This window comes from Amycolatopsis ruanii, assembly GCF_003385175.1.
Classification (GTDB): domain Bacteria; phylum Actinomycetota; class Actinomycetes; order Mycobacteriales; family Pseudonocardiaceae; genus Amycolatopsis_E; species Amycolatopsis_E thermalba.
Genome location: NZ_PQHY01000014.1, coordinates 1 through 56,173 on the forward strand (window position 1 = coordinate 1; position 56,173 = coordinate 56,173).

Consider the following 56,173-nt stretch of genomic DNA (forward strand, 5'->3'; position numbering starts at 1 on the left):
GTCTTCGGAGTCTTCGGGGTCGGCGGGGCCTGCGGGGGCGCCGGAGGGGCCGCAGCCGATGCCGGGCGGCGGGTACGGAGTGCCCGGGACTGGTGGGACAGCGCCGCACGGGTGGACGCAGCCGGCGGGTGCGAGCGGGCCTCCGCAGGCGTGGGGGCAGCAGGGGGCTGGTGGACCCGCAGCTCAGCCCTGGCATCAACCAGGCGAGACGAGCGGGCCAGTGCCGCAGGGAGCCGGCGGGCCCGCGCCGCAGCCGTGGCAGCAACCAGGCGAGACGAGCGGGCCGGTACCGCAGGCCTGGGGCCAGCAGGGGGTCGGCGGGCCCGCACCGCAGCCCGGGCCCCAAGCAGGCGAGACGAGCGGGCCGATGCCGCAGGCCTGGGGCCAGCAGCCGGGGCCGATGCCGCAGGCGTGGGGACAGCACGGCGCCTCCTCGGGCCCGGTGAGCGGCCCCACCGCCGCACCGTGGAGCCACCCGGGCAACCCGAACCCCACCAGCGGGCCGGTGCCCCAACCCTGGAACCAGCAACCCGGCCCGGGCGGCGCCGGGTCCGTCGCGGGTCCGCCGAGCGGGCCAGTGCCGCAGGCGTGGGGGCAGCAGGGGGCCAGCGGGTCCCAGCCCCAGCAGGGCGGGCAGTGGCAGCCCGGCGAAGCAGCCCAGCCCTACCCCACCCCAGGCCCGAACCACTCCGCCCACAACCCGGCCAGCGGGTCCCAGCCCCAGCAGGGTGGGCAGTGGCAGCCGAGCTATGGGGGGTTTGGTGCGTTCGCTCCGGAGAAGCCCAAGCGCTCCACCAAGCCGCTCCTGATCGGGCTCGCCGTGGTTGTTCTGCTCGGTGCCGGTGGGGCCGGCGCCTGGCTGCTCGGCGCGTTCCAGGGGGACACCCTCGACCAGACCGCCGTCCAGGACGGGGTCCTCAAGATCCTCCGCGAGGACTTCGGCGAGGGCGATGTCCGAGACGCCCAGTGCCCCGAGGACCAGCCCGTCCGCACGGGAACCACGTTCGAATGCACCGTCACCGTTGCCGGGCAACCGAAAAAGGTGACCGTCCGCGTACTCAACGACCAGGCCCAGTACGAAGTCGGAATGCCGCGCTGACGAACGCAAAAGGCCCCGGCTCAACCAGCCGGGGCCCTTTCGGGAAATGATCAGCCGCCGAACATCTTGGTGATGCCGGTGTCGGTCGCCTGGTAGCCGTCGGCGATCTGCGGCAGCGCGGTGGCGATCCGGGCGAGGAGGGCCTTCATGTCCTCCAGCGCGCGGTTCCACTCCTCCTGCCGGTCGTGCCACGCCTGCTGCGCGTCACCGGTCCAGGAGTTGGTCAGCGGAGCGAGATCCGACTTCAGCTGCGTGAACAGGTTCTCCAGCTCGCCACCGGTCTTGTTGCAGTCCGTGGCTGCCTGGTGGATCGTGGCGTAATCGACCTTCATCGGGCCCGACATGATTGTCCTCTCTGGTCTGGGAAGTCAGGTGGAGAAACGGCGCTCGGGCCGCGGTCACAGGCCTTCGAGAGCGGCCTGGAGCGAGCTCAGCTGCTGGTTGACTTCCTGGTCCTGCACCTCGTACTGGACACCGGAGGACTTCAGCATCTCGCCGATGTGCTCGAGCGCGTCGTTCAGCTTCGCCGACTTCTGCGCGAACGCGTCCATGACCTCCTGGAACACCTTGGCCGCGGGGCCGGTCCAGCCCGCCTGCGTGGCCGCGATGTTGTTGGCCAGCTGCATCAGGTTCTGGTCCATCGCCAGCTTGGCCTCGGACACCTTCAGGTGCGCGGCCGCAAATTCTGCCGGATCCCCTTCAAAGCCGCCTGCCATGAGGAACTACCCCCTTCGTCGTGGTGTCGTCCGTAACGATCCCAACCGCCTTACGGACCTACGACGACGACCTTGCCATGGGCGGTTCCGCCTTGTCCCGCACTTCCCCGAAGTAGTTGCGAGAGTGAATGCCGCGCTCACCCGGACGAGTGGGCGAGCGATTTCACGCGCTGATGTTCAGCGTCTTGATCACCTGGGTGCAGGCGCCGTCGACCCGCTGGCGCGCGTTCTCGTTCGCATACACGCATCCGACGTTCACCTGGACCTTGCCCTGCGCGAAGGCGTACCAGTCGATCGACGCGTTCTGTCCGGGCAGCACCTGGTGGTAGAAGATGACGTTCCGGCCGGCGTACGTCGCGTCCGGATCGAACCCGGAGTACTGCGACGGTGCGGCCATGATCTGCGACCGCAACTCCCCCACCAGCCGGTCGGGATCCGCCGACGCGTCGTAGGACAGCGGGTGCTCCTGCACCGACACCGAGTCGAACTGCTGCTGCGCGTCGTCCGGCTTGATCAGCGTCTCCCGCAGATCGGGATCGCCACCGGTCTGCGTCCAGTCCTGCGGCGCGGTGAACTGGTAGTGGTACTGCGCGACGACCTTCCCGGGCGGCTGCTCGGGCTCCCCGTCGGCGTTCAGCGCCAGCAGCAGCCCGCCGACCGCGGCCGCGACGAGCACCACCGCACCGCCGATGATCCACGGCAGCTTCGGCTTCACGCGGGCCGGCGGCGCGGGGATCCCGCGCGGTGGCGAGCTGGGCCCCGAACCGTGCGGGGCCGGGCTGTGACGCGCGGGGCGCGGCGGGCCCGGCGGCGGACGGCGCACCCCGTGCGGCGCCTGCCGCGGCACGGCGGGGCCGCTGAACCCGCCGGGCGGGGTGGGTGGCCGGGGCGAGAACCCGGGCCGCGGCACGTTGGGGTTGCGCACGACCTCCGTGCGCTGGTCGGCGAGCTGCCGGGCCGGCACCCGCGGCGGCGGCGCGGACGGCGCCTTCTGCACGGCGAGCAGCGCGCCGCGGGCCACGACCGTCTCCGGCTGGTCCAAAGTGGTCGGCACGACCCCGGTCCGCTCGTGCACCAGCCGCGAGATCATCGGGATCCGGCTGGACCCGCCGACCAGGAAGATCGCGCTGAGCTGCTTCGGCCGCAGCTCGGCCTCCTCGATCGCGGCGCAGGTCAGCTCGACCGCGCGGCCGAGCGGCGCGGCGACGAGACGCTCCAGGTCCTCCCGGGTGACGTGCGCGTCGGCGAACGGCGGCGGCATCGGGACGTCGGTGTAGGCGTGGCGGGACAGCGTTTCCTTCGCGCCACGGACGTCCTGCCGCAACACCCGGCGGCGGCGCCGGTCGGCCAGTTCGCGGCCCTCGACGAGCTGGCGCCACGCCTCCGGATCGGCCGACGACACCAGACCGCCGACGTGCTCCAGCAGCAGCTGGTCGACGTCGGCGCCGCCGAAGCTCGGGTCGCCACGGGTGGCGAGCACCTGGAACCCGCCGCGGTGCCCGGGAACGCGGCTCACCACGCTCACGTCGACCGTGCCGCCGCCGAGGTCGAGCACGGCCAGCGTCGCGCCGGGGCGGTTGCTGATCTCGACGGTGCGGTCGGAGTTGATTTCCTCGGGCGCGAAAGTGGCGGCGTGGAACACCGCGGCCGCGACCGGTTCCGGCACGAGCGTGACCTCGCGGGCCAGACCACCGGCGGCCTGGCGCAGCAGCCGGGTGCGGACCGCGCCCCAGTCGGCCGGGTGGGTCAGCACGAGCAGGTCGACCTCGGCGTTGCCGGCGAGCCGGCGGGCCTCGGTGACGGCGCGGTCGAGCACCGCGCGCACGACGTCGGTGACCCGCAGGACGCGGTCGCCGAGCAGCAGCTCGCCCTCGTCGATGCGGCGCTTCGGGTTCGGCTCGTAGCGCGACGGGTCCATCGCCGCCTGCCGGTCGGCCTCCTGCCCGACGAACAGGGTGCCGTCGGCCGCGGCGTACACGGCCGAGGACATCAGCGGCTGCCCGTCGACGACGACCACCTGGGGCGGCCGGCCGTTCAACGCGGCCACCACGCAGGTGCTCGACGTCCCGAAGTCCACGGCGACACGCAGGGTCACGAGGCGCCCCCGTGGCGCCCGAGTCCGAACGGTCCGGAAAGGACGGTCCCGATCAGTCCGGCTGGATCCACGACACCTGCATCAGCTGCTTGCCGACCTTGCGGCTCACCAGCACACCACGGCCCGGCGGCATCGGACCCGGCTTGACGTTGCCCAGCAGCTGGCCCTCGTCCTTGCTGCCGTTCATCACGATGCCCGGCGCCGCGATCTCCTTCAGCTTGCCGATGATCGGGTCGTAGGCCGCCCGCGACGCACCACCCGTGCGCCGCACCACGACCATGTGCAGGCCGACGTCCTTGGCCTGGGCCAGGAACTCCGACAGCGGCTTGAGCGGGTTGGACGTCTGGGTGGCCACCAGGTCGTAGTCGTCGACCACGATGAACAGCTCCGGGCCCTTCCACCAGGACCGGTTGCGCAGCTGCTCCTGCGTGACGTCCGGCCCGGGCAGCCGCCGGGTCATCGACCCGACGATGTCCTTGACCATGCCGTCCAGCTGGTTGGCCGACACCGCGTAGCCGAGCAGGTGGTTGCCCTCGACGAACCCGAGCATCGTGCGCCGGTAGTCGACCAGCACGATGACCGCTTCCTTGGCCGTGTACCGCTCGGTGATCCCGCGCGTGATCTGCCGCAGCAGGTTCGTCTTGCCGGACTCGCCGTCGGCGAAGGCGATGAAGTGCGGGTCGGCGTCGAAGTCCAGGTAGACCGGCGCCAGCTCGTCCTCGTTGATGCCGATCGGGATGAGCTTGGTGTGCCGCTGCTTGTCCATCGACAGCACGTCCTCGTAGGACACCATCTCCGGCAGCAGCCGCACCTGCGGCGCCGGGCGGCCCGGCCACGCGGCCTTGATCTTGGCGACCGCGTCCGCCACACCCGCGCCGATCGTCTCCGGGTCGCTGGACCCGTCGATCCGCGGCAGGCCGATCAGCATGTGCAGCCGGTCGCGGGTCAGACCGCGGCCGGGGCGGCCCTCGGGCACGTTCACCGCGACCCGGCGGTCGATGTCCGACTCGCTCGGGTCACCGAGCCGCAGCTCGAAGCGCGTGCCCAGCATGTCCTTGATCGCCGGGCGGATGTCGGCCCACCGGTTCGCCGAGATGATCACGTGCACCCCGTAGGCCAGACCGCGCTGGGCCAGGGCGGTGATCTGCGGCTCCAGCTCCTCGAAGTCGTCGCGCAGGGCGCGCCAGCCGTCGACGACCAGGAACGCGTCGCCCCACGGGTCCTGCTCCGGGGTGATCTCGCCGCGCCGCTTCCGGTTGCGGAAGTCGGCCATCGAGTCGATGCCCAGCTGCCCGAACAGGCCTTCCCGCGCGTTGGCGAGCGCGTTCAGCTCGGCCACGATGCGGCGGGCCTTGTCCGGCTCGCGCCGGGCCACCGCGACACCACCGACGTGCGGCAGGTCGGACAGGCCGGCGAGCGTGCCACCACCGAGGTCGATGCAGTAGAACTGCGCCTCCTCCGGGGTGTTGGCCAGCGACAGCGACATGATCAGCGTGCGCAGCAGGTTCGACTTGCCCGACTGCGGGCCGCCGACGATCACACCGTGACCGGCCGCACCGGAGAAGTCCGCCCACAGCGGGTCGCGCCGCTGCTCGAACGGCCGGTCGACGATGCCGATCGGGACCTGCAGCTTGCCGTTGCCGAAGAAGCCCACCGGCGACAGACCGCGGTCGTCGGTCGGGTTCAGGTTCGGCAGCAGCGTGTCCAGCGAGTTCGACTCGTCCAGCGGCGGCAGCCACACCTCGTGCGCGGGCGGGCCCTGGCCGACCAGGCGGTCGACGATGACCTCCAGCTCGGTGGGCTCGGTGCCCTCCTCCTGCTGCGGCTGGGGCACGGCCTCCACGCGCACCGGCTCCGGCTCCGGCTCCGGCGGCAGCTCGACGTAGTCGGGCACGAACAACTGCGGCCGCTTGTCCGCGCGCACCACGTTGGCGACCGGCCCGGCCGCCTGCATCCCCGCCGGCCGGTACGGACCGGACACATAGGACGCCTTGAAGCGGACCATCGTGTTCGTGTCGTACTTCAGGTACCCGGAACCCGGGATCGAGGGCAGCTCGAACGCGTCCGGCACACCGATCGCGGCACGCGATTCCGCCGCGGAGAACGTCTTCAGACCGATCCGGTAGGACAGGAACGTGTCCAGACCACGCAGCTTGCCCTCCTCCAGCCGCTGCGAGGCGAGCAGCATGTGCATCTGCAGCGACCGGCCGACGCGGCCGATCTGGAGGAAGATGTCGATGAAGTCCGGCTTGGCCGTCAGCATCTCGGAGAACTCGTCGATGCAGATGAACAGCGCGGGCATCGGGTCGAGGTCGGCGCCGTTCTCCCGGGCCTTCTCGTAGTCCCAGACGTTCTTGTAGTTGCCCTTCGCGAGCACTTCCTGGCGCCGCGCGACCTCACCGGCGATGGCGTCCTTCATCCGGTCGACCAGCGTCAGGTCACCGGCCAGGTTGGTGATCGTGGCGGCGACGTGCGGGGCCTTGTCCAGGCCGAGGAACGTCGCACCACCCTTGAAGTCGACCAGGATCATGTTCAGCGTCGTGCTGGAGTGCGTGGCCAGCAGCCCGAGCACCAGCGTGCGCAGGAACTCCGACTTACCGGAACCGGTCGCGCCGATGCACAGGCCGTGCGGGCCCATGCCCTCCATCGCGGCTTCCTTGATGTCCAGCTCGACGGCCTGCCCGAACTCGCCGATGCCGAACGGGACGCGGTAGCGGTCCCGCACCGGGCGCGGCCGCCACGCCTGCTGCACGTCGAACGTCATCGGGTCGCCCGGGATGCCGAGCAGTTCCAGCAGCGTGGGGTTGGACAGCAGCGGCTCGTCCTCGCTGGCCTCCTGCGCGGCGCTGCCGACGCGGTACGGCGCGAGCTTGCGGGCCAGCGCCTCGCACTCGACCACGCTCAAGGTGTCCGGCTTGCCGAACCACTCGATGCCGCCGCCGCTGCGCGCGCCGACCCGCTCCTTCTCCACCACCAGGCGCAGGCCGCGGCGCGCGGCGAGGTTGCCCAGCGAGTCGGACAGGTCGATCAGCGTGACCCCGACCAGGCCCTCCTCGAGGATGATCTGCTCCTCGCGGGTGACCTCGGCGTCGTCCAGCACGATCACGACGTGCGGCTGGTCCGGCGACGGCGTCGCGTTGCGCGAGAACCGCGGCCGGTCGCGCAGCTCCACGTCCAGCCACTGCTCGATCTGCGCGAGCGAGCCGGCCATCATCCGCAGCTGGCCGATGCCGTCGGCCAGCTCCGGGTGCTGCACGTGCGGCAGCCACTTCGCCCACTCCCACTCGGCCTTCGCGCGGCCGGTGGTGGCGAACGCGAGCAGCACGTCGTCACAGCTGTGGAAGGTGACCAGCTGGGCCAGCATCGCCCTGGTCAGCCCGCGGGTCAGCTCCTTGTCGCCGCTCAGGCTCACCGCCGCGAAGCCGCGCAGGGTGATCTGGGTGGGCAGGTCGGGCACGATCGAGTGGGCGCGCACGAACCGGCGCAACGCCAGCGTCGCGATCGGCTCCAGCTCGTCGACCGGGCCGGTCTGCGGCGGCACCAGGCGCGTGGCCAGCCGGTGCGAGCTGCGGCCGACGCGCAGGTGCAGGAAGTCCTGGTCGTTCTGGCGGCGCTCCCACATGCGGCGGCTCGCGGCCAGCGACCACAGCGCCTGCGGATCCGGGTGCACCCACTCCAGCGACGCGCGCTGCTCGGCCATCGCCTCGCGGGCGCGCTCGCGCATCTGCCCGAGGTACCGCAGGTAGTCCTTGCGGTCCTCGTTCATCTCGGCCTTCTTGGCCCCGCCGCTCTTGCCGCCGCCGGCGAACATGCCGCCCATCGACATGAGCATCATCAGCGGGAACATCAGGGTCAGCGGGCTGCGCGCGGCCGCACCGCCGGTGGTGAACATGACCACGACCATGCCGAGGGTGGCCACGATCATGACCACCGGCATCATCTTCTGGACGACGTTGCCCGGGATCGTGCGGGGCACCTCGGGTGGCGGCTCGAGGTGGACCTCACCGCCCGGTGGGCGCGGCGCAGCAAGCCTTGGTGACCTCTTGAACTGCAGCGTGCTCACCGAAGGGTCCCCTCTTCAACTCGTGTCTCGCCTGCTCCTCCAGCGCCCACACGGTAGCGAACAACGACCTCTTCCGAGGCCGAGACCGCCCAACCCGGCACCGATTGCCCGAATCCACCCCCGAGGCGGAGCCAGGTGCAGTAATACTAGGACCGCCCACCGACAGTCCGGAACGATCCGCGGGCGCACGTTGGGCAGGAATTCACGGGCAGCGGCTGCCGCGGACACGGTCGTTCGGTATAAGTAGCCCGCAGCATTCTCTCGGGTAGGGGGCAGGCAAGTGGCAACGGGCACGACGGTATTCAGCAGGGTGACGGTGGTCGCGCCCCGCACCAGGATCGACGTGGCGCTGCCCGCCGACGTCGCGGTCGCCGACCTGATGCCGATGCTGCTGGACATGGCCCGGGAGAAGTCGCCGGACGGCGGCGCCCGCCACGGCGGCTGGGCACTGGCCAAGCTGGGCGACGCGCCGCTGGACCCGAGCCGCACGCTCGCCTCGCTCGGCATCGTCGACGGTGACCTGCTCCAGCTGCGCAAGCGCAACGACAACCCGCCGCCGCCGCTGTACGACGACGTGGTCGACGCGATCGCCGACGCCCAGCCGGACACGTTCCGGCCGTGGACCACGGAAACCGCGCGCCGCATCGGGCACATCGCGGGCGGCCTGGCCCTGTTCACCGCGGCGCTGGCCCTGTTCTTCGGCGGCCCGCTGTTCGGCGGCAACGGCCTCGCCGCCGCGCTCACCGCGGGTGTCGCGGCGATCGCGTGCCTCGCGGTCGGCGCGACCCTGGCCAAGGCCTACCAGGCCGAGGCGACCGGCGTGGTGATCGCCGCCGCGGGTGGCCTGCCGTTCGCCTTCGTGGCCGGCTTCTACGCCGTGCCCGGGCTGACCGTGCGCGCCAACCTGCTGCTGGCCAGCGGGCTGGTGGTGATCCTGGCCGCGGTCGCCATCATGATCATGGGCGCGGGCATCACGACGTTCATCGCCGCCGCCACGGCCGGGGTCATCGGGGTGATCGCGTTCACCGTCGCGACCCTGATCGCGCACCCCGCGCCCGGCATCGCCGCGGGCACCGCGGCCGGCGCGCTCGCGCTGATCTCGCTGCTGCCGCGCGCGACGATCTGGCTGGCCAAGCTGCCGCTGCCGCACGTGCCGGGCACCGCGGAGGAGCTCAAAGAGGACACCACGTTCCCGGACTACACCGAGATCGAGCGCCGCACGGCCGTCGCCCACAACTACATGACCGGTCTGCTGATCGGCTGCGGCAGCGCGACCGCGATCGCCGCGATCATCACCGCGACCGCGCCCGGGGTGTGGGGCATCCTCACCGCGGCCGTCGCGACGATGGTCCTGCTGCTGCGCGCCCGCTCCTACGCCAACGGCAGCCAGGCCGTCGCGCTGCTGACCACCGGGATCGTCTCCGGCGCCGGCATCCTGATCGGCTGGCTGGGCACGCAGACCCCGATGGGCCGTCTGCTGTGGGTGTTCGGGGTGCTGGTGATCATCGGCGCCGGTTCGCTGGTGGTCGGCGTGGTGTTCCCGAACCAGCGGTTCTCGCCGCCGCTGCGCCGCACCGTGGAGATCTTCGAGGCGATCTGCATCGCCACCGTGCTGCCGCTCGCGCTGGCGGTCATGGACCTCTACGCCACGCTGCGCCACATCTCGTTCGGCTGAGCATGACTCGAGGGGGAACTCGCGTGCGGAGACTCGGTGTGCCCGGCCGGACGGCGACCGTCCTGCTGGCGGCGTCGATCGGCGTGCTGGCGACCGGCACGGCCCAGGCCCAGACGGGCGGCACCGGCTCCGGCGGGTACTGGGCGGTGCCGCCGCCGTTCGAGGCCAGGTACCTGCCGAGCGACAACGGCGGCCGCAACAGCTTCGACTACCAGCAGAAGAACGCCTGCGTGACGCGCGACCTCGGGCAGAAGGAGGTCGTGCTGCGCGAGAAGCCGTGGGGCCAGCAGTACCTCCAGATCGAGGAGGCCCAGCAGCTCGCGCGTGCCAAGACGGGTTCGGCGGGCGGCGGGATCCGGGTCGCGGTGATCGACACCGGGGTCACGCAGCACCCGTACCTGCCGCGCCTGGAGGGCGGCGGCGACTACGTCTCGGCCGGCGACAACGGCCTGAACGACTGCGACGGTCACGGCACCGAGGTGGCCGGGATCATCGCGGCGCGGACCCCGCAGGACCAGATCGGGTTCACCGGTGTCGCGCCCGATTCGACGATCGTGTCGATCCGGCAGTCCAGCCAGAACTACGCCAAGCCGGACTCCGCGGGCGGAACCAGCGGGCAGCAGACCGGCGGCCGCCAGCAGAACGACGCCAACGGCGCGGGCACCACGCTGTCGCTCGCGCAGGCGATCGTGCGCGCGGCGAACCTGAACGTCGACGTGATCAACATGTCGGTGGACAACTGCCGCCCCGCGGACGGTTCGATCACCGACGGCGAGCGGGCGATCCAGGCGGCGGTGCGGTACGCGGTGGACCGGAACGTCGTGGTCGTGGCCGCGGCCGGCAACACGTCGGAGACGTGCCCGCAGAACGACCAGCCCGACCCGAACCGGCCGCGGTCGATCGTGACGCCCCCGTGGTTCGCCGACGACGTGCTGTCGGTGGCGGCGATCGACGAGACCGGCGGGGTGGCGCCGTTCAGCGTGCACGGGCCGTGGGTGAGCGTGGCCGCGCCGGGCACCAACATCATCTCGCTGGACCCGTCGAAGGGCTCGTCGCAGCTGGCGAACCAGACGATCGAGAACGACAAGGCGACGCCGATCCAGGGCACGAGCTTCGCGGCGCCGTACGTGGCCGGGGTCGCCGCGCTGGTGGCCGCGCAGTACCCGCACCTCAACGCGCGGCAGATCATGAACCGGATCCGGGTGACCGCGCAGCACCCGGGCGCGCAGGGCGGGCGGGACAACTTCACCGGCTACGGGGTGGTGAACCCGGTGGCGGCGCTGACCGCGATCGTGCCGTCGGAGGAGGGCCTGGCGGCGGAGTCGGGACGGCAGCTGCCGTCCGGCTTGCCGGACGCGTCCCCGAAGAACTGGACACCGATGATCGTGGCGCTGGCCGGCACCGGCGGCGGCCTCGTGGTGCTGCTCGTGGTGATGTTCGTGATGCGCACGCTCCGCCACACCCGCAAGGCGAGCTAGCCGGGGCCGTAAAACCCAACGAAGCTGGGTGGTCATCCCGTCGCCTGACACCGGAACGATCACTTTGAGCCAGGCCCGCAACATCCGCTGCCAACGCGAGATGACATGCCAACCTTGCGGGCCTGGCTCAAAGTGATATGCACAAACCGGAAGGCGACGGGATGACCACCCAGCGACCACCCACCCGAGGTGAGACAACAACGGTCCCCCGTCATCCCGGAGCCTGCCCGTCCGGCGAGGACATCTTTTGATCTTTAGTCTTGCTTTTGGGCAGGCGAAGAGCCCGCCCTACGGGCGGAGAGCGCCTCACGGCGCCGAACGGTCACCTTACGACCACCCCCGCCCCCGATGCCTGATTGTGTTTCAGTCGCCGATCAGGCGTGTCAAGGCGGGAAAGAGTACCTTGACACGCCTGATCGGCGACCAAAGACCGGCTGTGGATCGGGGGCGGGGGAGGTCTGGTTGGGGTAGTCGGTGCTGTTGCGTTGCCGGGCGGCGGTCTCGAAAAGAAGACGGCCCCTCGCTTTCGCGAGGGGCCGCCGTCCTAAGTGGACCTGCTAGTTTCCGGAGGCGCCCGTGCCGCCGGCGGCCTGTTGCTGCTGACTCGGGAAGCTGCCCGCGTTCGGGGAGACCGGCACCGAGTCGTAGCTCCGCTGCGCGTCCTGCACGTTCAGGGACGCTCCGGTCGGCAGCAGGCGCACGATGGCGTCCGGGGCCGGCCTCGGGTCGCTCAGGCCCAGCGCGTTCGCCGTGTTCGCGTCCGGTACCCCGTACCGCAGGCCCCGGTCGGTCACCAGCGAGATGGGGCCCGTCTTGAACGACTGCTTCGACGTCGCCGACCGGATGACCGCTCCGCGGCCCGGAGGCATGTAGAAGTTGTCGATCTTCAGGCCGTCCGGGCTCGGCTGGCCGATCTGGATCAGCTTCGCGTCGGCGGGGATCGGGAGCTGCGTGCCGACGTAGACGGCCGTGTGCTGGTCCTCCGTCGTCGGGTCGCCGGGGTTCACCACGTTCCAGCCCAGGCACGTCACCGGCGTCTGCGTCGGGTCCAGGACCGTCGGCAGCTTGGCCGGCATGGTGTCCACCTTGAGCGCGTCCGCGTCACCGGGCTGGATCTGGCGGATGCTGCTGATCACGTCCGGCCGCACCTCCTGCGGGCGCGGCGCGGCGTTGGAGTCGGACGAGAACCGGATCAGGTCGGCGACCGCCGGGGACACCCGCTGGATGCCGTTCTGCAGGATGACGTAGTTCACGTTGGTGCCGTCCGCGAACGGCACCGCGAACACATCACCCACCGAGAGGCTGAAGTTCTGCAGCGCGGAGAACTGCGACGCGTTGCCCTGCCCGGGAATCGACGGCGGGGTGAAGGGCGTCACCTGCGGGATGGCGTTCAGCAGGCCGATCGAGATGCGCCGCGCGTTCTGCGGGTTCAGGCCGAGTGCCGTGTAGACACCGGCGCGCGACGGGTCGAGTTCGGCGCGCACCGTGTTCGCGTTCGGCTGGTTCGGGTTCCGCTCCAGGCGGTAGATGAGGTACGGCTTGCCGTTCTCGCCCACGGCCAGCACGGCCTCGCTGTCGCCGAGCTCACGCCCCGGGCTGGACACGCCGGCGAGCACCGTCGTCGCGTTCGTGGCCTGCTGCACGGCGACCTGGTCGGGCAGGTCGTCCCGGATGGTCAGCTGGTCGCACACCGCCCAGTCGTCGGAAACCCGCTGCGACGTGGTCGGCAGCAGCTGCGGACCGTCCACAATGCCCGTCAGCCGTCCGCGCGGGATGTCCTTGAGCTGGTCGTCCGGCACCACCGACGGCTCCACCGCCGCCGTCGCGGCACCGCCGTTCTGCCCCGACTGCGCCATCAGCAGCAGCCGCGCCGAGGCCAGGTTGAAGGTCGGGACCAGCTGCTTCGGGTTGCCGGTGACCACGTAGATCGCGCCGGACTCCTTGCCGATCACGATGTTGCCCGAGTCCGGCACGGCGGGCTTCGGGCTGATCAACCCGAAGATCACGAAGCCGACGACACCGAGCAGCGCCAGGATGAACCCCACGATCGTCGCTCTGCCGTGGGTCCGCATGGGGTCGTGGAGCATGACCGAGTCACGCCGGACCAGCGCGGACTGCATGCGGCGCAGCACGAACTGGTAAGCGTGAACTTGCGATTTCGTTGTCGGTGTTGACGGCATTCTCGACCTACTGCTCCCCGAGTCGCGGTACGGTTCCGCAGGATAGCGGTACGGGAACTCCGCCGGTGTGGGTTTCTCCCAACTCCGGTTAGGGTCGGGTTCCCGGCCGACCGGCTTGCCGGGATCGCTGTAGGTACGAGGGGAAGAACGAGCGGATGTCCGTCACCACTCCGCCACGTCCGGGTGGGCCTCCGGGTTCGCCGCCGCCGCGGTGCCGTCCGCCGGGTCCGCCACCGCGCGGCGGTGTGCCGGGCGGGCCGGGAGGACCCGCCGGACCGCGCGGCCCACAAGGCCCCGGAGGCCCGGGCGGACCGGGTGGTCCCGGTGGTCCCGGTAGCCGCGGCCCTGGTGGACCGGGTGGCCCAGGCGGTCCGGGCGGACCAGGCGGTCCGGGTGGACCGCCGCCCGCGCAGCCGCCCGCCGAACGGCCGGCGCCGGTCGCTCCCCCGGCCCGCCGCCGCGTGCTGAACACCCGGCTCGGTCCCGTCCCGGTGATCAACCTCGTGGTGCTGGAGATCGGCCTGGCGATCGGGCTGATCCTCATCGCGATCAACGAGTCGCTGCTCTACGTCGGCATCGGCGTGCTCGCCGCCGCCCTGATCATCGCGATCCTGCGCTGGCGCGGTCAGTGGTTCACCCAATGGGTTGGACTTACGCTGCGCTACTCGTTCCGGAACCACGACCGGGTGTCGACGCCGCCGAAGCCCGACGCCCAGGCCATCGTGACCGGCGACGTGTCCGTTACCGGCCCCGAGGACGTGCGCGTCAGCCTGCTGCGGCTCGTCGTGCCGGACCTCGTGGTCGCCCACGGCAAGGACCACGAGCTGCAGGAGGTCGGGCTCGCCTGGCACGACGGCACATGGACCGCGGTCCTGCTCGTCGAGCCCGCGCCGGCCCTGATCACGCAGGCCGGTGGCGCGCCCAGCCTGCCGCTGTCGGCGCTGGCGCCGTGCCTGGAGGACCGCGGTGTGGTCCTGGACTCCATCCAGATGATCTGGCACTGCTACCCGGGCAGCGCGGCGCTGCCCGCGGACTCGCCCGCGCTGACGTCCTACCTGGAGGTCCTCGGGCCGCTGCCGGCCGCCGCGCGGCGCACCACGTGGGTCGCCATCCGGCTGGACCCGCGGCGCTGCCCGACCGCGATCCGGGAACGCGGTGGCGGCGTGGTCGGCGCGCACCGCGCCCTGATCGGCGCGCTGTCCCGCGTGCGCAACGCCCTGGAGTCGCAGGGCGTGCCGACCCGCCCGCTCAGCCCCGACGAGCTGCTGCGGGCCGGGATCTCGGCCGCGGAGCTGACCGCGGCGGTCGCCGGCGGCTCGAAGGTGAGCATGAAGGAGAACTGGACCAGCGCGCCCGCGGCCGGCATCGGGCACGCCAGCTACGCGATCACCAGCTGGCCCAAGGGCAAGATCACCACCACGCTGAACGCCCTGACCAGTGTCCGCACGCTGTCCTCGACCGTGGCGATGTCCATCTCGCCCGCCGACGACGAGGGCAAGGTCGGCCTGCGCGGGGTGGTGCGGCTCAGCGCCCGCAACCCGCGCGAGCTGGACACCGCCGACGAGCGGCTCAACTCGCTCGCCGAGCGCGTCGGTGTGTCGCTGACCCCGCTGCGCGGCCTGCAGATCGACGGGCTCGCCGCGACCATGCCGATGGGAGGCACCGCATGAGCCTGCGGCTTCGGGACCCGGGCCGGAACACGGGTGTGGCGCCCGAGTTCGTCGCCGGCGAGGTGCTGCTGGACGCGGTCAGCCCGTCCGGTGACCGCGGCGGGATCGTGGTCGGCTCGGGGCTGAAGGGCGAGCCGCTGACGATCTCCGCGCTGCGTGCCGCGCCCACTCGGATCGTGCTGGTGGGTGGTCTGTACCTGGCGCGGCAGGTGGCGCTGCGGGCGATGGCCGTCGGCGCGTGGGTGACCATCGCGACCGGGCGGCCGGCGGCGTGGCAGGTGCTGCCGAAGGCGGCCGGGAACCAGCCGAACGGGCGACCGTCGCCGCTGGTGACCATCCGCCGGCTCTCGCCGGTCGAGCTGCCGCGCCCGTCGGAGGACGCACCGCTGCTCGTGGTCACCGACGGCGGGCCGACGCCGCAGGACCTGTTCCCGCCGCGATCGCCCTGGCATACGACGGTCTACGTGCTGCCGTACCTGCACCCCCAGGCAACGACGATCGCGAACGCCGCGGACGTGGTGCTGATGCAGCGCCTGCCCGTCGGACAGGCCGAGCTGGCCGCCCGGATCTGGCGGTTGCCACCCCAGATGATGCGGCAGCTGACCACGCTGAAGGACGACCAGGTGGTGGCGCTGGGCCAGAACCTGTGGCGACCACTCCGGCTGGTCACCACACCGAAGGAGCAGGCACTACTGGGCCCAGTCAGGCGCGGCGACTGACGGCGCGCCAGCGCCGTGCCCTTGATCTTTGCACCCAACCCGAGCTGGGTGGTCATCCCGTCGCCTGACACCGGAACGATCACTTTGAGCCAGGCCCGCAACATCCGCTGCCAACGCGAGATGACATGCCAACCTTGCGGGCCTGGCTCAAAGTGATACACACAAACCGGAAGGCGACGGGATGACCACCCAGCGACCACCCACCCGAGGTGAGACAACAACGGTCCCCGTCATCCCGGAGCCTGCCCGTCCGGCGAGGACATCTTTTGATCTTTAGTCTTGCTTTTGGGCAGGCGGGGAGTCCGCCCTGCGGGCGGGAAGCGCCTCACGGCGCCGAACGGTCACCTTCCGACCACCCCCGCCCCCGATGCCTGATTGTGTTTCAGTCGCCGAGCAGGCGTGTCAAGGCGGGAAAGAGTACCTTGACACGCCTGATCGGCGACCAAAGACCGGCTGTGGATCGGGGGCGGGGGAGGTCTGGTTGGGGTAGTCGGTCCACTTGCGTTGCCGGGCGGCGGTTGTGCAGGGCTGCCGCGGTCAGCCGAGTGCCAGGCCACTCGCGTTGCCGGCTGCCGGACGCAGGGCTGCCGCGTGGTCAGGCTGATCACCAGCCCGCTTGCGTTGCCGGCCGCCGGAACGGAGGCCTTCCGCACGGCCAGGCTTCCCCGCCGTCAGCTCCCCCTCACCGCCCGTGCGCGGCCTGTGGATAGCTGTGGACAACCCCTGTGGATTGTGGATAACTCAGCTCGCCTCGGATGTCGCTCGCATGTTGCGGGTCTGTTCGGCCCGTGCGGCCAGCTCCTCGTCGGGCGGGTAGTCGACCCCGGTCAGCGTCAGGCCGTGTGCTGGGGCCACCGCGCTGTCCCGCACTCGCCCGCGTAGCAGCTCCGCCGGCCACTCCACCGGGCGACGGCCGTCACCCACGAGGAGCATCGCGCCGACCAGGCTGCGGACCATCGAGTGGCAGAACGCGTCCGCCGAGACCTCGGCCTCCACCACGTGCTCGTCGATCCGGTGCCACGTGAACCGTTGCAGCTCGCGGATCGTCGTGCCGCCCTCGCGTTGCTTGCAGAACGCCGCGAAGTCCCGCAGACCCAGCAGCGCCTCCGACGCCTGGTTCATCGCCGTCAGGGACAGCGGGCGGCCCCAGGCCAGGGTGTCGAACCGGCGCAGCGGATCGACACCCCACGGCGCGTCCGACACCCGATAGCGGTAGTGCCGTCGAACGGCCGAGAACCGGGCGTCGAAACCCTCGGGTGCAACGCGCGCGTCCAGCACCCGCACGTCGCCTGGCAGGAACCGGTTCCAGCGGTGCCGCATCCGCTCCAGATCAAGAATTCCGTGCTCGTCCACCGCCAGCCGTCCGGCCGGCCCGGACAGCGGCACCACGTCCACGTGCACGACCTGCCCGGTCGCGTGCACCCCGGCGTCCGTGCGGCCGGCCACCACGACCGACTTCGGCACCGCGGCCCCGGGCGGCTGCTTCGCCAGCGCCTCCTCCAGCAGGCCCTGCACCGTGCGGCGGCCCGGCTGGCGGGCCCACCCGGAGAACTGCGTGCCGTCGTAGCTGACGTCCAGGCGCAGACGAACGAGCCCGCCCTCCCCGGAGGGAGCAGCGGGCTCGTTGCCTGGACCGAACTCAGCCGTCAGGACTCGTCCTTCTTGGCCTCGTCCTTGGTGTCCTCAGCCTTGGCCTCGTCGGCACCCTCGGCCGGCTCGGCCGTCGCCTCGGTGGTGGCCGACTCGGGCGCCTCGGCGTCCTGGTCGGTCGCCTCGGCCTTGGTCTCCTCGACCGCGGATGAAGCCTCGGCAGTGTCCTTAGCCGCGAACTTGGTCTTCCGCGCCTTCTCCGCCTCCGCGGTGACGGTCTTCTCGGACACCAGCTCGATGACCGCCATCGGGGCGTTGTCGCCCTTGCGCGGCATCGTCTTGGTGATCCGGGTGTAGCCGCCGTTGCGGTCCGCGAAGAACGGGCCGATCTCGGCCAGCAGCTTGTGAACCACGTCCTTGTCGCGGATCACGCGCTGGATCTGACGCCGGTTGTGCAGGTCGCCGCGCTTCGCCTTGGTGATCAGCTTCTCGGCGAGCGGCCGCATCCGGCGGGCCTTGGCCTCGGTCGTGGTGATCTTGCCGTGCTCGAACAGCGACGTGGCGAGGTTCGCCATCATCAGCCGCTCGTGGGCCGCGGATCCACCGAGACGGGGGCCCTTCGTGGGGGTGGGCATTGCTTCTCCTCGTAAATCCGGCCGCTTTCAGGCCGGCGCCCGCCCCGCACGCTCATCCGGCGGGGCGGGCTGCCGTCCTTACAGCTGCTCCGTCTCTGCGTAGTCCTGGCCGTCGTCGTGGCCGTTGTCCGACAGACCGCCGACACCCTCGGCGGACCAGCTCTCGCCGCCCTCGTAGGACGCGGCAGCCGCGGTCGGGTCGAACCCGGGCGGGCTGTCCTTCAGCGAGAGGCCGAGACCGACGAGCTTCATCTTGACCTCGTCGATCGACTTCGCGCCGAAGTTGCGGATGTCGAGCAGGTCGGCCTCGCTGCGCGAGACCAGTTCGCCGACCGTGTGGATGCCCTCGCGCTTGAGGCAGTTGTACGACCGGACCGTCAGGTCCAGGTCCTCGATCGGCATCGCGTAGGCGGCGATGGTGTCCGCCTCCTGCGGCGACGGGCCGATCTCGATGCCCTCGGCGTCGACGTTGAGCTCCCGGGCCAGGCCGAACAGCTCGACCAGCGTCTTGCCGGCGGAAGCGACGGCGTCCCGCGGGGTGATCGACGGCTTGGTCTCGACGTCCAGGATCAGCTTGTCGAAGTCGGTGCGCTGCTCGACACGGGTCGCCTCGACCTTGTAGGTGACCTTCAGCACCGGCGAGTAGATCGAGTCGACCGGGATCCGGCCGATCTCGGCACCCGCCTGCTTGTTCTGCTGGGCAGGCACGTAACCACGACCGCGCTCGACGACCAGTTCGATCTCCAGCTTGCCCTTGCCGTTCAGCGAGGCGATGTGCAGATCCTGGTTGTGCACGGTGACGCCGGCCGGCGGCACGATGTCGGCCGCGGTGACCTCACCCGGGCCCTGCTTGCGCAGGTACATGGTGACGGGCTCGTCCTCCTCGGAGGACACGACCAGTTCCTTGAGGTTCAGGATGATGTCGGTGACGTCTTCCTTCACCCCGGGGACCGTGGTGAACTCGTGCAGCACCCCGTCGATGCGGATGCTGGTGACCGCCGCGCCCGGGATGGACGACAGCAGCGTGCGCCGCAGCGAGTTGCCGAGGGTGTACCCGAAGCCGGGCTCCAGCGGCTCGATGGTGAACCGGGACCGGGTCTCGTTGATCGGCTCCTCGCCGAGGGCCGGTCGCTGGGAAATCAGCACTTTCTTCTCTTCCTTTCCTGCCGGCGCCCGCCATATGACGCCGAAAGGGATGGCGAAGCGGCGGCGCGCGGGTGCGCGCCGCCGCTGCCGATCACTTCGAGTAGTACTCGACGATCAGCTGTTCCTGGACGGGAACGTCGATCTGCGCCCGCTCGGGGAGCTGGTGCACCAGGATGCGCAGGTTGGACTGCACGACCTGCAGCCAGCCGGGGATCGGCCGGTCGCCGAAGGACTCCTTGGCGGCCACGAAGGGCAGCATCTGGAGCGACTTCGGCCGCACGTCGATGATGTCGAACTTCTCGACCTGGTAGCTGGGGATCGTCACCTTCACGCCGTTGACGGTGAAGTGACCGTGCGCGACCAGCTGACGCGCCTGGCGGCGGGTCCGGGCCAGGCCGGCGCGGTACACGACGTTGTCCAGGCGCGACTCGAGGATCTGCAGCAGGTTCTCACCGGTCTTGCCGGGGCGCCGCGCGGCCTCCTTGTAGTAGCGGCTGAACTGCCGCTCCAGGACACCGTAGGTGTAGCGAGCCTTCTGCTTCTCCTGGAGCTGAAGCAGGTACTCGCTCTCCTTGATGCGGCCGCGGCCGTGCTGGCCGGGCGGGTACGGGCGGCGCTCGAAAGCCTGGTCGCCGCCGACGAGGTCAACCTTGAGGCGCCGCGAGATGCGAGTCGCGGGGCCGGTGTAGCGAGCCATGTGTTGTTACTCCTCCCCGTTCCTCAGACCCGGCGCCGCTTGGGCGGGCGGCAGCCGTTGTGAGGCTGCGGGGTCACGTCCTGGATGGTGCCGACCTCGAGACCGGCGGCCTGCAGCGAACGGATCGCCGTCTCCCGGCCGGAACCCGGGCCCTTGACGAACACGTCGACCTTCTTCATCCCGTGCTCGGCGGCCTTGCGGGCCGCGTTCTCGGCCGCCATCTGCGCGGCGAACGGGGTGGACTTGCGGGAGCCCTTGAAGCCGACGTGGCCGGACGAGGCCCACGAGATCACGGCACCGTTCGGGTCGGTGATCGACACGATGGTGTTGTTGAACGTGCTCTTGATGTGGGCGTGGCCGTGGGCCACGTTCTTCTTTTCCTTCCGCCGGACCTTCTTGGCCCCGGCGCGAGCCTTGGGTGGCATGTTGGGTGGTTTCTCCTGCCTAGCGCGAGTTTTCGGTCTGAGCGGCGGCAGCGGCGGCCTCGCGGGCCTCCTGCTGGCCACGCCGGATCAGCGAGCCGGCGTCGGTGTAGAGCTGGCGAAGCGCCATCGGGCGGGCGTACAGGGCCTTCGGCGAGACGCACGAATTGTTGCGGCGACGCATCTGCCCGGCGCCGATCCGCACGACCTTCTTGCCCTGGACGCTCACTTCTTGCCAGCCTTCTTCTTGCCGGCGACCGTCTTCTTCGGACCCTTGCGGGTGCGGGCGTTGGTCTTGGTCCGCTGACCGCGGACGGGCAGACCGCGGCGCCACCGCAGGCCCTCGTAGCAGCCGATCTCGATCTTGCGACGGATGTCGGCCTGCACCTCGCGGCGGAGGTCACCCTCGACCTTGAAGTTCTCTTCGATGTAGTCCCGCAGCTTGACGAGGTCGTCGTCGGACAGGTCGCGCACCCGGGTGTCCGGGTTCAGCGACGTCGCGGCGATGAGCTCCTTCGAGCGGGTACGACCGATGCCGTAGATGTAGGTCAGCGCGATCTCCAACCGCTTCTCGCGGGGGAGGTCTACGCCGGCGAGTCGTGCCATGGCGCTTGATGCTCCTTCTAGTGTTCATCGCTCCAGGTGTGCTCCCCGCCCGGTTCCGGGACCGACTCGCATGTCGTCCGGAGCACTTGCGTGTCCGGTGTCCCGGCCCCGGCCTGGAGTCCGGGGGTCGGCTGGGCCGCTCGCGCGACCCGGCAGGTGCGGGGAGGGTATTCAGCTGTCCGTCCGCTCTGCGTGGTGCGAGCGGTGATCAGCCCTGCCGCTGCTTGTGCCGCAGGTTCTCGCAGATCACCATGATCCGGCCGTGGCGGCGGATCACCTTGCACTTGTCGCAGATCTTCTTGACGCTCGGCTGGACCTTCACGTCTCCTGCTTCCTTATGCGTTGCTCACCGTGTCACTTGTAGCGGTAGACGATCCGCCCGCGAGACAGGTCGTACGGCGACAGCTCCACGACAACCCGGTCCTCCGGGAGGATGCGGATGTAGTGCTGCCGCATCTTGCCGCTGATGTGTGCCAGGACCTTGTGACCGTTCTCCAACTCGACTCGGAACATCGCGTTGGGGAGTGGCTCGATGACCCGACCTTCGACCTCGATGGCCCCGTCTTTCTTAGCCATGTCCTCCGCGTTTCGTGACTGGGTAGAGCACCGAAATGGGCAACTCTTGCGTTCGGCGGACACGCCGCACCGACCCCAAGGACCCGAGCATTGACGAGCACGTTGGAACCGGCGTGATGGGTACGCCGACTAGATAGTGTACGCAGCCTGTGTCGCACCTCGCGAGGCGGGGTGATGTGTGGTAGGCAACGTCACTCCGACGATACCCCTGATCGCCCCCGAAGGGGCGAAACCGCAGGTCAGGAGCCTTCGGGGAGGGTCAGGACGCGCGGACCGTCCTCCGTGACGGCGACCGTGTGCTCCCAGTGGGCGGCGCGCGAGCCGTCCGCGGTCACCACGGTCCAGCCGTCCTCCAGCTCGACGGTCTCGGCGCTGCCGCCGGTCAGCATCGGCTCGATGGCCAGCGCCATACCGGGCTTGAGCTTCGGCCCCTTGCCGGGCTTGCCGACGTTGGGCAGGAACGGCTCCATGTGCATCTCGGTGCCGATGCCATGCCCGCCGTACTCGACGATCTGGCCGTAGTCGATGCCGTCGGCCGCCGCGGAGGTCTCGGCCGAGGACTGCACGGCGTGCGAGATGTCGGTGAGCCGGGCGCCGGGCACCGCGGCCTCGATGCCGGCGAGCATCGCGGCGCGGGTGGCGGCCGACAGCGCCTGGTCGGCGGCCGAGACCGTGCCGATGGCCAGGGTGACGGCGGAGTCGCCGTGCCAGCCGTCGAGGATCGCGCCGCAGTCCACGGACAGCAGGTCGCCCTCGGCCAGCACGGTCGTCTTCGCCGGGATGCCGTGGACGACCTGCTCGTTCACCGACGCGCAGATCGAGGCCGGGAAGCCGTGGTAGCCCTTGAACGAGGGCACCGCACCGGCGGCCCGGATCGTCTGCTCGGCGATCTCGTCGAGGTCACCGGTGCTGACGCCGGGCCGGGCGGCCTCGGCTACCGCCGCGAGGGTGCGGGCCACCACGATGCCGGCTGCCCGCATCGCGTCCAGCTCGCCGGGCGTCTTGATCTCGATGCCGCGGTGGCGGCGGAGCACGGAAGGCACCAGGTTCACGCGCGGTCGTCGAGTGCGTTCACGATCCGCGAGGACACCTCGTCGACCTCGCCGACGCCGTCCACCTTCACCAGGATGTCGCGGTAGTAGTCCAGCAGCGGCGCGGTCTCCGACTGGTAGACCTGCTGCCTGCGGCGGATGACCTCTTCGGTGTCGTCCGTGCGGCCGCGGCCCAGCAGACGCGCGACCAGGACGTCCTCCGGCACGTCGAGCTGGATGACGGCGTCGAGGGCGCTGTCCGACTCGGCCAGCATCTCGCCGAGGACCTCGGCCTGCTTGGTGTTGCGCGGGAACCCGTCCAGCAGGAAGCCGGCCTTGGTGTCGGACTCGGCCAGGCGCTCGCGGACCATCTCGTTGGTGACGCTGTCCGGGACCAGCTCGCCCGAGTCGAGGTAACGCTTCGCCTCCTCGCCCAGCGGCGTCTGCTCCGCCACGTGAGCGCGGAAGAGGTCACCGGTGGAGATGTGCGGGATGGAGAGCCGCTGCGACAGCGCTACCGCCTGAGTTCCCTTTCCTGCTCCGGGCGGGCCGACAAGAACCAGGCGCGTCATCGCAAGAACCCTTCGTAATTCCGCTGCATCAGCTGGCTTTCGATCTGCTTCACCGTGTCGAGGCCGACGCCGACCATGATCAGCACAGCGGTGCCGCCGAACGGGAAGTTCTGGTTGTTGCCCTCCTGCGTGATGGACAGGAAGAAGTTCGGGAGGATCGCGATGATGCCGAGGTAGAGCGAGCCGGGGAAGGTGATCCGGCCCAGCACGAAGCTCAGGTACTCGGCGGTCGGCCGGCCCGGGCGGATGCCCGGGATGAAGCCGCCGAACTTCTTCATCTCCTCCGCGCGCTCATCCACGTTGAAGGTGATGGTGATGTAGAAGTACGTGAAGAAGATGATCAGCGCGAAGTACAGCAGGATGTGCACCCAGCTGGACTGGTTGACCACGTAGGTCTGCAGGAACGCCTGCCAGCCCGAGCCGCTGGTCGGGTCACCGAACAGACGGCTGATCAGGTCCGGCAGGTAGAGCAGCGACGAAGCGAAGATGACCGGGATGACACCGGCCTGGTTCACCTTGATCGGCAGGTAGGTCGACGTGCCGCCGTACATCCGGCGGCCGATCATCCGCTTGGCGTACTGCACCGGGATCCGGCGCTGGCCCTGCTCGACGAAGATGACGCTGGCGATGATCACCAGGCCGAAGAGGCACACCAGCGCGAAGACGAGACCGCCCTGGTTGTTCAGGATGTTCATGCCCTCGGCCGGGATGCGGGCCGCGATGTTCAGGAAGATCAGGACGGACATGCCGTTGCCGACGCCGCGCTCGGTGATGAGCTCGCCCAGCCACATCATGACCGCGGTGCCCGCCGTCATCGTGATGACGATCAGCGCCAGCGAGAAGATGCTGTTGTCCGGGATGATCGACTGCGCGCAGTCCGGGAACAGCTGGCCGCGGTCGGCCAGCGCCACCACACCGGTCGCCTGCAGGATCGCCAGCGCGATCGTCAGGTACCGGGTGTACTGCGTCAGCTTGCTCTGGCCGGCCTGGCCTTCCTTCTTCAGCTCCTCGAACCGCGGGATGACGACGGTGAGCAGCTGGACGATGATGCTGGCCGTGATGTACGGCATGATGCCGGTCGAGAAGATCGACAACTGCAGGAGCGCCCCGCCGCTGAACAGGTTCAGCAGGGAGTAGATGCCGGACTGGTCGGCACCTGCCTGGCATGCCTGCACATTGGGATAGGAGATCCCGGGCGCCGGAGTGACCGCACCGATCCGGTACACGGCCACGATCAACAGCGTGAACAGGATCTTCTTGCGCAGGTCCGGCGTGGCGAGAGCCGAGCGAAAGGCGCTGAGCACGCGGGGGACCTCCTCGGCGTCGCCGGTGGGTGTCACCGGCGATCGGCTTGGCCGGCACGCTGGCCGGCAGGAACACCATGTCGCTGGCAAGCCAGCAGCGCTCCGGGGCAGATGGGTCCCCGAAGCGCGTCGCCCGACTCTAACAGCCGGGGGTTGGAGGGCTGTGAGGTAGGCCGTGTTATGAGCCGGAGGCGGCCAGCGTGCCGGCCATGCCGAGCAGGACGACTCCGGTGCCGCGGTCCATGTTGCGGCGGGCGCGGGCGCTCAGGCGGACAGCCTTGAGCGCGGCGCCGACCGCGGCGTAGGCGGTGCCGGCGAGGAACTCGGCGAGCAGGTAGACGGCGCCGAGGACGGCGATCTGGGCGGTGGGCGAGCCGTGCGCGGGGTCGACGAACTGCGGCACGAAGGCGGTGAAGATGAGGATCGCCTTGGGGTTGGTGATGGCGACGAGGAACTCCTTGCGCAGCACAGGTCCCGGCGGCGGGGTCTGCGCGGGCTGGGGTTTGGCGCGCAGGAGGCGGACCGCGAGCCAGACGAGGTAGGCCACGCCGGCCCACTTGATGACGGTGAGCGCCGGCTCGGAGGCGGCGAGCAGCTGCCCCAGCCCACCCGCGACGGCGCCGATCATGAGGGTGAAGGCGGCCAGGCGCCCGAGCAGCCCCGCGAGCGCCCGCGGAAGGCCGTGCTGAATCCCGTGGTGCAGCCCGAGAAGGTTGTTGGCCCCCGGCGTGAGGGCGATGAGCATGGCGGCACCGAGGAAGACGAGCAACCAGGTCATGGGGTGACGGTAGGTGGGGCGGCTGGTTCGGGAGTGGTTGTGGGCTGGGCGGCTGTTGCGCGCTGCGCGGTCGGTGGGGCGGTGGGCGGCCGGTGCGCGCTGGGTGGCCGGTGCGTGGTGGGCGACCGGTGCCCTGGGTGGCCGGTGCGCGCTGGGTGGGCGGTGCGCGGTGGGTGGCCGGTGCGCGATGACCGGCCGGTCCGCGCCGGGCGCCCAGTCCGCGTGGGCGACTGGTGCGCGGTGGGCGACCGGTCGCGCTGGGCGGTGCGCGCTGAGCGGCTGTTCGGAGCGCGGCGGCTGGTGAGGCAGTGCCCAGCCGCGGTCCGGCTGTCCCGGCGGGGCCCCGGGGCGGCTGCTCGGACCACGGCGGCAGGCCGGGGAAGTGCCGCGCCCGCGCCGCCTCCCGCTGCGAAGCGCCTCACCCGAGCCGCCTCCCGGCGGCTCCCCTGGCGACCTGCCGCACGCGGCGGCTCTCCCGGCGAGACGCCCGCGATCCGCTGCGGGACCGCCCGGCCCTCGACTGGCGGCGGTCCGCTGGCCGGCCATGTGGGCACCGCCATCGCGGTGGCGGCCGTGGTTACCTGGCCGCTCCGGTGCGGGCTACAGCTGCGGCCGGTCGGCCCCGGGTCGCTGCTCGGGCCGTGGTGACTCCTCCGGCGAAGTGTCCGCGCCGGGGCCCGGCTGCGCCGTGGGCGACCAGCCCTGGTCCGGCTGCCCCGTAGCTGCCTGCCCTCCGGGCGGGCGGCCCAGGTCCGGCTGACCCGGCGGCTGTGGAGCCTGCGGGGGTCCGGGGGCGAAGCCGGCGTGTGGCGGCATGCCGTGGCCGCCCGGGTAGGGCTCGCCCTTGGGCCAGTGTCTTGTCGGCGCCGGGAACTGGGGTCCGGGCTGGTAGCCGGGCGGCGCGGGGACCCCGTAGCGCGGCGTGGTCGGGTCCGGGGCGCGCCGGCCGCGGGTCGTGGCCAGTACCGCGGCCACGATCGCCGCCAGGGTCGCCCCGGCCACCAGCCAGAAGCCGAGCCCGAAGCTGTCCCCCGTCGTGAAATCGCCGTCGCCCTCGGCGGCGCCTGTTGGGCGGAAACTCTCGTGCAGGCTGACTCCCTGCAGCACTATCCCCGCGGTCGTCGCCAGCAGGAAGGCCGCTCCGATCGCCGTCGCCAGTGCCGCGGCGAGCTTGCGGCCCGGCGACGCGGTCCGGCGGGCCGCGGCGAGGCCCAGCACGGCCGCGACGAGCAGCAGCAACCCGGCGGCCGCCAGCAGGTAGCCGTTGCGGACCGGGCTGCCGAAGGTGTTCGTCGGGATCCCGGGCTCGACCGCCTCCGCCGACAGGTCCCAACCGGTCACCGTCAGCTTCAGCTGCGCCTCGCCCTGGAAGAGCAGCTCGCCCAGGAACAGCGCCAGGAACGAGCCCGTCACGGCGGCCGCGGCGGCCAGCAGCGCCAGCACGGCGCCCACGATCCGACCGCCGTGCCAGCCGGGACGACGGCCCGGCGGAACCCCGGGAAACGACATCACCCGATCGTGGCACCCAGGGCCGGAAAAAGGAACGGCCCGCCGGTTCGAAGACCGGCGGGCCGTCCCGCGTCAAAGCGTCAGAGCTCGGTGGCCGAGCCGCCCGCCGCCTCGAGCTTCTCCTTCGCGGACGAGGAGAACTTGTCGGCGGTGACGTTCAGCTTCACGCCGTTCAGGTCGCCGTTGCCGAGGACCTTGACGAGCTGGTTCTTGCGAACCAGACCGCGCTCCACCAGCTGCTCCTTGGTGACGTCGCCACCGTCCGGGAAGACCCGGGCGATGTCGCCGACGTTCACCGGCTGGTACTCGGTGCGGAAGCGGTTCTTGAACCCACGCAGCTTCGGCAGCCGCATGTGGATGGGCATCTGCCCACCCTCGAACCCGGCGGGCACGTTCTTCCGGGCCTTGGTGCCCTTCGTACCGCGACCGGCGGTCTTGCCCTTCGAACCCTCACCACGACCGACGCGGATCTTCTCGCGCTTGGCGCCCGGGGCCGGGCGCAGGTGGTGGATCTTGATGGCCGTCATGCCTTGACCTCCTCAACAGTCACGAGGTGGCGGACGGTGTGGATCAGACCGCGGACCTCCGGAGTGTCCTCGCGCACCACGGACTGCCGGATCTTGCGCAGCCCGAGGGTCCGCAGCGTGTCCCGGTGGTTCTGCTTGGTGCCGATCTTGCTCCGGACCTGGGTCACCTTGAGCTGAGCCATGTCAGACCCCCTGTCCCGCGCGCTGACGCAGCATCCGGGCCGGGGCGACGTCCTCGAGCGGCAGACCGCGACGGGCCGCCACCTCCTCCGGACGCTGGAGACCCTTCAGGGCCGCCACGGTCGCGTGCACGATGTTGATCGCGTTGTCGGAGCCCAGCGACTTCGACAGCACGTCGTGCACGCCCGCGCACTCCAGCACCGCACGCACCGGGCCACCGGCGATGACACCGGTACCGGCGCTGGCCGGACGGAGCAGGACCACACCGGCGGCCTCCTCACCCTGGATCGGGTGCGGGATGGTGCCGGCGATCCGGGGCACGCGGAAGAAGTTCTTCTTCGCTTCCTCGACGCCCTTGGCGATGGCCGCGGGAACTTCCTTGGCCTTGCCGTAGCCGACGCCGACCTGACCGTCGCCGTCACCGACGACCACCAGGGCGGTGAAGCTGAAGCGACGACCACCCTTCACGACCTTGGCGACGCGGTTGATCGCGACGACGCGCTCGAGGTGCGGGGTCTTCTCCTGGCCGGCCCCGCCACGGCCACCGTCGCGGCGGTCGCGGCGGTCACGACGGTCGCGGTCGTTGCCGCCCGGACCGCCCTGTCCACCGCCCTGCCGTGTACGTCCCGGCATCAGGCTTTCCTTCCATTCGCGAGCATGTGCATGGTTCTCAGAACTCCAACCCCGCCTCGCGAGCGGCGTCGGCCAGCGCGGCGATGCGGCCGTGGTAGCGGTTGCCACCGCGGTCGAACACGACGCTGGAGATGCCCGCACCCTTGGCGCGGGCGGCCACGAGCTCGCCGACCTTGGCGGCCTTGGCCTTCTTGTCGCCCTCGAGCGCACGCACGTCGGCCTCGAGGCTCGACGCCGACGCCAGGGTGTGCCCGGCCACGTCGTCGATCACCTGGACCGTGATGTGCCGCGAGGACCGGTGGATGACCAGCCGGGGCCGCTGAGCGGTCCCGCCGACCTTCTTGCGAAGCCGGAAGTGACGGCGCGCCTTCGCGACGCGGCGCCGGGTCGAGATGTCCTTGCCGACCGGCTTCCGCTTCTTCGTTGCCGTTTCGCTCATGATCACTTACCCGTCTTTCCGACCTTGCGACGGATGCGCTCACCCTCGTAGCGCAGCCCCTTGCCCTTGTACGGGTCCGGACGGCGGAGCCGGCGGATCACCGCGGCGATCTGGCCGACCTTCTGCTTGTCGATGCCGGACACGGAGAACCGGGTCGGGGTCTCGACCTTGAAGGTGATGCCTTCCGGCGCCTCGATCAGCACGGGGTGGCTGTAGCCGAGGGCGAATTCGAGGTTGCTGCCCTTGGCCTGGACGCGGTAACCGACACCGTGGATCTCGAGCTTCTTCTCGTAACCCTCGGTCACACCCACGACCAGGTTGTTGACCAGCGTGCGGGTCAGACCGTGCAGGGCACGGCTCTCCCGCTCGTCGTCCGGGCGCTTGACCAGCAGCGCACCGTCCTCACCGCGCTCGACCGTGATCGGCTCGGCGACAGTGTGGGAAAGGGTGCCCTTGGGACCCTTCACCGAGATGTTCTGGCCGTCGATGGTCACCTCGACCCCGGAAGGGACGGTGATCGGCTGCTTACCGATGCGCGACATGCCTGCTCTCCCTTCCGTTACCAGACGTAGGCGAGGACTTCCCCGCCCACACCGTTGCGCTTGGCCTGCCGGTCGGTCTGAAGGCCGCCCGACGTCGAGATGATCGCGATGCCCAGCCCGCCCAGCACGCTCGGCAGCTCGGTCGACTTGGCGTACACCCGCAGACCCGGCTTGGACACGCGGCGCAGACCGGCGATGCTGCGCTCGCGGTTGCGGCCGTACTTCAGTTCCACGATGAGGTTCTTGTGCTTCTCACCCGGCTCGTCCCGGTAGCCCGAGATGTAACCCTCGCGCTTCAGGATCTCGGCGATGTTCGCCTTGAGCTTCGAGTGCGGCACCACGACCTCGTCGTGATACGCCGAGTTGGCGTTGCGCAGACGTGTCAGGAAGTCTGCGATGGGGTCGGTCATCGTCATGGTGACCTTCAACCTTTCTCGCCTGGTTCCCCCTGCTCAGAGGGCCTGTGGCGAAGTGGGAGCTTCTGTCGTTCCTACCAGCTGGACTTGGACACACCGGGGAGTTCGCCCGCGTGCGCCATCTCGCGCAGGCAAACCCGGCACAGTCCGAACTTGCGGAACACCGAGTGGGGCCGGCCGCACTTGTTGCAGCGCGTGTAGGCACGCACCTTGAACTTCGGCTTGCGGGCCGCCTTGGCGATCAGAGCCTTCTTGGCCATCAGTTCTCCTTGAACGGGAAGCCGAGCTTGCGGAGCAGCGCGCGGCCCTCGTCGTCGGTGGTAGCGGTGGTGACAACGGTGACGTCCATGCCGCGTGGGCGGTCGATGGAGTCGGGGTCGATCTCGTGGAACATCGACTGCTCGTTGAGACCGAAGGTGTAGTTGCCGTTGCCGTCGAACTGCTTGGCCGACAGCCCGCGGAAGTCACGGATACGCGGCAGCGCGATCGTCAGCAGCCGGTCCAGGAACTCCCACATGCGGTCGCCGCGCAGGGTCACGCGCGCACCGATCGGCTGGCCCTCGCGCAGCTTGAACTGCGCGATGGACTTGCGCGCCCGGCGCACCTCGGGCTTCTGACCGGTGATGGCCGCGAGGTCGCGGATCGCACCGTCGATCAGCTTGCTGTCCCGCGCGGCGTCGCCGACACCCATGTTGACGACGACCTTGACCACGCCCGGGATCTGGTGGACGTTCTCGTAGCCGAACTCGCTGCGGAGCTCGCCCTTGATCTCTTCGCGGTACCGCGTCTTCAACCGCGGCACGATCTTCTCTGCGGTCGTCATCAGATGTCCTTACCGGTCCGGCGCGAGATGCGAACCTTCTTGCCGTCCTCGCCGATGCGGTAGCCCACGCGGGTCGGCTTGCCGTCGGAGTCCACGACCATCACGTTCGACACGTGGATCGGGGCCTCCTGGGTCACGATGCCGCCGGACTGCGCGCCGCGCTGGGTCTGCGAGATCCGGGTGTGCTTCTTGATCCGGTTCACGCCCTCGACCAGCACCCGCTGGCGCTCCGGGTAGGCCTTGATGACCTTGCCCTTGGCGCCCTTGTCCTTGCCGGCGATGACGACGACCGTGTCGCCCTTCTTCACCTTCATCAGAGCACCTCCGGCGCCAGCGAGATGATCTTCATGAACTTGCGGTCACGCAGCTCACGGCCGACCGGGCCGAAGATGCGGGTGCCGCGCGGCTCGTTGTCGTTCTTGATGAGCACGGCGGCGTTCTCGTCGAACTTGATGTAGGAGCCGTCCGGGCGACGCCGCTCCTTCGTCGTGCGGACGACGACGGCCTTGACCACGTCACCCTTCTTCACCCCGGCAGCCGGGATGGCGTCCTTGACGGTGGCGACGATGATGTCGCCGATACCCGCGTAGCGCCGTCCCGAGCCACCGAGCACGCGGATGCAGAGGATCTCCTTGGCACCCGTGTTGTCGGCGACTCGCAGCCGCGACTCCTGCTGGATCACGTCAACTCCTGTATGTCGCGCCGGTTCTCACGCGGCGGTGAGCCTGGCGGAACGGAGGAGGCCCGAGTGGGCCTCCGATTACTTGGCCTTCTCCACGATCCGCACGAGCCGCCACCGCTTGGTGGCCGAGGTCGGGCGGGTCTCCATGAGGATCACGCGGTCACCGATGCCGGCGGTGTTCTCCTCGTCGTGCGCCTTCACCTTGCTGGTGGAGCGGAGAACCTTGCCGTAGCGGCGGTGCTTCTTGCGGTCCTCGAGCTCGACCACGATCGTCTTGTCCATCTTGTCCGAGACGACGTAGCCCTCGCGGACCTTCCGGTAGTTGCGACCGCTTTCGGCACTCTGGACCGGCTGCGCGGCGAGCTCTGGGGTCTGCTCACTCATCAGGCAGCACCTTCTTCATTCTCGGCGTCGGGGGAAACGGACAGACCGAGCTCGCGCTCCCGCATGACCGTGTAGATCCGAGCGATGTCGGCACGGACGGTGCGGAGGCGGCGGTTGTTGTCCAGCTGCCCGGTGGCCATCTGGAAGCGGAGGTTGAACAGCTCCTCCTTGGCCTCCTTCAGGCGCAGCACGAGCTCCTCGTTGGTGAGCTCACGCAGCTCTGCGGCGGCGACACCTGCCTGCGCCATCAGAACTCACCACCTTCACGGGTCACGATGCGGCACTTCATGGGCAGCTTGTGGATCGCGCGGCGCAGCGCCTCACGAGCCTGGGCCTCGTTCGGGAAGCTCAGCTCGAACATGACGCGGCCCGGCTTGACGTTCGCGACCCACCACTCGGGCGAACCCTTACCGGAACCCATGCGGGTTTCGGCCGGCTTCTTGGTGAGCGGGCGGTCCGGGAAGATGTTGATCCAGACCTTGCCGCCACGCTTGATGTGCCGGGTGATGGCGATACGAGCGGACTCGATCTGCCGGTTGGTCACGTAGTGGTGCTCAAGCGCCTGGATGCCGTACTCACCGAAGGTGACCTTCGTACCGCCCTTGGCGGCACCGGAACGCTTCGGCGAGTGCTGCTTGCGGTGCTTGACCTTGCGTGGGACGAGCACGCCTCAGCCCTCCGTCTTCTCGGCCGCGTCCGGCGAGCCCTGCGCGGGCGCCTCGCTGGTCGCGACATCCGTGTCGGCCTTCGCGGCGGCAGCGGCGCGGCCGGCTTCGGTCGAGGTCGGCGTCGTGCCCTGCGCGCCAGACCGGCGCGGGCGCGACGGACGCTCCCGGCGCGGACGCTCGTTGGCGGCCGCGGCGTCCCGCTCGGCCTTGGCCTTCAGGCCGCCGACCAGGTCGCCCTTGTAGATCCACACCTTCACGCCGATGCGGCCGAAGGTGGTGCGGGCCTCGAAGAAGCCGTAGTCGATGTCCGCGCGCAGCGTGTGCAGCGGGACCCGGCCGTCGCGGTAGTGCTCCGACCGCGACATCTCGGCACCGCCGAGACGGCCGCTGCACTGCACGCGGATGCCCTTGACCTGCGACGAGCGCATGGTCGTCTGGATCGCCTTGCGCATCGCGCGGCGGAACGCCACGCGGTTGGACAGCTGCTCGGCGACGCTCTGGGCGACCAGCTGCGCGTCCGCCTCGGGGTTCTTGACCTCGAGGATGTTCAGCTGGACCTGCTTGCCGGTCAGCTTCTCCAGCGAGCCGCGGATCCGGTCGGCCTCCGCGCCGCGGCGGCCGATCACGATGCCCGGACGCGCGGTGTGGATGTCCACCCGAACGCGGTCACGGGTGCGCTCGATCTCGACCTTGGAGATGCCGGCGCGCTCCATGCCGGTGGAGAGCAGCTTGCGGATCTTGACGTCCTCCGCCACGTACTCCGCGTACTGCTTGTCGGCGTACCAGCGCGACTTCCAGTCGGTGGTGATTCCCAGCCGGAAGCCGTGCGGGTTGATCTTCTGGCCCACTAGCGGCCACCTGCCTTCTTCTTACCGCTCTTCTTCGCTTCCGGACGCGACTCCACCTCGACCGTGATGTGGCTGGTCCGCTTCCGGATCCGGTACGCACGGCCCTGGGCACGCGGCTGGATGCGCTTGAGGGTCGGCCCCTCGTCGGCGTACGCGTTCTTCACGAACAGCGTGTCCGGGTCCAGGTTGAGGTTGTTCTCGGCGTTGGCCACGGCGCTCGCGAGCACCTTCGCCACCGGCTGGCTCGCCGCGTACGGCGAGAACCGGAGCACGGCGAGGGCTTCGGCGGCGCTAAGACCCTTGATCAGCTCGATCACCCGGCGCACCTTCGTCGGCGAGTCCCGGACGAAGCGAGCCCGCGCCACGGCCACCTGGGCCGGAGCGGTTTCTGGGGCTGTCATCGCTTGCTTTCCCTAACTCTCGTGTGCCCGCTCAGCGGCGGCGCGACTTCCGGTCATCCTTGACGTGACCCTTGAAGGTCCGCGTCGGAGCGAACTCGCCAAGCTTGTGGCCGACCATGGCCTCGCTGACGAACACCGGCACGTGCTTGCGGCCGTCGTGCACCGCGATGGTGTGGCCCAGCATGTCCGGGATGATCGTGGACCGGCGGGACCAGGTCTTGATCACGGTCTTCTTGCCCGACTCGTTGAGCGCGTCCACCTTCTTGAGCAGGTGGTCGTCCACGAACGGGCCCTTCTTCAGGCTGCGCGGCATGTTGTCTTACCTCCCTGCTCAGCGCTTCTTGCCGGTACGCCGGCGGCGGACGATCAGTGCGTCGGACGGCTTGCGGCGGCGGGTGCGGCCCTCCGGCTTGCCGTTCGGGTTGACCGGGTGGCGGCCACCCGAGGTCTTGCCCTCACCACCACCGTGCGGGTGGTCGACCGGGTTCATGACGACACCACGGACGGTCGGGCGCTTGCCGCGCCAGCGGTTGCGGCCCGCCTTGCCCCAGTTGATGTTCTGGTGCTCGGAGTTGCCGACCTCGCCGACGGTGGCGCGGTTGCGCACGTCCACGTTGCGGATTTCGCCCGAGGGCATCCGCAGCTGGGCGTACGGGCCGTCCTTGGCGACCAGCTGCACGCGGGCGCCGGCCGAGCGGGCGATCTTCGCGCCGCCACCGGGGCGGAGCTCGATCGCGTGCACCACGGTGCCGACCGGGATGTTGCGCAGCGGCAAGTTGTTGCCCGGCTTGATGTCGGCCCGCGGGCCGGCCTCGACGGTGTCACCCTGCTTGAGCTTGTCCGGCGCGATGATGTAGCGCTTCTCGCCGTCGGCGTAGTGCAGCAGCGCGATGCGGGCGGACCGGTTGGGGTCGTACTCGATGTGCGCGACCTTGGCCGGGATGCCGTCCTTGTCGTTGCGCCGGAAGTCGATGACCCGGTAGGCCCGCTTGTGGCCGCCACCCTTGTGCCGGGTGGTGATCTTGCCCGAGGAGTTGCGGCCGCCCGACTTGCTCAGCGGGCGCAGCAGCGACTTCTCCGGCTCCGACCGGGTGATCTCGGCGAAGTCCGACACGCTCGAGCCACGGCGGCCCGGAGTCGTCGGCTTGTACTTACGAATACCCATGACAGCTTCCGTCCCTTACGCGGCGGGTCCGCCGAAGATCTCGATCGGCTTGCTCTCGGCGGACAGCGTCACGACGGCGCGCTTGACGTTCTTGCGCTTACCGAAGCCGTAGCGGGTCCGCTTGCGCTTGCCCTGCCGGTTCAGCGTGTTCACGCTGACCACCTTGACGCCGAAGATCTGCTCGACGGCGATCTTGATCTGCGTCTTGTTGGCGTCCGGCCGGACCTCGAACGTGTACTTGTGGTCCTCGAGGAGCCCGTAGGACTTCTCGGAGATCACCGGCGCGAGCACGATGTCACGAGGGTCCGGGATGGCAACGCTGCTCACTGCGCTTCACTCCCTTCAACCTCGCTGGCCCGCGCGGAAGCCTTGGCCGCCTTGCCCTTGACGGGACCGGCGATGAAGGCGTCGTACGCGGCCTTGGTGAACACCACGTCGTCGTTGACCAGCACGTCGTAGGTGTTGAGCTGGTCCGGGTTGATCAGGTGCACGTTCGGCAGGTTGCGGGCGGACAGCCAGCCCTGCTCGTCCTCGCGGTGCAGCACGACCAGCAGGCGCTTGGCCTGGGTCACGGCGGCGAGGGCCTTCTTCGCCTCCTTGGTGTTGGGCTTCTCGCCCGACACCAGCTCGGTGATGACGTGCACCTGGCCGGCGCGCGCCCGGTCGGAGAGGGCACCGCGCAGGGCGGCGGCCTTCATCTTCTTCGGGGTGCGCTGGCTGTAGTCGCGCGGCGTGGGGCCGTGGACGGTGCCACCGCCGGCGAACTGCGGGGCGCGGGTCGAACCCTGGCGGGCGCGGCCGGTGCCCTTCTGGCGGTACGGCTTCTTGCCGCCACCGGAGACCTCGCCGCGGGTCTTCGTGTCGTGCGTGCCCTGGCGCGCGGCGGCCTGCTGGGCCACCACGACCTGGTGCATCAGCGGCACGTTGGCCTGCACGTCGAAGATCTCGGCGGGGAGCTCGACGGTGCCCTCGGCGCTGCCGGCCGGGGTCTTCAGCTCGACGCTGGTCATTCGGTCGCACCACCCTTCGCGGCGGTCTTGACGAAGACGAGGCTGCCCTTGGGGCCGGGGACGGCGCCCTTGATCAGCAGCAGGCCCTCTTCGGCGCGCACGTCGTGGACGGTCAGGCCCTGGGTCGTGACCCGGACGCCACCCATGCGGCCGGCCATCCGCAGGCCCTTGAACACGCGGCCCGGGGTGGCGCAGCCACCGATCGAGCCCGGGGCGCGGTGCTTGGCCTGGTTACCGTGGCTGGCGCCCTGGCCCTTGAAGCCGTGGCGCTTCATGACACCGGCGTAGCCCTTGCCCTTGCTGGTGCCCGTGACGTCGACGCGGGAGCCCGCGGGGAACACCTCGGCGGTGATCTCCTGGCCGACCTCGTAGGTCTCGGCGTCGGTCGTGCGCAGCTCGGCGAGGTACCGCCGCGGCGTCACGCCGGCCTTCTGGAAGTGGCCGGTCACCGGCTTGTTGACCTTGCGCGGGTCCACGGCGCCGAAGGCCAGCTGCACGGCCTGGTAGCCGTCGTTGTCCTGGGTACGGATCTGGGTCACCACGTTCGGCCCGGCCTGCACGACGGTCACCGGAACGATCCGGTTGTCCTCGCCGAAGACCTGGGTCATGCCGAGCTTGGTGCCCAGGATGCCCTTTACTTGCCTGTCAGACATGAGTCTCTTATCTCCGCCGCTCGCCCAACGCTTACTGGATGTTGACGTCGACGCTCGCCGGGAGGTCGATGCGCATGAGCGCGTCGACCGTCTTCGGCGTCGGGTCGAGGATGTCGATCAGCCGCTTGTGCGTGCGCATCTCGAAGTGCTCGCGCGAGTCCTTGTACTTGTGCGGCGAGCGGATGACGCAGTAAACGTTCTTCTCGGTGGGCAGCGGCACAGGTCCGACGACCGAGGCGCCGGTGCGCGTCACCGTCTCGACGATCTTGCGCGCGCTGGCATCGATCGCCTCGTGGTCGTAGGCCTTGAGCCTGATGCGGATCTTCTGTCCCGCCATGGTCGCAGCTCGTTCCTTCGTCTTGTGCCGCTATCTCTACCGGCACTTTCGCGCCGGTTTCCGCACGTCAACGCCCTCGCGTCCGATCCACGCGGTCGGGCGTGTCGCGCCCGCTGCGCAGACTGATCCCGCAAGAGGATCGTCGTCGTGCCGGTTGGTCTTCACCGCGAGACGGCCGTGCCGGCCATCTGTCGCGCCCGCGGTCTCCCCCTGGGATACCCACGGACCAAGGCCACTCGTGCCGGGGCGGCCGATTTCTGAACAGATATCGGCCGCCCCGCAACGAGCAACTCAACTAGTGTCGCACACGTGGTTCCACAACCCGGCCCCGGGGTGCTATAGGCACTCCGGGGCCGGATGGAATCACTTGATGATCTTGGTGACCTGGCCCGCGCCGACGGTCCGGCCACCCTCGCGGATGGCGAACCGCAGACCCTCGTCCATGGCGACCGGCTGGATGAGCTGCACCTTGATCTCGGTGTTGTCACCCGGCATGACCATCTCGGTGCCCTCGGGGAGGGTCACGACGCCGGTCACGTCGGTCGTACGGAAGTAGAACTGCGGGCGGTAGTTGTTGAAGAACGGCGTGTGACGGCCACCCTCGTCCTTGGACAGGATGTAGACCGAGCCCTCGAACTCCGTGTGCGGAGTCGTGGTGCCGGGCTTCACGACGACCTGGCCACGCTCGACGTCCTCGCGCTTGATACCACGCAGCAGCAGACCGACGTTGTCACCGGCCTGGCCCGAGTCGAGCAGCTTGCGGAACATCTCGACACCGGTGACGGTGGTCTTGGTCGACTTCTCGCGGATACCCACGATCTCGACCTCTTCGTTGACGTTGATCTGGCCGCGCTCCACGCGACCGGTCACGACGGTGCCGCGGCCGGTGATGGTGAAGACGTCCTCGATCGGCATCAGGAACGGCTTGTCGAGGTCACGCACCGGGTCCGGCACGTTGTCGTCGACGGCCTGCATGAGCTCCAGGACCGACTCCGACCACTTCGGGTCACCCTCGAGGGCCTTGAGGCCGGAGACCTTGACCACGGGGGCGTCGTCGCCGGGGAACTCCTGCGAGGACAGCAGCTCGCGGACCTCCAGCTCGACGAGCTCGAGGATCTCCTCGTCGTCGACCATGTCGGCCTTGTTCAGCGCCACGACGATGTAGGGCACACCGACCTGGCGGGCGAGCAGCACGTGCTCACGCGTCTGCGGCATCGGGCCGTCGGTCGCGGCGACCACCAGGATCGCGCCGTCCATCTGGGCGGCACCGGTGATCATGTTCTTGATGTAGTCCGCGTGACCGGGGGCGTCCACGTGGGCGTAGTGACGCTTCTCGGTCTGGTACTCGACGTGCGAGATGTTGATCGTGATACCGCGCTGCTTCTCTTCCGGCGCGTTGTCGATCTGGTCGAACGCCCGGGACTCGTTGAGCTCCGGGTACTTGTCGTGCAGAACCTTGGTGATCGCCGCGGTCAGCGTGGTCTTGCCGTGGTCGACGTGACCGATGGTCCCGATGTTGACGTGCGGCTTGCTCCGCTCGAACTTCGCCTTCGCCACTGGAATGTCCTCCTGGACTCTTGCTTTGCTTCACCGCCGGCGTGGCAGCCGAACGGCGATCGATCTGGTCGGTTGTGCGGACCCTAGGGGAGGCCCCTGTGCGCGCCCGCGTTGGGTGCTGAGGGGTTTACTCCCCCGTCGCCTTCGCGATGATCTCCTTCGCGACGTTCGAGGGAACCTCGGCGTAGGAGTCGAACGTCATCGAGTAGTTCGCCCGACCCTGGGTACGAGACCGCAGGTCGCCGACGTACCCGAACATCTCGGACAGCGGAACCAGTGCCTTCACGACTCGGGTGCCTGCCCGCTCGTCCATGGCCTGGATCTGACCACGGCGAGAGTTGAGGTCGCCGATGACGTCACCCATGTAGTCCTCGGGGGTGGTCACCTCGACGGCCATGACCGGCTCCAGCAGAACCGGGCTGGCCTGGCGCGCGGCCTCCTTGAGCGCCATCGAACCGGCGATCTTGAAGGCCATTTCCGACGAGTCGACCTCGTGGTAAGCGCCGTCCAACAGGGTCACCTTCAGCCCGACCAGCGGGTAACCGGCGAGGACACCGTACTGCATGGCGTCCTGGGCACCGGCGTCCACCGACGGGATGTACTCGCGCGGCACGCGGCCACCGGTGACCTTGTTGTCGAACTCGTAGAGGGCGCCGTCACCGGTGGACAGCGGCTCCAGCTTGATGATCACGCGCGCGAACTGGCCGGAACCACCGGTCTGCTTCTTGTGCGTGTACTCGTACTTCTCGACCGTGCGGCGGATCGTCTCGCGGTAGGCGACCTGCGGCTTACCGATGTTCGCCTCGACCTTGTAGTCGGACTTCATGCGGTTGACCAGCACCTCGAGGTGCAGCTCGCCCATGCCCGCGATGATCGTCTGACCGGTCTCCTCGTCCAGCTGGACCTGGAAGGTGGGGTCCTCCTCGGCCAGCTTCTGGATCGCGGTCGACAGCTTCTCCTGGTCGGCCTTCGTCTTGGGCTCGATGGCCACCTTGATGACCGGCTCGGGGAAGGTCATCGACTCCAGAACGATCGGGTTCTGCGGGTCGCACAGGGTGTCACCGGTCGTGGTGTCCTTCAGGCCGATGACCGCGTAGATGTGGCCGGCCTGGGCCTCGTCGACCGGGTTCTCCTTGTTGGAGTGCATCTGGAAGAGCTTCCCGATGCGCTCCTTGCGCTCCTTGGTCGAGTTGATGACCTGGGCGCCGGCGGCGACCTTGCCCGAGTACACCCGGACGTAGGTCAGCTTGCCGAAGAACGGGTGCGCGGCGATCTTGAACGCCAGTGCCGCGAACGGCTCGTCAACCGACGGCTTCCGGGACGCCGCCGTCTCACCGTCGGTGAGGGTGCCCTCGACGGCGGGGACGTCCAGCGGCGACGGCAGGTAGTCGATCACCGCGTCGAGCATGGGCTGCACGCCCTTGTTCTTGAACGCGGAGCCGCACAGCACCGGGTACGCCTCGCGGGCGACCGTCAGCTTGCGGATGCCGGCCTTGATGTCGGCCTCGGACAGCTCCTCGCCGCCGAAGTACTTCTCCATCAGGGCGTCGTCGGTCTCCGCGACGGCCTCGATCAGCTTGTCGCGGTACTCGGCGGCCTTGTCGGCGAGGTCGGCCGGGATGTCCTCGACCTCGTAGTCCTCGCCCTTCTTGACCTCGCCCCGCCAGGTCAGCGCCTTCATGCGGACCAGGTCGATGACGCCCTGGAAGTCGCTCTCGGCACCGATCGGCAGCTGGATGACCAGCGGGCGCGCGCCGAGGCGCTCCTCGATGGTGCGCACGGTGAAGTAGAAGTCCGCGCCCAGCTTGTCCATCTTGTTGACGAAGCAGATGCGCGGGACCTCGTACTTGTCGGCCTGGCGCCAGACCTGCTCGGACTGGGGCTCGACACCCTCCTTGCCGTCGAACACGGCAACGGCACCGTCGAGCACCCGCAGCGAACGCTCCACCTCGACGGTGAAGTCGACGTGGCCGGGGGTGTCGATGATGTTGATCTGGTGGTCGGCCCAGAAGGTGGTGGTGGCAGCCGAGGTGATGGTGATACCCCGCTTCTGCTCCTCCTCCATCCAGTCCATCGTCGCGGCGCCGTCGTGCACCTCGCCGATCTTGTAGTTGATCCCGGTGTAGAACAGGATCCGCTCGGTGGTGGTGGTCTTACCGGCGTCGATGTGAGCCATGATGCCGATGTTGCGGACCTTGTTCAGGTCGGTCAGCACGTCGCGTGCCACTGCACTGTTCCCCTGTCTCGAAGCGTGGGGCCCGGCCTGGCTTGTCTCGGCAGCCGGGCTACGTTCACCACCGGTAGTGGGCGAACGCCTTGTTGGACTCGGCCATCTTGTGGGTGTCCTCGCGGCGCTTCACGCTGGCCCCGAGGCCGTTGCTCGCATCGAGCAGCTCGTTCTGCAGACGCTCGATCATGGTCTTCTCGCGGCGGGCGCGGGAGAAGCTGACGATCCACCGCAGCGCAAGGGTCGTCGAGCGGCCCGGCTTGACCTCGATCGGCACCTGGTAGGTGGCACCACCGACCCGGCGGCTCTTCACCTCGATGCTCGGCTTCACGTTGTCCAGCGCACGCTTGAGCGTGACGACGGGATCCGTGCCGGTCTTCTCCCGGGCACCTTCCAGGGCGCCGTAGACGATGCGCTCGGCCAGCGAGCGCTTGCCGTCGGTCAGCACCTTGTTGATCAGCTGGGTGACCAGCGGGGAGCCGTAAACCGGGTCGGAGATCAGCGGCCGCTTCGGGGCCGGACCCTTGCGGGGCATTAGCTCTTCTCCTTCTTCGCGCCGTACCGGCTGCGCGCCTGCTTGCGGTTCTTCACACCCTGGGTGTCGAGCGAACCGCGGATGATCTTGTAGCGAACGCCGGGCAGGTCCTTCACACGACCACCGCGCACGAGCACCATCGAGTGCTCCTGCAGGTTGTGGCCCTCGCCCGGGATGTAGGCGGTGACCTCGATGCCGCTGGTCAGCTTGACACGCGCGACCTTGCGCAGCGCCGAGTTCGGCTTCTTGGGCGTCGTGGTGTACACGCGAGTGCACACGCCACGCCGCTGCGGACTCCCCTTGAGGGCCGCGGTCTTCTGCTTGGCAGCCTTGTCCTGGCGGCCCTTGCGGACCAGCTGCTGGATCGTGGGCAATGGACCAGCCTTCTGTCGCGTCTTGCTTGTTCCGTCTTGGTCTCCCCGGCCCCCGAGGTCGGGCGTGTCGGCCCGCGTCTGGGTCTGTCGACCGCTAACGTTCCCTCGGATTTCCGTGGAGCTCCGCTTCGCCGCGGCCGTCGCCACGATGCCGGAGCATCCCCGCTTGGCCGAAAAGCACGCAGAGCGGCCCGACGCATGCCGGGCACAGTCGTCAAAGATACCCGCCCTTGCGGCAGGCGGTGGCATCGGGGGTCCCTAACGGGCTCACACCCCGGCTCCGGCGAGAAGGTGGTGTGGCGAGTCTAGCGGAAAGACGGCCGCGCAGGAGGCGTTCGGCCAACTCCCGGGACCCCGTCGGCCGACGCGTTCGAGCAGGTCGGCGGGCATCTTCGGCGTGAGTTTCAACGCCGGAAATGGCGGCGGAATTCCCGCGTGGCGAAAAGTGATCAATCGAATCGGTGAGTTGCCCGGAAGCGTGCCCGCGGCACACACGTGTGGTGCATGATCCGATACCGAAGGTGCGTAATTCACCACGGGGAGGGACCGCATGGCGTACGGCGGCCATGGCGATCTGGTCGAGCAGCTGCAGCAGAAGCTGGACCAGGTCGAGCAGCACAAGCGGAACGGGGAGCAGCGGATGGCCGCGCTCACCCGGATGAAGGAACAGATTGGTGAGCTGTCGGTCACCGTCTCCTCCCCCGACCGGACCGTGACGGTCGTGGCGGGGCCCGGTGGCGGGGTGCAGTCGGTCCGGGTCAGCGAGGACGCGCTCGGGGGAAGCGCGATCCAGCTGTCCTCGACGATCACCAGCACGATCCGCGAGGCGGTCGCCGCGGCGGCGCGGCAGCAGGCCGCGATCGTCCAGGACGCCCTCGGCGAGCAGAGCAACGTGCTGGAGTCGGTGCTGGAGACCCAGGCCGAGGCGTTCGGCATGAGCGTGGCGGACCTCAAGGCGAAGCTGGCCGACGAACGGCCGGCCGCCGCGCCGCGGCCGATCGACCAGGGCGCGGCCTTCGCCGAGGAGGACTTCCTCGAGGAGCGGCCGGCGGAACGCCCGGCTCGTCCCGCTCCGCCGCCCCGGCGCGAACCGGCCGACGACGACTACATCGACCCGTTCGGGAACGCCTGATGGCCGGCGGGTTCCAGGTCGACGTCGAAGCCCTGCGCACCACCGCGGCGCGGGCGAGCGACCTGACGGGGAAGGTCTCGGAGCTGCAGCAGGCGACCTACGAGGCGGACGTGCCCGTGGTCTCGTGGGGACTGCTCGGAGCCGGCACCGCGTTCCCGGTGTACCGCGAAATGCTCGGCAAGCTGAAGGACCACCTGAACGAGATGTCCGCGGGCTACCAGTCGATCGGCGTGAAGCTGACCAGCGCCGCCGACGCGTACAGCTCGATGGACGACGAGGTGGTCCGCGCGTTCGGCGACGTCGCCGAGCTGCTCGACGAGACCGACGCGGGAACGGAGGCGATCTGACGTGCCCACGGATGCGGAGGCGCTGGCCGAGAACTTCGGCTCGGGCTACGACGCCGAGGAGGTCCAGGAGAAGCTCGACGACACCGCTCCGGTCAAGCTCTACTCCGGCGCCGATGACACCCTCGACGCGGGCTTCCAGCTCGGCGAGGACCTGGCGAAGGGTGACCTCGAAGCCCTCGTCGCGGACGGCACGGAGGCCTTCTCGACGGCCAGCTCGTTCGTCAACGAAGCCGCGAGCACCATCGGCGACATCGTGTCGGACCCGCTCGGCTGGCTGATCTCGAACGGGGTCGGTTTCCTGGTCAGCTGGATCAAACCGCTGGAGGACGCGCTCGAACTCGTCACCGGCGACCCGGACGCCCTGGAGGACGGCGCGAAGGCGTTCAACCAGCTCGGGGAGCAGATCGAGGCGCTGAAGCAGGAGACCGAGGAACTCCTGGCGAGCGGGCTCGCCAACTGGCAGGGCGACGGCGCCGAAGCCGCGGCGAAGCGGCTCAGCGAGTTCCGCGACGGGCTCTCCGGCACCGCCGGCGCGACGACCGAGCTGGCGACGCTGCTCGCGGTCAGCTCCGCGGTGATGAGCATCGCGAAGGACCTCGTGCTGAGCATCATCAGCGACTTCGTCGAGTGGCTGATCGTCACCTGGCTGGCCGCGCTCGCCGCCACGGTGGTCACGCTGGGCGGCTCGGAGGCCGCGGCGGCGGCCGCCACCGGGGTCCGGGCCGCGACCGAGACGTCCAAGGTCAGCCGCTGGATGCAGAAGCTGACCACCGTCATCGACAAGATCAAGAGCCTGATCGACAAGATCAAGGCGTTCCTGGAGAAGATCCCGGGGTTCAAGAAGCTCGCGGACGCCGTCGGCAATGCCGGGGACAGCCTCAGCCCGGAGAAGGTCACCGACAAGGTCGCGCAGCAGCTCACCGATGGCGTGCTGAAGGAGAACCTCGGCAAGGAGGCCGCGGACGGCATCCTCGACCGGGCCAAGCAGGCAGGCAGGGACGCGATCGAGAACGGCGAGACACCCAACCTGACGCGGGACCTGCGCGGGGCGATCAGCGACACGATCGGCGAGCAGGCCGGCGGGAAGCTCAAGGAGTTCGCCGGCGAGGCCGTGAAGGACCAGGTCATCTCGATGCAGGAACGCCCCGGCAGCGAGGAGGTGCCGGGCAGCGAGCGCAAGATCCCGGACGTCCCCGGCACGATCGACAAGGCCCAGCAGACGTTCGACGATTTCACCGAGAAGGCCGGGCAGGCCGAGGACCACGGCGACACCGGCATGTCCGACGCCGAGATCAGCGGCAAGCTCGACTTCTGACCCCCACGAAACGGGGCCCCAGGCGCGCGCCTGGGGCCCCGTTCCACGTCGGGACGGCTACTCGTCCTCGTCGGGCTTCGCGTGGTCCGGCCTGCCCGGGTTGGGGTCCCTCGACAGGTCGATCGCCGGGTGGGTGGGTGCGCCCTCGGGCGCGGCGTGCCGTCCCCTCGACGGCGCCTCCTCCGGGGCCTGCTCTGCGTTCACAACGCCCTCCTCGTGTCGCTCGTGTGAACTCGGGCCTCACGCTACCTCCGCGCCCCTGCCCGGACACGACGAAGCCCCCGGCTCCGAAACCGGAGCCGGGGGCTTCACACAACTACCGATCAGCGGAAGTCGCGACCGAAGTCGTAGTCGTCCAGCGGAACCGCGGCGCCGGTGCCGGTGCCGAACACGTCCGGGGTGTAGTAGCCGTCGTCGTAGGACGGGATGGCGTACGCCGCCACCCGGGCCTCCTCCGTCGGCTGCACCTGGATGTTGCGGTACCGGTTGATGCCCGTGCCCGCCGGGATCAGCTTACCGATGATCACGTTCTCCTTGAGGCCCACGAGCTTGTCGCTGCGGCCGTTGATCGCCGCGTCGGTCAGGACACGCGTGGTCTCCTGGAACGACGCCGCCGACAGCCACGAGTCCGTGGTCAGCGAGGCCTTCGTGATACCCATCAGCACCGGGCGGCCCGAGGCCGGCTCGCCGCCCTCGGCCACGACCGACCGGTTCGTGCTCTCGAACTTGGTCCGCTCGGGCAGCTCGCCCGGCAGGAAGTCCGTCGAACCGGAGTCGATGATCGTCACCCGGCGCAGCATCTGCCGGACGATGACCTCGATGTGCTTGTCGTGGATCGACACACCCTGGGCCCGGTACACCTTCTGGACCTCTTCCACGAGGTGCATCTGCGCCTCGCGCGGGCCCATGACACGCAGCACCTCGTGCGGGTCCGGCGTGCCCTCGAGCAGCAGCTGGCCGACGTGCACGTGGTCGCCGTCCTGCAGCGGCCCGTTCGGCGTGTTGGCCAGGCGCTGACGCTTCGACAGCTTGTCGAAGACGATCTCCTCGCCACCGTCGTCCGGGATGAGCGTGATCTTCCAGAACCGCTCGCTCTCCTCGATGCGCACGCGGCCATCGACGTCGGCGATCGGCGCCTTGCCCTTCGGCACCCGGGCCTCGAACAGCTCGGTGACACGGGGCAGACCCGTGGTGATGTCGTCACCGGCGACACCACCCTGGTGGAAGGTACGCATCGTCAGCTGGGTACCCGGCTCACCGATCGACTGGGCGGCGACGATACCGACGGCCTCACCCACGTCGACGAGCTTGCCGGTCGCCATCGAGCGGCCGTAGCACATGGCACAGACACCGACGGCCGACTCGCAGGTCAGCACCGAGCGGACCTTGACCTTGGTGACACCGAAGGCGATCAGCTTGTCCATCGCCGGGTCGGACAGGTCGTCGCCGGCGTTGAGCACGACGTTGCCCTGGTCGTCGGTGACGTCCTGGGCGAGCGTCCGGGCGTACACGCTGGTCTCCACGTGCGCGCCGCGCAGCACGGTGCCGTCCGGCTGCTTCTCGCCGATCGGCCGGGTCACGCCGCGGGTGGTACCGCAGTCGGTCTCCCGGACGATGACGTCCTGCGACACGTCCACCAGACGACGGGTCAGGTAACCCGAGTCGGCGGTCCGCAGCGCGGTGTCGGCCAGACCCTTCCGCGCACCGTGGGTGGCGATGAAGTACTCCGCCACCGACAGGCCCTCGCGGAAGTTCGACTTGATCGGGCGCGGGATGTACTCACCCTTCGGGTTCGACACCAGACCACGCATACCGGCCAGCGACCGGACCTGGGTCATGTTGCCCGCCGCCCCGGACTTCACGATCATCGAGATCGGGTTGTCCTCGGGGAAGGCGTCCTCCATGATCTCCGCGACCTCGTCGGTGGCCTGGGTCCACACCTTGACGAGCTCGTTGTTGCGCTCGGCGTGCGAGAGCTGACCACGCTGGTACCGCTTCTCCACCTGCGCGGCCTTGGCCTCGTACCGGTCGAGGATCTCCTTCTTCTCCGGCGGCACGATGACGTCGAACATCGACACCGTGACACCCGAGCGGGTGGCCCAGTAGAAGCCGGCGTCCTTGAGCCGGTCCAGGACCTGCGCGACCTGCGTCATCGAGTAGCGCTCGGCGAGGTCGTTCACGATCGCCGCCTGGCGCTTCTTCGGCAGCGGCTCGTTGATGTACGGGTAGTCCGCCGGCAGCAGGTCGTTGAACAGCACCCGGCCCAGGGTGGTCTCGGCCAGCCACGGCTGACCGGGCTCCCAGCCCTTCTCGGTGAGCTCGGCGACCTGGGTCCGGTTCGGCTGACGGTCCTTGATCCGGATCTTGATCGGCGCGTGCAGGCCCAGCGTCTTGCGGTCGAAGGCCATGATGGCCTCGGCCGGGGAGCTGAACGCCTGGCCGGCGCCGACCGCGTTCTCGTCGAGGCGGGTCAGGTGGAACAGACCGGTGACCATGTCCAGACGCGGCATGGCCAGCGGGCGGCCCGACGCCGGCGAGAGGATGTTGTTCGCCGACAGCATCAGGATCCGGGCCTCGGCCTGCGCCTCGGCCGACAGCGGCAGGTGCACCGCCATCTGGTCACCGTCGAAGTCCGCGTTGAACGCCTCGCAGACCAGCGGGTGCAGCTGGATGGCCTTGCCCTCGACCAGCTGCGGCTCGAAGGCCTGGATGCCCAGCCGGTGCAGGGTCGGCGCGCGGTTGAGGAGCACCGGGTGCCCGGTGATGACCTCTTCCAGCACGTCCCACACCTGCGGGCGGGCCCGCTCCACCATCCGCTTCGCGGACTTGATGTTCTGCGCGTGGTTCAGGTCGACCAGCCGCTTCATGACGAACGGCTTGAACAGCTCCAGCGCCATGTCCTTGGGCAGACCGCACTGGTGCAGCTTCAGCTGCGGACCGACGATGATGACCGAACGGCCCGAGTAGTCGACGCGCTTGCCGAGCAGGTTCTGGCGGAACCGGCCCTGCTTGCCCTTGAGCAGGTCGGACAGCGACTTCAGCGGCCGGTTGCCCGGGCCGGTGACCGGACGGCCGCGGCGGCCGTTGTCGAACAGCGCGTCGACGGCCTCCTGCAGCATCCGCTTCTCGTTGTTGACGATGATCTCGGGCGCGCCGAGGTCGATCAGCCGCTTGAGGCGGTTGTTCCGGTTGATCACCCGGCGGTACAGGTCGTTGAGGTCCGAGGTGGCGAAGCGGCCACCGTCGAGCTGCACCATCGGGCGCAGGTCCGGCGGGATCACCGGGACCGCGTCGAGGACCATGCCGCGCGGGTCGTTGCCGGTGGCCTGGAAGGCCGCGACGACCTTGAGCCGCTTCAGCGCGCGGAGCTTCTTCTGCCCCTTGCCGTTGCGGATGGTGTCGCGCAGCTTCTCGGCCTCGGCGTTGACGTCGAACTCGGTGGCCAGCTTCTGGATGGCCTCCGCGCCCATGCCGCCGGTGAAGTACTCGCCGTAGCGGTCGTACAGCTCGCGGTACAGGGTCTCGTCGGCGATCAGCTGACGCGGCTCGAGCTTGGTGAAGGTGGTCCAGATCTCCTCGAGCCGGTCCAGCTCGCGCTGGGCCCGGTCGCGGAGCTGCTTCATCTCGCGCTCGCCGCCCTCCTTGACCTTGCGGCGCACGTCGGACTTCGCACCTTCGGCCTCGAGCTGGGCGAGGTCGGCCTCGAGCTTCTGCGCGCGCGCCTCGATGTCGGCGTCGCGCTTGGCCTCGATGTTCTTCCGCTCGACGCTGATCTCGTTCTCCAGCGTCGGCAGGTCGTTGTGCCGCAGCTCGGTGTTCACGCCGGTGATCACGTAGGCCGCGAAGTAGATGATCTTCTCGAGGTCCTTCGGCGCCAGGTCGAGCAGGTAGCCCAGGCGGGAGGGAACACCCTTGAAGTACCAGATGTGCGTGACCGGCGCGGCCAGCTCGATGTGGCCCATCCGCTCACGGCGCACCTTGGCGCGAGTCACCTCGACACCACAGCGCTCGCAGATGATGCCCTTGAAGCGGACCCGCTTGTACTTGCCGCAGTAGCACTCCCAGTCCCGGGTGGGGCCGAAGATCTTCTCGCAGAAGAGCCCGTCCTTCTCCGGCTTCAGGGTGCGGTAGTTGATGGTCTCCGGCTTCTTGACCTCGCCGAAGGACCACTGACGGATGTCGTCGGCGGTCGCCAGGCCGATCCGGAGCTCATCGAAGAAGTTGACGTCCAGCACGTCGTTGCATCCCCTTTGGGGTTGATTCGGCTAGAGGAGTCGGCTACCGGGAGCGGGGCCGCGGGAGGTGGCCCCGCTCCCGGTCGCTACGTCATTGCACGACGTCGTCCACCGAGGGCGACTCGTTGCGGGACAGGTTGATGCCGAGGTTGGCGGCGGCGCGCTCCAGGTCCTCGTCGTCGGAGTCGCGCATCTCGATCGCGGCGCCGTCACTGGAGAGGACCTCCACGTTCAGGCACAGCGACTGCAGCTCCTTGAGGAGAACCTTGAACGACTCGGGGATGCCCGGGTCGGGGATGTTCTCGCCCTTGACGATCGCCTCGTACACCTTCACGCGGCCGACCACGTCGTCCGACTTGATCGTCAGCAGCTCCTGCAGCGTGTAGGCCGCGCCGTAGGCCTGCATCGCCCAGCACTCCATCTCACCGAAGCGCTGACCACCGAACTGCGCCTTACCACCCAGCGGCTGCTGGGTGATCATCGAGTACGGGCCGGTGGACCGGGCGTGGATCTTGTCGTCCACCAGGTGGTGCAGCTTGAGGATGTACATGTAGCCGACGGCCACCGGGTACGGGAACGGCTCGCCGGACCGGCCGTCGAGCAGCGTCGCCTTGCCGTTCTCCTTGACCATGCGCTCGCCGTCCCGGTTGGGCCGGGTCGACGCGAGCAGGCCGGTGAGCTCCTCCTCCTTGGCGCCGTCGAACACCGGGGTCGCGGTGTTCGTGCCGGGCTCGACGTCGTAGAGCTCCTCGGAGAGGTTCTGCGCCCACTCCGGGTTGCCCTCGATCTTCCAGCCCTGCGAGGCGAGCCAGCCCAGGTGCAGCTCGAGGATCTGGCCGATGTTCATCCGTCGCGGCACACCGTGGGTGTTCAGGATGATGTCGACCGGGGTGCCGTCCTCCATGAACGGCATGTCCTCGACCGGCAGGATCTTGCCGATGACACCCTTGTTGCCGTGGCGGCCGGCGAGCTTGTCGCCCGGCTGGATCTTCCGCTTCTGCGCCACGTAGACGCGGACCAGCTCGTTCACGCCCGGGGGCAGCTCGTCGGCGTTGCCCCGCTCATCCTCCTCGCGGGAGAACACGCGGACGCCGATGACCTTGCCGGTCTCGCCGTGCGGCACCTTCAGCGACGTGTCGCGGACCTCGCGGGCCTTCTCGCCGAAGATCGCGCGGAGCAGGCGCTCCTCCGGGGTCAGCTCGGTCTCGCCCTTGGGCGTGACCTTCCCGACCAGGATGTCGCCGTCGCGGACCTCGGCACCGATGCGCACGATGCCGCGCTCGTCGAGGTCGGCCAGGACCTCCTCGGAGACGTTCGGGATGTCCCGGGTGATCTCCTCGGCGCCGAGCTTGGTGTCGCGGGCGTCGATCTCGTGCTCCTCGATGTGGATCGAGGTGAGCACGTCGTCCTGCACCAGGCGCTCGGAGAGGATGATCGCGTCCTCGTAGTTGTGACCCTCCCACGGCATGATCGCCACGAGCAGGTTCTTGCCGAGCGCCATCTCGCCCTGGTCGGTGGACGGGCCGTCGGCGATGACCTGACCGGCCTCGACGCGGTCGCCCTCCGAGACGATCGGGCGGTGGTTGAAGCAGGTGCCCGCGTTGGTGCGGCGGAACTTGTGCAGTCCGTAGCTCTTGCGGGTGCCGTCGTCGTGCATGATCGTCACGAGGTCGGCCGAGAGCTCCTCGACGACACCGGCCTGCTCGGCGAGGAGCACGTCACCGGCGTCGACCGCGGCACGCAGCTCCATGCCGGTGCCGACCAGCGGCGACTCGGCGCGCAGCAGCGGCACGGCCTGGCGCTGCATGTTGGCGCCCATCAGCGCGCGGTTGGCGTCGTCGTGCTCGAGGAACGGGATCATCGCGGTGGCGACCGACACCATCTGACGCGGCGACACGTCCATGTAGTCGATCTCCAGCGGGTCGAGCAGCTCGACCTCGCCACCCTTGCGCCGGCCCAGCACCTGGGTCTCGGCGAAGTGACCGTCCTCGGTCAGCGGCGCGTTGGCCTGCGCCTTGACGTAGCGGTCCTCCTCGTCGGCGGTCAGGTAGTCGACCTGGTCGGTGACCCGGCCCTCGACGACCTTCCGGTACGGCGTCTCGATGAAGCCGAACGGGTTGACCCGCGCGTAGGAGCACAGCGAGCCGATCAGGCCGATGTTCGGGCCTTCCGGCGTCTCGATCGGGCACATGCGGCCGTAGTGCGACGGGTGGACGTCGCGGACCTCCATGCCGGCGCGCTCACGGGACAGACCACCGGGGCCCAGCGCGTTGAGGCGGCGCTTGTGGGTCAGGCCCGACAGCGGGTTGTTCTGGTCCATGAACTGCGACAGCTGCGAGGTGCCGAAGAACTCCTTGATCGCCGCCACGACCGGGCGGATGTTGATCAGGGTCTGCGGCGTGATCGCCTCGACGTCCTGCGTGGTCATCCGCTCGCGGACGACGCGCTCCATGCGGGACAGGCCGACCCGGATCTGGTTCTGGATCAGCTCGCCCACGGTGCGGATGCGGCGGTTGCCGAAGTGGTCGATGTCGTCGACCTCGACCGGGACCTCGTTCTCGCCCTCGCCCATCTTGGTCTCACCCGCGTGCAGGCGGACCAGGTACTCGATGGTCGAGACGATGTCCTCTTCGGTGAGGGTGCCGGTCTCGTACGGCAGCTTCAGGCCCAGCTTCTTGTTGAGCTTGTAGCGGCCGACCTTGGCCAGGTCGTAGCGCTTCTCCTTGAAGAACAGGTTCTCCAGGAGCGTCTGGGCGCTCTCCTTGGTGGGCGGCTCGCCCGGGCGCAGCTTGCGGTAGATGTCGAGCAGCGCCTCGTCGGTGCCCGCGGTGTGGTCCTTCTCGAGCGTCGCGAGCAGGGTCTCCGAGAAGTGGAACCGCTCGCGGATCTGCTCGGTGGTCCAGCCCAGCGCCTTCAGCAGCACGGTGACCGGCTGGCGGCGCTTGCGGTCGATGCGGACGCCGACGGTGTCGCGCTTGTCCACGTCGAACTCGAGCCACGCGCCGCGGCTCGGGATGATCTTGACGCTGAAGACGTCCTTGTCGGTGGTCTTGTCGACGCTGGTGTCGAAGTACACGCCGGGCGACCGGACCAGCTGGGACACCACGACACGCTCGGTGCCGTTGATGATGAAGGTGCCCTTCTCGGTCATCACGGGGAAGTCGCCCATGAAGACCGTCTGGGACTTGATCTCGCCGGTGTTGTTGTTGACGAACTCGGCGGTCACGAACAGCGGGGCCGCGTACGTCATGTCCTTGTCCTTGCACTCCTCGACGGAGGCCTTGACCTCGTCGAAGCGCGGGTCGGAGAAGGACAGGGACATCGAACCGGAGAAGTCCTCGATCGGGGAGATCTCGTTGAGGACCTCTTCGAGGCCGCCGACCGGGTTCTCCTCGCCCTCGTTCACGCGGCGCTCGAACCACTTCTCGTCACCGGTGAACCACTGGAAGGACTGGATCTGCACGTCCAGCAGGTTGGGGGTGGGGAGGGGTTCGCGAATCTTCGCGAACGAGACCCGCTTGGGGGCTCCGGGAATTCCCGTCGGGTTCGGCTCCGTTACAGCCGAGGTGGTCGCAGCAGTGGCCTGGTTCGCGGGAGAGACTGCCAAGATGCGTCCTTCCGGGGACAATGAGCGGTGCGCAGCCGCGTTAGCAACAGCTAAAGCGACTGTCAAGGGTGCCGTGTGCCCACTATCCTAGCTTCCGTCTTCGGGCAGCCTGAAAGAGGGCAGCGCAAAGAAGCAGTCTAGCCTGAACGACGCGTTCTGTCGAGGGGGCCGCTCGATGGGGCCCGCACCTCGATCACGACGTGCTCAGGCATCGCCTCCCGACAGGCCCTCCCGCAGGGCGCTGCCGTTGGCGATAAGCGTGAACCCCCGGCGCCGAAGAGTCAAGATGCCACGCGGCGAACCCGCCGGTTGGCGCAACGCGATCGCGGTCCGTACACGGCCTCGACCTGGGGATTCGTGTTTGTGGCGGCGCCCGGGGACGGATGCGGTCACCAGGGGTTGCGGGCTGGGTCACGCCGGTCCAAGATCGTCCCCGGGTGTTGTTGCGGGGCCCCGCGAAAGCGGCGCGGGGCCCCGGTGCGGCCGTCGCGGAGAGGCACTCGCGGCGGTTTGGAGTGGCGCGCTTCACGGCCGTGGGGGCTGTCGAGGGGCCGGGACGGCGGTGGCTGGTGCCCGGGTTGCAGCGGCAGGGTGCGCACGACTCGGCGCGGCGGTGCTCGCGGCGCGGCCGCTGGGTAGGCACGCCCCGGAATGATGGGCGGCCAGCCTAGCCAGGCGCGGCCGCAGCACGCGGCCGCCCAGGAACAGCAGATGCCCCACCGGGGCGCGGCGGCGTCCGGTCGAGCGCGCCCTGTTGCGGCAGGGTTCCCACGAACAGCAGAAGTCCCACCGCCCGGGGCGCGGCGGTATCCGAGCCAGCGCGCCCCACCGCGGCAGGGTGCGCACGAACACCAGAACGCCCCCACCGGCCGGCGGCTCGGCGGGGGCGTCCGGAATGGATCAGCGGGACGGTGCCGGGGACGCGGGCGGCGCGCTGGACGGCGCTGGCGTCGGCTGGGTGGCTGTGTACGTGTCCAGCGCCGAGACCTTCCACTCGCCGTCGACGTACTGCATGTTCAGCCACAGCTGCGCGCTGCCGCTCGCCGTCTGGTTCTGGTCCGTGCGCGTCGAGGTCTGGTCGACGAACACCATCACCTTCGCGCGGTCGCCGTCGAGCATGATCACCGCGCTGCGCGTCGCCTTCACCGTGACCACGATCTTCTGCTGCGGGGCCAGCCGCTCGACCTCGCCGAAGATGGCGTTGTACTTGGCCTTCACCTCGTCGTTGAGCAGCAGGTTCTTCGCCGCGTCCTGGGTCTTCGCGATGTTGTTGAAGTCGTAGGAGAACAGCGACTCGGCGGCACCCGTGGCGGCCTTGCTGACCTCCGCCGTGCGGGCGGTGTCCAGCAGCGCCGTGTTCGACATCATCTCGTCGACCCGGTTGCCCTCGATCTTGAACCACACCGCTAACCCGGCCAGCACCAGCGCCAGACCGAACAGCACGCCGGCCAGCACGTACGGGCTCGTCTTCCGCCGCTCCCCCGCAGCCGTCGGCTCCTCGTCCGACGTGGCTGCTTCGGCCTCGGCGTAGCTCTCCGGCTTCGGCTCGCCCTCGTCGCGGGCCTTGGGCCGCGGGCTGGGCCGTCGCGGCTCGGCCGGGGCCTCGGCAGCGGCCTCGGGCTCGGCGACCTCGAAGTCATCGACCTCCGGTTCGGGCGCCGCGGCCCGGCCCGTGACCTCCTCGGTCTCGGCGTACTCCTCGTCGCGGGGCCTCGGCGAGGGACGCCGGATCCCGGCGCCGGCGACCTTGGGACGGCGGCGCACCGGCGGTGTCTGCCGGCGAGACGGTGGCATGACTGGTCCTCTCCTCGTACGCCTGCGGCGACCGTTACTGCCCGCTCACGAGCGGCACCGACCCGATCCCGGACACCTTCCACTCGTCCCCGACCCGGGTCATCTGCACCTCCAGCCGCAGCGGCTTGGCGACCGGCTGCGCGCCCTCCTTGGCGACCAGCGTGCTGATCGCGGCCAGGAAGCTCGCCTTCCCGCCGTGCAGGTCCAGCTCCTCCACCCCGATGTCCTGCACCGTGGTGGTCACCTTGGTCTTGGCCTCGGTCATGGCCTGGCGGTAGTTCTGCTCGGTCGCGGTGATCTGGTCGGCCAGCTCCTGGGTCGACACGGCCTTCTGCTGGGCGAAGTAGCCGTCCGGGTTGGTGTAGTCCAGCTCCGTGTACGCCTTGACCGCCGTGGTGCCCGCCTTGACCACGTCGTCGCGGGCCTGGGCCAGCGCCAGGTTGTCGTCGGTGGAGGCGACCCACCACTGGACCCCGAAGATCCCGGCGACGATCAGCGCCGCCGCGGCCAGCGCGGCCGTGCCCAGCACCAGGTACCGGCCCAGCTTGTCCCCGGTGGCCGGGTCCTCGGCCGGCGGATCCGGGAAGCCGGCTTCCTCGGTCCGTGCCTCGTCCGAACTCATAGCTCTCCAGAGTAGGTAGGTCGGGTGTGGGCGGCGTCAGCCGGGCAGTCCCAGCAGGGCGGACAGGCTGGTGATCGAGACGCCCGGCGAGCCGACGACGCCGGGGGTGCCCCGCATGTACGCCAGCTGCTCCTCGTCGCGGTTCGAATTCTGCGCGACCTCCTGCGGCGAGGGATCCACCGGCACCCCGTTGTACGGCGCGTTCTGCGCACCGCGCACGCCGATCGGGCTGCCCGCGGGCTCCGCGCAGTAGGAGTTCAGGTTCGGCTCCCGCGGCGTGGTCTCGGCACCCGTGCGGTACTGCTCCGGGCTCATGTAGCCCTTGGTGCACACCGGCGGGTCGAACAGGTTGAGCGCCAGCCCCAGGTGCGCGGTGCCGTCGCCGGGCGCCACGCTGCGGGCGCCCACCGCCAGCACCGGGTAGCTGACCAGCACCTGCTGGATGCCGTCCTGCCGGGTCAGCAGCAGGTTCGACGTGGTCAGCAGGTTCGCGGTCAGCTCGCCGAGCCCGGGCCCGAGGTCGGTCACGAACTGGTTGAGCGTCTGCGCCGCGCCCGGGGCGACCTCGATCAGCCGCCGGATGTCGGCGTCGGAGCCCTTCAGCGTCGCCGACAGCTCGTTGAGGTTGCGGCTGAACTCCTTCAGGTTGCCCGCTTGCTGGTTCTGCGTCTGGAGCACCCGCTCACCGGAGTCGAGCAGCTGCACGGTCTGCGGCAGGTACTGCTGCGCGGTGGCGGTGAAGTCCCGCGCGGTGTCCAGCAGCTGCTGCAGGCCCGGGCCGGTGCCGTTGAACGCGTTGTAGGACTCGTCGACGACGGTCCGCAGCGCGTCCTTCGGCACCGAGGAGGCCAGGCTGTCCAGGCCGGTGATGATCTGGTCGGTGCCGATCGGCACCTGCGTCTTCGCGGCGGGGATGACCGACCCGCCCGCCAGGTACGGCCCGCCGTCGGCGACCGGCCGCAGGTCGACGAACTGCTCCCCGACCGCCGACCGGTTGGCGACGACCGCCTGCAGGTTCGCCGGCACCCGCGGGGTGTCCGGGTCGATCTCCAGGTCGGCCTCCAGGCCCTCGGCGGTGAGCCGCAGCTGGCCGACCTTGCCGATGTTGTAGCCGCGGTAGGTGACCTCGGCCCCGGTGAAGATGCCGCCGGACTGGGTCAGCTCCAGCTTGACCGTGTACCCGGTCTGGCCGAACACCTGCCCGAGCCCGGCGAACCGGATCAGCGCGTACACCACGGCCACCACGGAGATGACCAGGAACGCGACCAGTTGGATCTTCGTCTTGCGGACCAGCATCACGCACCTCCCGCCAGCAGGCCGAAGATGCCCGCGACCCCGGTCTGTTGCGGCTGCGCCCCGGTGGCCCCGGTGGCGCCGGTGGCCGCTGTGCTCTGCGGTGCGACCTGGAGCGGCAACGGCAGCGGCGGCGGCTGGTTGGCCTGCTCGCCCTCGACCCCGCCGGTGAGGCCGGCCAGGCTGTCCGGCAGCACCCCGGCCAGCGGGTTCTGCCTGCTGCGGCTGAGGTTCTGCAGCACGTTCTGCAGGTTCAGGTCGATCTTGGCGTAGAGGTTGAAGTAGTCGCCCTTGACGCCGTCGATCGCCGCGTCGGTGAACGGGTAGGTCAGCAGGATCTCCAGTGACTTGGGCAGGTCGGCGCCGGCCTCGCCGAGCTTCTGCAGCGTCGGCAGCAACGCGCGCAGGTCGGCGACCAGGTTCTCCTGGCTCTTGTTCAGCGTGTCCACGGTGACGCCGGAGAGGTTCTGCAGCGCCTGGAGCATGGTGACCAGCTGGGTGCGCTGCTGCTCCAGGATCCCGATGCCGGGGCCGAGGTCGTCGATCGCGTTGACGATCTGGTCCTTCTGCCCGGCCAGCGTGCTGGAGAGCCGGTTCAGGCCGTCCAGCGCCCGCGTGATGTCGCCGGACTGGGCGTCCAGTGTGGACACCAGCTGGTTGGCGTTGTCCAGCAGGCGCCGGATGTCCGGCTCGCGGCCCTCGGTGGCGGCGTTGAGCTCCTTGGTGATGGTGTTGAGCTGCTCGACCCCGCCGCCGTTGAGCAGCATGGACAGCGCGCCGAGCACCTCCTCCACCTCGACGCTGCGGTTGGTGCGGGCCAGCGGGATCTCCGCGCCGTCGGCGAGGGTGCCCTGCGCGAGGTCCTC

Annotated in this window: 59 protein-coding genes (1 of these 59 cut by a window edge); 8 read left to right on the forward strand and 51 right to left on the reverse strand. The window is 69.5% G+C overall.

The window, feature by feature from the left end; genetic code table 11:
* The first annotated feature begins 367 nt into the window (after positions 1-367).
* The gene (locus tag D0D28_RS10220) at positions 368-1,099 is read left to right on the forward strand and encodes a DUF4333 domain-containing protein (protein ID WP_240323149.1); all 732 of its coding nucleotides are present in this window, start codon (positions 368-370) and stop codon (positions 1,097-1,099) included.
* Between the two features lie 50 nt (positions 1,100-1,149).
* Here the strand turns inward: D0D28_RS10220 and D0D28_RS10225 are convergent, their stop codons facing one another.
* The 4 genes from D0D28_RS10225 to eccCa all read right to left on the reverse strand — a co-directional run bounded on the left by D0D28_RS10225 (position 1,150) and on the right by eccCa (position 7,973).
* On the reverse strand, positions 1,150-1,431 hold the full coding sequence (locus D0D28_RS10225) for a WXG100 family type VII secretion target (protein WP_094003926.1): 282 nt from the start codon (positions 1,429-1,431) through the stop codon (positions 1,150-1,152).
* 66 nt (positions 1,432-1,497) lie between these two features.
* The gene (locus D0D28_RS10230) at positions 1,498-1,815 is read right to left on the reverse strand and encodes a WXG100 family type VII secretion target (RefSeq protein WP_094003925.1); all 318 of its coding nucleotides are present in this window, start codon (positions 1,813-1,815) and stop codon (positions 1,498-1,500) included.
* 163 nt (positions 1,816-1,978) lie between these two features.
* Positions 1,979-3,910, reverse strand: coding sequence for a type VII secretion-associated protein (locus D0D28_RS10235; RefSeq protein WP_162831027.1), 1,932 nt, complete (start codon positions 3,908-3,910; stop codon positions 1,979-1,981).
* A gap of 52 nt (positions 3,911-3,962) precedes the next feature.
* Positions 3,963-7,973: a type VII secretion protein EccCa gene (eccCa, locus tag D0D28_RS10240; protein WP_116110446.1), complete on the reverse strand. Its 4,011-nt coding sequence runs from the start codon at positions 7,971-7,973 to the stop codon at positions 3,963-3,965.
* Between the two features lie 310 nt (positions 7,974-8,283).
* Between eccCa and eccD the strand changes: the two genes are divergently transcribed.
* Both eccD and mycP read left to right on the forward strand, forming a co-directional pair.
* Positions 8,284-9,648 (forward strand): type VII secretion integral membrane protein EccD, encoded by a 1,365-nt coding sequence (gene eccD / locus D0D28_RS10245; RefSeq protein ID WP_198958134.1) that lies wholly within the window; start codon positions 8,284-8,286, stop codon positions 9,646-9,648.
* A gap of 23 nt (positions 9,649-9,671) precedes the next feature.
* Complete coding sequence (gene mycP, locus D0D28_RS10250; protein WP_094003922.1) at positions 9,672-11,126, forward strand: type VII secretion-associated serine protease mycosin; 1,455 nt, start codon at positions 9,672-9,674, stop codon at positions 11,124-11,126.
* 557 nt (positions 11,127-11,683) lie between these two features.
* On the opposite strand, the gene eccB is transcribed toward mycP, so the two are convergent.
* Positions 11,684-13,306: a type VII secretion protein EccB gene (gene eccB / locus D0D28_RS10255; RefSeq protein ID WP_116110447.1), complete on the reverse strand. Its 1,623-nt coding sequence runs from the start codon at positions 13,304-13,306 to the stop codon at positions 11,684-11,686.
* Between the two features lie 491 nt (positions 13,307-13,797).
* On the opposite strand from eccB, the gene eccE reads away from it, so the two are divergent.
* Both eccE and D0D28_RS10270 read left to right on the forward strand, forming a co-directional pair.
* Positions 13,798-14,976 carry a type VII secretion protein EccE gene (gene eccE / locus D0D28_RS10265; RefSeq protein WP_116110449.1) on the forward strand — a complete coding sequence of 393 codons (1,179 nt, stop codon included), beginning with the start codon at positions 13,798-13,800 and terminating at the stop codon, positions 14,974-14,976.
* Positions 14,973-15,695, forward strand: coding sequence for a hypothetical protein (locus D0D28_RS10270; protein ID WP_116110450.1), 723 nt, complete (start codon positions 14,973-14,975; stop codon positions 15,693-15,695). The genes eccE and D0D28_RS10270 overlap by 4 nt, the downstream gene beginning before the upstream one ends.
* 741 nt (positions 15,696-16,436) lie before the next feature.
* Here the strand turns inward: D0D28_RS10270 and truA are convergent.
* From truA to rpsL, 39 genes are all read right to left on the reverse strand, one after another.
* Positions 16,437-17,273, reverse strand: coding sequence for a tRNA pseudouridine(38-40) synthase TruA (gene truA, locus D0D28_RS10275; protein ID WP_205413222.1), 837 nt, complete (start codon positions 17,271-17,273; stop codon positions 16,437-16,439).
* A gap of 68 nt (positions 17,274-17,341) precedes the next feature.
* Positions 17,342-17,920, reverse strand: coding sequence for a 50S ribosomal protein L17 (gene rplQ / locus D0D28_RS10280; RefSeq protein ID WP_094003913.1), 579 nt, complete (start codon positions 17,918-17,920; stop codon positions 17,342-17,344).
* A 78-nt stretch (positions 17,921-17,998) separates the two neighbouring features.
* Positions 17,999-19,066, reverse strand: a complete 1,068-nt coding sequence (locus D0D28_RS10285) for a DNA-directed RNA polymerase subunit alpha (RefSeq protein WP_017986635.1) — start codon at positions 19,064-19,066, stop codon at positions 17,999-18,001.
* Between the two features lie 91 nt (positions 19,067-19,157).
* A complete protein-coding gene (gene rpsD / locus D0D28_RS10290; protein WP_094003912.1) occupies positions 19,158-19,763 on the reverse strand; it encodes a 30S ribosomal protein S4 in 606 nt (201 codons plus the stop codon).
* 23 nt (positions 19,764-19,786) lie between these two features.
* Positions 19,787-20,188: a 30S ribosomal protein S11 gene (gene rpsK / locus D0D28_RS10295; RefSeq protein ID WP_017986633.1), complete on the reverse strand. Its 402-nt coding sequence runs from the start codon at positions 20,186-20,188 to the stop codon at positions 19,787-19,789.
* Between the two features lie 19 nt (positions 20,189-20,207).
* On the reverse strand, positions 20,208-20,414 hold the full coding sequence (locus D0D28_RS10300; protein WP_094003911.1) for a hypothetical protein: 207 nt from the start codon (positions 20,412-20,414) through the stop codon (positions 20,208-20,210).
* Positions 20,411-20,791: a 30S ribosomal protein S13 gene (gene rpsM / locus D0D28_RS10305; RefSeq protein WP_094003910.1), complete on the reverse strand. Its 381-nt coding sequence runs from the start codon at positions 20,789-20,791 to the stop codon at positions 20,411-20,413. Before rpsM ends, D0D28_RS10300 begins: the two co-directional genes overlap by 4 nt.
* 208 nt (positions 20,792-20,999) lie before the next feature.
* The gene (gene rpmJ, locus D0D28_RS10310) at positions 21,000-21,113 is read right to left on the reverse strand and encodes a 50S ribosomal protein L36 (protein WP_004558882.1); all 114 of its coding nucleotides are present in this window, start codon (positions 21,111-21,113) and stop codon (positions 21,000-21,002) included.
* Positions 21,114-21,145: 32 nt separating this feature from the next.
* On the reverse strand, positions 21,146-21,367 hold the full coding sequence (infA, locus tag D0D28_RS10315; RefSeq protein WP_005443304.1) for a translation initiation factor IF-1: 222 nt from the start codon (positions 21,365-21,367) through the stop codon (positions 21,146-21,148).
* Between the two features lie 239 nt (positions 21,368-21,606).
* A complete protein-coding gene (gene map / locus D0D28_RS10320; protein ID WP_116110452.1) occupies positions 21,607-22,419 on the reverse strand; it encodes a type I methionyl aminopeptidase in 813 nt (270 codons plus the stop codon).
* A complete protein-coding gene (locus D0D28_RS10325; RefSeq protein WP_094003908.1) occupies positions 22,416-22,970 on the reverse strand; it encodes an adenylate kinase in 555 nt (184 codons plus the stop codon). Before D0D28_RS10325 ends, map begins: the two co-directional genes overlap by 4 nt.
* Positions 22,967-24,274 carry a preprotein translocase subunit SecY gene (gene secY, locus D0D28_RS10330; RefSeq protein WP_094003917.1) on the reverse strand — a complete coding sequence of 436 codons (1,308 nt, stop codon included), beginning with the start codon at positions 24,272-24,274 and terminating at the stop codon, positions 22,967-22,969. The genes D0D28_RS10325 and secY overlap by 4 nt, the downstream gene beginning before the upstream one ends.
* Before the next feature lie 178 nt (positions 24,275-24,452).
* Entirely contained in the window at positions 24,453-25,052 is a 600-nt protein-coding gene (locus D0D28_RS10335) for a LysE family translocator (RefSeq protein WP_116110453.1), read from the reverse strand.
* Positions 25,053-25,652: 600 nt separating this feature from the next.
* Positions 25,653-26,561, reverse strand: a complete 909-nt coding sequence (locus D0D28_RS10340) for a hypothetical protein (protein WP_162831028.1) — start codon at positions 26,559-26,561, stop codon at positions 25,653-25,655.
* Positions 26,562-26,641: 80 nt separating this feature from the next.
* The gene (gene rplO / locus D0D28_RS10345; protein WP_094003905.1) at positions 26,642-27,088 is read right to left on the reverse strand and encodes a 50S ribosomal protein L15; all 447 of its coding nucleotides are present in this window, start codon (positions 27,086-27,088) and stop codon (positions 26,642-26,644) included.
* Positions 27,085-27,270 carry a 50S ribosomal protein L30 gene (gene rpmD / locus D0D28_RS10350; RefSeq protein WP_094003904.1) on the reverse strand — a complete coding sequence of 62 codons (186 nt, stop codon included), beginning with the start codon at positions 27,268-27,270 and terminating at the stop codon, positions 27,085-27,087. Before rpmD ends, rplO begins: the two co-directional genes overlap by 4 nt.
* 1 nt (position 27,271) lies before the next feature.
* A complete protein-coding gene (gene rpsE / locus D0D28_RS10355; RefSeq protein ID WP_094003903.1) occupies positions 27,272-27,901 on the reverse strand; it encodes a 30S ribosomal protein S5 in 630 nt (209 codons plus the stop codon).
* A 37-nt stretch (positions 27,902-27,938) separates the two neighbouring features.
* A complete protein-coding gene (rplR, locus tag D0D28_RS10360; RefSeq protein WP_094003916.1) occupies positions 27,939-28,340 on the reverse strand; it encodes a 50S ribosomal protein L18 in 402 nt (133 codons plus the stop codon).
* A 2-nt stretch (positions 28,341-28,342) separates the two neighbouring features.
* Positions 28,343-28,882: a 50S ribosomal protein L6 gene (gene rplF, locus D0D28_RS10365; protein ID WP_017986620.1), complete on the reverse strand. Its 540-nt coding sequence runs from the start codon at positions 28,880-28,882 to the stop codon at positions 28,343-28,345.
* 17 nt (positions 28,883-28,899) lie between these two features.
* Entirely contained in the window at positions 28,900-29,298 is a 399-nt protein-coding gene (gene rpsH, locus D0D28_RS10370) for a 30S ribosomal protein S8 (RefSeq protein WP_020417564.1), read from the reverse strand.
* A 74-nt stretch (positions 29,299-29,372) separates the two neighbouring features.
* Positions 29,373-29,558 carry a type Z 30S ribosomal protein S14 gene (locus tag D0D28_RS10375; protein ID WP_017986618.1) on the reverse strand — a complete coding sequence of 62 codons (186 nt, stop codon included), beginning with the start codon at positions 29,556-29,558 and terminating at the stop codon, positions 29,373-29,375.
* Entirely contained in the window at positions 29,558-30,121 is a 564-nt protein-coding gene (gene rplE, locus D0D28_RS10380) for a 50S ribosomal protein L5 (protein ID WP_017986617.1), read from the reverse strand. The genes D0D28_RS10375 and rplE overlap by 1 nt, the downstream gene beginning before the upstream one ends.
* Complete coding sequence (gene rplX, locus D0D28_RS10385; protein ID WP_017986616.1) at positions 30,121-30,435, reverse strand: 50S ribosomal protein L24; 315 nt, start codon at positions 30,433-30,435, stop codon at positions 30,121-30,123. Before rplX ends, rplE begins: the two co-directional genes overlap by 1 nt.
* Positions 30,435-30,803: a 50S ribosomal protein L14 gene (gene rplN, locus D0D28_RS10390; protein WP_017986615.1), complete on the reverse strand. Its 369-nt coding sequence runs from the start codon at positions 30,801-30,803 to the stop codon at positions 30,435-30,437. Before rplN ends, rplX begins: the two co-directional genes overlap by 1 nt.
* 78 nt (positions 30,804-30,881) lie before the next feature.
* Complete coding sequence (rpsQ, locus tag D0D28_RS10395) at positions 30,882-31,187, reverse strand: 30S ribosomal protein S17 (RefSeq protein ID WP_020417563.1); 306 nt, start codon at positions 31,185-31,187, stop codon at positions 30,882-30,884.
* The gene (gene rpmC / locus D0D28_RS10400; RefSeq protein ID WP_017986613.1) at positions 31,187-31,435 is read right to left on the reverse strand and encodes a 50S ribosomal protein L29; all 249 of its coding nucleotides are present in this window, start codon (positions 31,433-31,435) and stop codon (positions 31,187-31,189) included. Before rpmC ends, rpsQ begins: the two co-directional genes overlap by 1 nt.
* Positions 31,435-31,854: a 50S ribosomal protein L16 gene (gene rplP, locus D0D28_RS10405; protein ID WP_094003902.1), complete on the reverse strand. Its 420-nt coding sequence runs from the start codon at positions 31,852-31,854 to the stop codon at positions 31,435-31,437. Before rplP ends, rpmC begins: the two co-directional genes overlap by 1 nt.
* Before the next feature lie 3 nt (positions 31,855-31,857).
* Entirely contained in the window at positions 31,858-32,703 is an 846-nt protein-coding gene (gene rpsC / locus D0D28_RS10410; protein ID WP_017986611.1) for a 30S ribosomal protein S3, read from the reverse strand.
* On the reverse strand, positions 32,703-33,104 hold the full coding sequence (gene rplV / locus D0D28_RS10415) for a 50S ribosomal protein L22 (protein ID WP_026153758.1): 402 nt from the start codon (positions 33,102-33,104) through the stop codon (positions 32,703-32,705). Before rplV ends, rpsC begins: the two co-directional genes overlap by 1 nt.
* Before the next feature lie 31 nt (positions 33,105-33,135).
* Positions 33,136-33,417, reverse strand: coding sequence for a 30S ribosomal protein S19 (rpsS, locus tag D0D28_RS10420; RefSeq protein WP_017986609.1), 282 nt, complete (start codon positions 33,415-33,417; stop codon positions 33,136-33,138).
* Positions 33,418-33,435: 18 nt separating this feature from the next.
* A complete protein-coding gene (gene rplB, locus D0D28_RS10425) occupies positions 33,436-34,269 on the reverse strand; it encodes a 50S ribosomal protein L2 (RefSeq protein WP_094003901.1) in 834 nt (277 codons plus the stop codon).
* Between the two features lie 15 nt (positions 34,270-34,284).
* Positions 34,285-34,596 carry a 50S ribosomal protein L23 gene (rplW, locus tag D0D28_RS10430; protein WP_017986607.1) on the reverse strand — a complete coding sequence of 104 codons (312 nt, stop codon included), beginning with the start codon at positions 34,594-34,596 and terminating at the stop codon, positions 34,285-34,287.
* Positions 34,593-35,279 carry a 50S ribosomal protein L4 gene (gene rplD / locus D0D28_RS10435; protein WP_094003900.1) on the reverse strand — a complete coding sequence of 229 codons (687 nt, stop codon included), beginning with the start codon at positions 35,277-35,279 and terminating at the stop codon, positions 34,593-34,595. The genes rplW and rplD overlap by 4 nt, the downstream gene beginning before the upstream one ends.
* Entirely contained in the window at positions 35,276-35,932 is a 657-nt protein-coding gene (gene rplC / locus D0D28_RS10440; protein WP_094003899.1) for a 50S ribosomal protein L3, read from the reverse strand. The genes rplD and rplC overlap by 4 nt, the downstream gene beginning before the upstream one ends.
* A 31-nt stretch (positions 35,933-35,963) precedes the next feature.
* The gene (rpsJ, locus tag D0D28_RS10445) at positions 35,964-36,269 is read right to left on the reverse strand and encodes a 30S ribosomal protein S10 (protein ID WP_003883485.1); all 306 of its coding nucleotides are present in this window, start codon (positions 36,267-36,269) and stop codon (positions 35,964-35,966) included.
* 363 nt (positions 36,270-36,632) lie between these two features.
* Positions 36,633-37,826 (reverse strand): elongation factor Tu, encoded by a 1,194-nt coding sequence (gene tuf / locus D0D28_RS10450; protein WP_094003898.1) that lies wholly within the window; start codon positions 37,824-37,826, stop codon positions 36,633-36,635.
* 127 nt (positions 37,827-37,953) lie between these two features.
* Positions 37,954-40,053, reverse strand: a complete 2,100-nt coding sequence (gene fusA / locus D0D28_RS10455) for an elongation factor G (RefSeq protein ID WP_094003897.1) — start codon at positions 40,051-40,053, stop codon at positions 37,954-37,956.
* A gap of 64 nt (positions 40,054-40,117) precedes the next feature.
* On the reverse strand, positions 40,118-40,588 hold the full coding sequence (gene rpsG / locus D0D28_RS10460; RefSeq protein WP_017986602.1) for a 30S ribosomal protein S7: 471 nt from the start codon (positions 40,586-40,588) through the stop codon (positions 40,118-40,120).
* Entirely contained in the window at positions 40,588-40,962 is a 375-nt protein-coding gene (gene rpsL / locus D0D28_RS10465; protein WP_003102113.1) for a 30S ribosomal protein S12, read from the reverse strand. Before rpsL ends, rpsG begins: the two co-directional genes overlap by 1 nt.
* A gap of 550 nt (positions 40,963-41,512) precedes the next feature.
* On the opposite strand from rpsL, the gene D0D28_RS10470 reads away from it, so the two are divergent.
* Genes D0D28_RS10470 through D0D28_RS10480 form a run of 3 tightly spaced genes read left to right on the forward strand, consistent with a single transcriptional unit; the run spans position 41,513 to position 43,756 of the window.
* Entirely contained in the window at positions 41,513-42,094 is a 582-nt protein-coding gene (locus tag D0D28_RS10470) for a YbaB/EbfC family nucleoid-associated protein (protein WP_116110455.1), read from the forward strand.
* Positions 42,094-42,441: a WXG100 family type VII secretion target gene (locus D0D28_RS10475; protein WP_094003895.1), complete on the forward strand. Its 348-nt coding sequence runs from the start codon at positions 42,094-42,096 to the stop codon at positions 42,439-42,441. The genes D0D28_RS10470 and D0D28_RS10475 overlap by 1 nt, the downstream gene beginning before the upstream one ends.
* 1 nt (position 42,442) lies before the next feature.
* On the forward strand, positions 42,443-43,756 hold the full coding sequence (locus D0D28_RS10480; RefSeq protein WP_116110456.1) for a WXG100 family type VII secretion target: 1,314 nt from the start codon (positions 42,443-42,445) through the stop codon (positions 43,754-43,756).
* Positions 43,757-43,813: 57 nt separating this feature from the next.
* Here D0D28_RS10480 and D0D28_RS36110 read toward each other — a convergent pair whose 3' ends face one another.
* From D0D28_RS36110 to D0D28_RS10515, 7 genes are all read right to left on the reverse strand, one after another.
* Positions 43,814-43,960 (reverse strand): hypothetical protein, encoded by a 147-nt coding sequence (locus D0D28_RS36110; RefSeq protein ID WP_094003893.1) that lies wholly within the window; start codon positions 43,958-43,960, stop codon positions 43,814-43,816.
* A 119-nt stretch (positions 43,961-44,079) separates the two neighbouring features.
* Entirely contained in the window at positions 44,080-47,991 is a 3,912-nt protein-coding gene (locus D0D28_RS10490) for a DNA-directed RNA polymerase subunit beta' (protein WP_094003892.1), read from the reverse strand.
* A gap of 91 nt (positions 47,992-48,082) precedes the next feature.
* On the reverse strand, positions 48,083-51,598 hold the full coding sequence (locus tag D0D28_RS10495) for a DNA-directed RNA polymerase subunit beta (RefSeq protein ID WP_094003891.1): 3,516 nt from the start codon (positions 51,596-51,598) through the stop codon (positions 48,083-48,085).
* A gap of 900 nt (positions 51,599-52,498) precedes the next feature.
* Entirely contained in the window at positions 52,499-53,392 is an 894-nt protein-coding gene (locus D0D28_RS10500; protein ID WP_116110457.1) for a hypothetical protein, read from the reverse strand.
* 34 nt (positions 53,393-53,426) lie between these two features.
* Positions 53,427-54,014: a hypothetical protein gene (locus tag D0D28_RS10505; RefSeq protein WP_094003889.1), complete on the reverse strand. Its 588-nt coding sequence runs from the start codon at positions 54,012-54,014 to the stop codon at positions 53,427-53,429.
* Positions 54,015-54,050: 36 nt separating this feature from the next.
* Positions 54,051-55,310, reverse strand: a complete 1,260-nt coding sequence (locus D0D28_RS10510) for an MCE family protein (RefSeq protein ID WP_094003888.1) — start codon at positions 55,308-55,310, stop codon at positions 54,051-54,053.
* A protein-coding gene (locus D0D28_RS10515) for an MCE family protein (RefSeq protein ID WP_094003887.1) crosses the window boundary here: on the reverse strand, positions 55,310-56,173 show its 3' portion. It continues 357 nt past the right edge of the window; 864 of the gene's 1,221 nt are visible here — the last part of the coding sequence; the start codon falls outside the window, past its right edge — the gene reads right to left on this strand; it ends in the stop codon at positions 55,310-55,312. Before D0D28_RS10515 ends, D0D28_RS10510 begins: the two co-directional genes overlap by 1 nt.

What these genes read in the sequence shown, in the direction of transcription:
- rpsS (WP_017986609.1), bottom strand. Translation starts at nt 33,417, where the DNA reads ATGCCGCGCAGCCTGAAGAAGGGCCCGTTCGTGGACGACCACCTGCTC.
- D0D28_RS10375 (WP_017986618.1), bottom strand. Translation starts at nt 29,558, where the DNA reads ATGGCCAAGAAGGCTCTGATCGCCAAGGCGGCCCGCAAGCCGAAGTTC.
- rplC (WP_094003899.1), bottom strand. Translation starts at nt 35,932, where the DNA reads ATGTCTGACAGGCAAGTAAAGGGCATCCTGGGCACCAAGCTCGGCATG.
- D0D28_RS10270 (WP_116110450.1), top strand. Translation starts at nt 14,973, where the DNA reads ATGAGCCTGCGGCTTCGGGACCCGGGCCGGAACACGGGTGTGGCGCCC.
- rplD (WP_094003900.1), bottom strand. Translation starts at nt 35,279, where the DNA reads ATGACCAGCGTCGAGCTGAAGACCCCGGCCGGCAGCGCCGAGGGCACC.
- eccB (WP_116110447.1), bottom strand. Translation starts at nt 13,306, where the DNA reads ATGCCGTCAACACCGACAACGAAATCGCAAGTTCACGCTTACCAGTTC.
- rplV (WP_026153758.1), bottom strand. Translation starts at nt 33,104, where the DNA reads ATGACAGCCCCAGAAACCGCTCCGGCCCAGGTGGCCGTGGCGCGGGCT.
- rpsK (WP_017986633.1), bottom strand. Translation starts at nt 20,188, where the DNA reads ATGCCACCCAAGGCTCGCGCCGGGGCCAAGAAGGTCCGGCGGAAGGAA.
- rplO (WP_094003905.1), bottom strand. Translation starts at nt 27,088, where the DNA reads ATGACGGCCATCAAGATCCACCACCTGCGCCCGGCCCCGGGCGCCAAG.
- D0D28_RS10230 (WP_094003925.1), bottom strand. Translation starts at nt 1,815, where the DNA reads ATGGCAGGCGGCTTTGAAGGGGATCCGGCAGAATTTGCGGCCGCGCAC.
- rpmC (WP_017986613.1), bottom strand. Translation starts at nt 31,435, where the DNA reads ATGGCGCAGGCAGGTGTCGCCGCCGCAGAGCTGCGTGAGCTCACCAAC.
- rpsJ (WP_003883485.1), bottom strand. Translation starts at nt 36,269, where the DNA reads ATGGCGGGACAGAAGATCCGCATCAGGCTCAAGGCCTACGACCACGAG.
- rpsH (WP_020417564.1), bottom strand. Translation starts at nt 29,298, where the DNA reads ATGACGATGACCGACCCCATCGCAGACTTCCTGACACGTCTGCGCAAC.
- rplX (WP_017986616.1), bottom strand. Translation starts at nt 30,435, where the DNA reads ATGAAGGTGAAGAAGGGCGACACGGTCGTCGTCATCGCCGGCAAGGAC.
- D0D28_RS10325 (WP_094003908.1), bottom strand. Translation starts at nt 22,970, where the DNA reads ATGACGCGCCTGGTTCTTGTCGGCCCGCCCGGAGCAGGAAAGGGAACT.
- rpmD (WP_094003904.1), bottom strand. Translation starts at nt 27,270, where the DNA reads ATGGCTCAGCTCAAGGTGACCCAGGTCCGGAGCAAGATCGGCACCAAG.
- rpsM (WP_094003910.1), bottom strand. Translation starts at nt 20,791, where the DNA reads ATGGCACGACTCGCCGGCGTAGACCTCCCCCGCGAGAAGCGGTTGGAG.
- D0D28_RS10505 (WP_094003889.1), bottom strand. Translation starts at nt 54,014, where the DNA reads ATGAGTTCGGACGAGGCACGGACCGAGGAAGCCGGCTTCCCGGATCCG.
- D0D28_RS10335 (WP_116110453.1), bottom strand. Translation starts at nt 25,052, where the DNA reads ATGACCTGGTTGCTCGTCTTCCTCGGTGCCGCCATGCTCATCGCCCTC.
- rplQ (WP_094003913.1), bottom strand. Translation starts at nt 17,920, where the DNA reads ATGCCCACCCCCACGAAGGGCCCCCGTCTCGGTGGATCCGCGGCCCAC.
- rpsD (WP_094003912.1), bottom strand. Translation starts at nt 19,763, where the DNA reads ATGGCTCGCTACACCGGCCCCGCGACTCGCATCTCGCGGCGCCTCAAG.
- rplF (WP_017986620.1), bottom strand. Translation starts at nt 28,882, where the DNA reads ATGTCGCGCATCGGTAAGCAGCCGATCACCGTCCCTTCCGGGGTCGAG.
- rplR (WP_094003916.1), bottom strand. Translation starts at nt 28,340, where the DNA reads ATGAGCGAAACGGCAACGAAGAAGCGGAAGCCGGTCGGCAAGGACATC.
- rpsQ (WP_020417563.1), bottom strand. Translation starts at nt 31,187, where the DNA reads ATGAGTGAGCAGACCCCAGAGCTCGCCGCGCAGCCGGTCCAGAGTGCC.
- infA (WP_005443304.1), bottom strand. Translation starts at nt 21,367, where the DNA reads ATGGCTAAGAAAGACGGGGCCATCGAGGTCGAAGGTCGGGTCATCGAG.
- rplB (WP_094003901.1), bottom strand. Translation starts at nt 34,269, where the DNA reads ATGGGTATTCGTAAGTACAAGCCGACGACTCCGGGCCGCCGTGGCTCG.
- D0D28_RS10510 (WP_094003888.1), bottom strand. Translation starts at nt 55,310, where the DNA reads ATGCTGGTCCGCAAGACGAAGATCCAACTGGTCGCGTTCCTGGTCATC.
- D0D28_RS10220 (WP_240323149.1), top strand. Translation starts at nt 368, where the DNA reads ATGCCGCAGGCCTGGGGCCAGCAGCCGGGGCCGATGCCGCAGGCGTGG.
- D0D28_RS10475 (WP_094003895.1), top strand. Translation starts at nt 42,094, where the DNA reads ATGGCCGGCGGGTTCCAGGTCGACGTCGAAGCCCTGCGCACCACCGCG.
- rpsE (WP_094003903.1), bottom strand. Translation starts at nt 27,901, where the DNA reads ATGCCGGGACGTACACGGCAGGGCGGTGGACAGGGCGGTCCGGGCGGC.
- D0D28_RS10340 (WP_162831028.1), bottom strand. Translation starts at nt 26,561, where the DNA reads ATGTCGTTTCCCGGGGTTCCGCCGGGCCGTCGTCCCGGCTGGCACGGC.
- D0D28_RS10500 (WP_116110457.1), bottom strand. Translation starts at nt 53,392, where the DNA reads ATGCCACCGTCTCGCCGGCAGACACCGCCGGTGCGCCGCCGTCCCAAG.
- D0D28_RS10470 (WP_116110455.1), top strand. Translation starts at nt 41,513, where the DNA reads ATGGCGTACGGCGGCCATGGCGATCTGGTCGAGCAGCTGCAGCAGAAG.
- rpsG (WP_017986602.1), bottom strand. Translation starts at nt 40,588, where the DNA reads ATGCCCCGCAAGGGTCCGGCCCCGAAGCGGCCGCTGATCTCCGACCCG.
- rplE (WP_017986617.1), bottom strand. Translation starts at nt 30,121, where the DNA reads ATGACGACCGCAGAGAAGATCGTGCCGCGGTTGAAGACGCGGTACCGC.
- D0D28_RS10225 (WP_094003926.1), bottom strand. Translation starts at nt 1,431, where the DNA reads ATGAAGGTCGATTACGCCACGATCCACCAGGCAGCCACGGACTGCAAC.